The 53,682-nt window shown below is 71.4% G+C and carries 62 protein-coding genes and 1 riboswitch (3 of these 63 only partly in view); of the genes, 31 read left to right on the top strand and 31 right to left on the bottom strand.

Annotated features, from left to right (window positions below; genetic code table 11):
* A protein-coding gene (locus tag JYK18_RS02460; RefSeq protein WP_206800169.1) for a glutathione peroxidase crosses the window boundary here: on the top strand, window positions 1-49 show its 3' portion. Its footprint begins 437 nt before the window's first position; 49 of the gene's 486 nt are visible here — the last part of the coding sequence; the start codon falls outside the window, past its left edge; it ends in the stop codon at window positions 47-49.
* 132 nt (window positions 50-181) lie between these two features.
* Here JYK18_RS02460 and JYK18_RS02465 read toward each other — a convergent pair whose 3' ends face one another.
* The 5 genes from JYK18_RS02465 to JYK18_RS02485 form a co-directional block, all read right to left on the bottom strand.
* Window positions 182-1,081 (bottom strand): NAD(P)H nitroreductase, encoded by a 900-nt coding sequence (locus JYK18_RS02465; protein WP_206800171.1) that lies wholly within the window; start codon window positions 1,079-1,081, stop codon window positions 182-184.
* A 108-nt stretch (window positions 1,082-1,189) separates the two neighbouring features.
* Entirely contained in the window at window positions 1,190-2,209 is a 1,020-nt protein-coding gene (locus tag JYK18_RS02470; protein ID WP_206800173.1) for a GAF domain-containing sensor histidine kinase, read from the bottom strand.
* A 51-nt stretch (window positions 2,210-2,260) separates the two neighbouring features.
* Window positions 2,261-2,899, bottom strand: coding sequence for a response regulator transcription factor (locus JYK18_RS02475; RefSeq protein ID WP_206800177.1), 639 nt, complete (start codon window positions 2,897-2,899; stop codon window positions 2,261-2,263).
* A complete protein-coding gene (locus JYK18_RS02480; RefSeq protein ID WP_206800179.1) occupies window positions 2,896-3,303 on the bottom strand; it encodes a pyridoxamine 5'-phosphate oxidase family protein in 408 nt (135 codons plus the stop codon). Before JYK18_RS02480 ends, JYK18_RS02475 begins: the two co-directional genes overlap by 4 nt.
* A gap of 76 nt (window positions 3,304-3,379) precedes the next feature.
* The gene (locus tag JYK18_RS02485) at window positions 3,380-5,101 is read right to left on the bottom strand and encodes a glycoside hydrolase family 2 protein (protein ID WP_206800181.1); all 1,722 of its coding nucleotides are present in this window, start codon (window positions 5,099-5,101) and stop codon (window positions 3,380-3,382) included.
* A gap of 71 nt (window positions 5,102-5,172) precedes the next feature.
* On the opposite strand from JYK18_RS02485, the gene JYK18_RS02490 reads away from it, so the two are divergent.
* Complete coding sequence (locus JYK18_RS02490; RefSeq protein ID WP_206800183.1) at window positions 5,173-6,426, top strand: glycosyltransferase family 4 protein; 1,254 nt, start codon at window positions 5,173-5,175, stop codon at window positions 6,424-6,426.
* A gap of 257 nt (window positions 6,427-6,683) precedes the next feature.
* Here JYK18_RS02490 and JYK18_RS02495 read toward each other — a convergent pair whose 3' ends face one another.
* The 3 genes from JYK18_RS02495 to aceA all read right to left on the bottom strand — a co-directional run bounded on the left by JYK18_RS02495 (window position 6,684) and on the right by aceA (window position 10,816).
* Window positions 6,684-7,667 carry a M28 family metallopeptidase gene (locus JYK18_RS02495; RefSeq protein WP_206800185.1) on the bottom strand — a complete coding sequence of 328 codons (984 nt, stop codon included), beginning with the start codon at window positions 7,665-7,667 and terminating at the stop codon, window positions 6,684-6,686.
* Between the two features lie 132 nt (window positions 7,668-7,799).
* Window positions 7,800-9,401, bottom strand: a complete 1,602-nt coding sequence (aceB, locus tag JYK18_RS02500; RefSeq protein WP_206800187.1) for a malate synthase A — start codon at window positions 9,399-9,401, stop codon at window positions 7,800-7,802.
* A gap of 128 nt (window positions 9,402-9,529) precedes the next feature.
* Window positions 9,530-10,816, bottom strand: a complete 1,287-nt coding sequence (gene aceA, locus JYK18_RS02505) for an isocitrate lyase (protein WP_206800189.1) — start codon at window positions 10,814-10,816, stop codon at window positions 9,530-9,532.
* A gap of 222 nt (window positions 10,817-11,038) precedes the next feature.
* On the opposite strand from aceA, the gene JYK18_RS02510 reads away from it, so the two are divergent.
* Together JYK18_RS02510 and ilvA are read left to right on the top strand one after the other, a co-directional pair.
* The gene (locus JYK18_RS02510) at window positions 11,039-12,463 is read left to right on the top strand and encodes a short-chain fatty acyl-CoA regulator family protein (RefSeq protein WP_206800191.1); all 1,425 of its coding nucleotides are present in this window, start codon (window positions 11,039-11,041) and stop codon (window positions 12,461-12,463) included.
* Window positions 12,464-12,582: 119 nt separating this feature from the next.
* Entirely contained in the window at window positions 12,583-13,845 is a 1,263-nt protein-coding gene (gene ilvA, locus JYK18_RS02515; RefSeq protein ID WP_206800200.1) for a threonine ammonia-lyase IlvA, read from the top strand.
* On the opposite strand, the gene JYK18_RS02520 is transcribed toward ilvA, so the two are convergent.
* Window positions 13,842-15,047, bottom strand: a complete 1,206-nt coding sequence (locus JYK18_RS02520; RefSeq protein ID WP_242579603.1) for a M14 family zinc carboxypeptidase — start codon at window positions 15,045-15,047, stop codon at window positions 13,842-13,844. The two genes, ilvA and JYK18_RS02520, sit on opposite strands and share 4 nt — an antisense overlap.
* 137 nt (window positions 15,048-15,184) lie before the next feature.
* Window positions 15,185-15,949 (bottom strand): acyltransferase, encoded by a 765-nt coding sequence (locus tag JYK18_RS02525; protein WP_206800211.1) that lies wholly within the window; start codon window positions 15,947-15,949, stop codon window positions 15,185-15,187.
* Window positions 15,950-16,003: 54 nt separating this feature from the next.
* Here JYK18_RS02525 and JYK18_RS02530 point away from each other — a divergent pair, with 54 nt between their 5' ends.
* Both JYK18_RS02530 and JYK18_RS02535 read left to right on the top strand, forming a co-directional pair.
* Window positions 16,004-16,957: a nucleoside hydrolase gene (locus tag JYK18_RS02530; RefSeq protein ID WP_206800221.1), complete on the top strand. Its 954-nt coding sequence runs from the start codon at window positions 16,004-16,006 to the stop codon at window positions 16,955-16,957.
* Between the two features lie 2 nt (window positions 16,958-16,959).
* Window positions 16,960-18,093 carry a C40 family peptidase gene (locus JYK18_RS02535; protein WP_206800223.1) on the top strand — a complete coding sequence of 378 codons (1,134 nt, stop codon included), beginning with the start codon at window positions 16,960-16,962 and terminating at the stop codon, window positions 18,091-18,093.
* Here JYK18_RS02535 and JYK18_RS02540 read toward each other — a convergent pair.
* On the bottom strand, window positions 18,063-18,386 hold the full coding sequence (locus JYK18_RS02540; RefSeq protein WP_206800224.1) for a hypothetical protein: 324 nt from the start codon (window positions 18,384-18,386) through the stop codon (window positions 18,063-18,065). The two genes, JYK18_RS02535 and JYK18_RS02540, sit on opposite strands and share 31 nt — an antisense overlap.
* A 101-nt stretch (window positions 18,387-18,487) precedes the next feature.
* On the opposite strand from JYK18_RS02540, the gene JYK18_RS47425 reads away from it, so the two are divergent.
* From JYK18_RS47425 to JYK18_RS02555, 4 genes are all read left to right on the top strand, one after another.
* Window positions 18,488-18,622 (top strand): hypothetical protein, encoded by a 135-nt coding sequence (locus JYK18_RS47425; RefSeq protein ID WP_277992144.1) that lies wholly within the window; start codon window positions 18,488-18,490, stop codon window positions 18,620-18,622.
* Between the two features lie 194 nt (window positions 18,623-18,816).
* Window positions 18,817-20,214, top strand: a complete 1,398-nt coding sequence (locus JYK18_RS02545; protein WP_206800226.1) for an FAD-dependent monooxygenase — start codon at window positions 18,817-18,819, stop codon at window positions 20,212-20,214.
* A gap of 70 nt (window positions 20,215-20,284) precedes the next feature.
* A complete protein-coding gene (locus JYK18_RS02550) occupies window positions 20,285-20,653 on the top strand; it encodes a hypothetical protein (RefSeq protein ID WP_206800228.1) in 369 nt (122 codons plus the stop codon).
* Window positions 20,650-20,880, top strand: coding sequence for a hypothetical protein (locus tag JYK18_RS02555; RefSeq protein ID WP_206800230.1), 231 nt, complete (start codon window positions 20,650-20,652; stop codon window positions 20,878-20,880). The genes JYK18_RS02550 and JYK18_RS02555 overlap by 4 nt, the downstream gene beginning before the upstream one ends.
* Before the next feature lie 10 nt (window positions 20,881-20,890).
* On the opposite strand, the gene JYK18_RS02560 is transcribed toward JYK18_RS02555, so the two are convergent.
* Window positions 20,891-21,364, bottom strand: a complete 474-nt coding sequence (locus tag JYK18_RS02560; protein ID WP_374194981.1) for a nitroreductase family deazaflavin-dependent oxidoreductase — start codon at window positions 21,362-21,364, stop codon at window positions 20,891-20,893.
* A gap of 83 nt (window positions 21,365-21,447) precedes the next feature.
* A complete protein-coding gene (locus JYK18_RS02565) occupies window positions 21,448-21,894 on the bottom strand; it encodes a GNAT family N-acetyltransferase (RefSeq protein ID WP_206800232.1) in 447 nt (148 codons plus the stop codon).
* A gap of 69 nt (window positions 21,895-21,963) precedes the next feature.
* On the opposite strand from JYK18_RS02565, the gene JYK18_RS02570 reads away from it, so the two are divergent.
* Entirely contained in the window at window positions 21,964-22,860 is an 897-nt protein-coding gene (locus JYK18_RS02570; protein WP_206800234.1) for an aminoglycoside phosphotransferase family protein, read from the top strand.
* Here JYK18_RS02570 and JYK18_RS47430 read toward each other — a convergent pair.
* Entirely contained in the window at window positions 22,832-23,644 is an 813-nt protein-coding gene (locus tag JYK18_RS47430) for a hydrolase (RefSeq protein ID WP_206800242.1), read from the bottom strand. The genes JYK18_RS02570 and JYK18_RS47430 overlap by 29 nt on opposite strands.
* A gap of 46 nt (window positions 23,645-23,690) precedes the next feature.
* On the opposite strand from JYK18_RS47430, the gene JYK18_RS02580 reads away from it, so the two are divergent.
* Entirely contained in the window at window positions 23,691-24,566 is an 876-nt protein-coding gene (locus JYK18_RS02580; protein ID WP_206800244.1) for an alpha/beta fold hydrolase, read from the top strand.
* Here the strand turns inward: JYK18_RS02580 and JYK18_RS02585 are convergent.
* The gene (locus JYK18_RS02585) at window positions 24,539-25,180 is read right to left on the bottom strand and encodes a maleylpyruvate isomerase family mycothiol-dependent enzyme (protein ID WP_206800245.1); all 642 of its coding nucleotides are present in this window, start codon (window positions 25,178-25,180) and stop codon (window positions 24,539-24,541) included. The genes JYK18_RS02580 and JYK18_RS02585 overlap by 28 nt on opposite strands.
* 66 nt (window positions 25,181-25,246) lie before the next feature.
* Between JYK18_RS02585 and JYK18_RS02590 the strand changes: the two genes are divergently transcribed.
* On the top strand, window positions 25,247-25,867 hold the full coding sequence (locus JYK18_RS02590; RefSeq protein ID WP_206800247.1) for a gamma carbonic anhydrase family protein: 621 nt from the start codon (window positions 25,247-25,249) through the stop codon (window positions 25,865-25,867).
* 14 nt (window positions 25,868-25,881) lie between these two features.
* Entirely contained in the window at window positions 25,882-26,664 is a 783-nt protein-coding gene (locus JYK18_RS02595; protein WP_206800249.1) for an alpha/beta fold hydrolase, read from the top strand.
* Here the strand turns inward: JYK18_RS02595 and JYK18_RS02600 are convergent.
* Window positions 26,658-27,041: a helix-turn-helix domain-containing protein gene (locus JYK18_RS02600; protein WP_206800251.1), complete on the bottom strand. Its 384-nt coding sequence runs from the start codon at window positions 27,039-27,041 to the stop codon at window positions 26,658-26,660. The genes JYK18_RS02595 and JYK18_RS02600 overlap by 7 nt on opposite strands.
* Before the next feature lie 104 nt (window positions 27,042-27,145).
* On the opposite strand from JYK18_RS02600, the gene JYK18_RS02605 reads away from it, so the two are divergent.
* Window positions 27,146-28,054 (top strand): zinc-binding dehydrogenase, encoded by a 909-nt coding sequence (locus JYK18_RS02605; RefSeq protein ID WP_206800253.1) that lies wholly within the window; start codon window positions 27,146-27,148, stop codon window positions 28,052-28,054.
* Here JYK18_RS02605 and JYK18_RS02610 read toward each other — a convergent pair whose 3' ends face one another.
* Both JYK18_RS02610 and JYK18_RS02615 read right to left on the bottom strand, forming a co-directional pair.
* Window positions 28,055-28,411, bottom strand: coding sequence for a MerR family transcriptional regulator (locus JYK18_RS02610; RefSeq protein ID WP_206800255.1), 357 nt, complete (start codon window positions 28,409-28,411; stop codon window positions 28,055-28,057).
* A 43-nt stretch (window positions 28,412-28,454) separates the two neighbouring features.
* Window positions 28,455-29,615 carry an MFS transporter gene (locus JYK18_RS02615; protein WP_277992145.1) on the bottom strand — a complete coding sequence of 387 codons (1,161 nt, stop codon included), beginning with the start codon at window positions 29,613-29,615 and terminating at the stop codon, window positions 28,455-28,457.
* 65 nt (window positions 29,616-29,680) lie between these two features.
* On the opposite strand from JYK18_RS02615, the gene JYK18_RS02620 reads away from it, so the two are divergent.
* The gene (locus JYK18_RS02620) at window positions 29,681-30,043 is read left to right on the top strand and encodes a MerR family transcriptional regulator (protein ID WP_206800259.1); all 363 of its coding nucleotides are present in this window, start codon (window positions 29,681-29,683) and stop codon (window positions 30,041-30,043) included.
* Here the strand turns inward: JYK18_RS02620 and JYK18_RS02625 are convergent.
* Window positions 30,034-30,891: a MerR family transcriptional regulator gene (locus JYK18_RS02625; protein ID WP_206800262.1), complete on the bottom strand. Its 858-nt coding sequence runs from the start codon at window positions 30,889-30,891 to the stop codon at window positions 30,034-30,036. The two genes, JYK18_RS02620 and JYK18_RS02625, sit on opposite strands and share 10 nt — an antisense overlap.
* A 45-nt stretch (window positions 30,892-30,936) precedes the next feature.
* Here JYK18_RS02625 and JYK18_RS02630 point away from each other — a divergent pair, with 45 nt between their 5' ends.
* The 4 genes from JYK18_RS02630 (at window position 30,937) to JYK18_RS02645 (ending at window position 34,077) form a co-directional block, all read left to right on the top strand.
* Window positions 30,937-31,668 carry a maleylpyruvate isomerase family mycothiol-dependent enzyme gene (locus JYK18_RS02630; RefSeq protein ID WP_206800264.1) on the top strand — a complete coding sequence of 244 codons (732 nt, stop codon included), beginning with the start codon at window positions 30,937-30,939 and terminating at the stop codon, window positions 31,666-31,668.
* A gap of 74 nt (window positions 31,669-31,742) precedes the next feature.
* A complete protein-coding gene (locus JYK18_RS02635) occupies window positions 31,743-32,534 on the top strand; it encodes a metalloregulator ArsR/SmtB family transcription factor (protein ID WP_206800274.1) in 792 nt (263 codons plus the stop codon).
* A 62-nt stretch (window positions 32,535-32,596) separates the two neighbouring features.
* Window positions 32,597-33,523, top strand: coding sequence for a LysR family transcriptional regulator (locus JYK18_RS02640; RefSeq protein ID WP_206800276.1), 927 nt, complete (start codon window positions 32,597-32,599; stop codon window positions 33,521-33,523).
* Between the two features lie 11 nt (window positions 33,524-33,534).
* Window positions 33,535-34,077, top strand: coding sequence for a DapH/DapD/GlmU-related protein (locus tag JYK18_RS02645; RefSeq protein WP_206800278.1), 543 nt, complete (start codon window positions 33,535-33,537; stop codon window positions 34,075-34,077).
* Between the two features lie 86 nt (window positions 34,078-34,163).
* Here JYK18_RS02645 and pip read toward each other — a convergent pair whose 3' ends face one another.
* A complete protein-coding gene (gene pip, locus JYK18_RS02650; RefSeq protein ID WP_206800280.1) occupies window positions 34,164-35,129 on the bottom strand; it encodes a prolyl aminopeptidase in 966 nt (321 codons plus the stop codon).
* A complete protein-coding gene (locus JYK18_RS02655; RefSeq protein ID WP_206800282.1) occupies window positions 35,096-35,908 on the bottom strand; it encodes an AraC family transcriptional regulator in 813 nt (270 codons plus the stop codon). Before JYK18_RS02655 ends, pip begins: the two co-directional genes overlap by 34 nt.
* Window positions 35,909-35,974: 66 nt before the next feature.
* Between JYK18_RS02655 and JYK18_RS02660 the strand changes: the two genes are divergently transcribed.
* A complete protein-coding gene (locus tag JYK18_RS02660) occupies window positions 35,975-36,856 on the top strand; it encodes an alpha/beta fold hydrolase (protein WP_206800284.1) in 882 nt (293 codons plus the stop codon).
* Here the strand turns inward: JYK18_RS02660 and JYK18_RS02665 are convergent.
* The gene (locus tag JYK18_RS02665) at window positions 36,847-37,566 is read right to left on the bottom strand and encodes an SRPBCC domain-containing protein (protein ID WP_206800286.1); all 720 of its coding nucleotides are present in this window, start codon (window positions 37,564-37,566) and stop codon (window positions 36,847-36,849) included. The two genes, JYK18_RS02660 and JYK18_RS02665, sit on opposite strands and share 10 nt — an antisense overlap.
* A gap of 181 nt (window positions 37,567-37,747) precedes the next feature.
* Between JYK18_RS02665 and JYK18_RS02670 the strand changes: the two genes are divergently transcribed.
* The gene (locus JYK18_RS02670) at window positions 37,748-39,004 is read left to right on the top strand and encodes an FAD-binding oxidoreductase (protein WP_206800288.1); all 1,257 of its coding nucleotides are present in this window, start codon (window positions 37,748-37,750) and stop codon (window positions 39,002-39,004) included.
* Here JYK18_RS02670 and JYK18_RS02675 read toward each other — a convergent pair.
* From JYK18_RS02675 to JYK18_RS02690, 4 genes are all read right to left on the bottom strand, one after another.
* Window positions 38,991-39,740, bottom strand: a complete 750-nt coding sequence (locus tag JYK18_RS02675) for an SRPBCC domain-containing protein (RefSeq protein ID WP_206800290.1) — start codon at window positions 39,738-39,740, stop codon at window positions 38,991-38,993. The two genes, JYK18_RS02670 and JYK18_RS02675, sit on opposite strands and share 14 nt — an antisense overlap.
* Window positions 39,737-40,132, bottom strand: coding sequence for a VOC family protein (locus JYK18_RS02680; RefSeq protein WP_206800292.1), 396 nt, complete (start codon window positions 40,130-40,132; stop codon window positions 39,737-39,739). Before JYK18_RS02680 ends, JYK18_RS02675 begins: the two co-directional genes overlap by 4 nt.
* A gap of 62 nt (window positions 40,133-40,194) precedes the next feature.
* On the bottom strand, window positions 40,195-41,022 hold the full coding sequence (locus tag JYK18_RS02685; RefSeq protein ID WP_206800294.1) for a MerR family transcriptional regulator: 828 nt from the start codon (window positions 41,020-41,022) through the stop codon (window positions 40,195-40,197).
* A 94-nt stretch (window positions 41,023-41,116) separates the two neighbouring features.
* Entirely contained in the window at window positions 41,117-41,407 is a 291-nt protein-coding gene (locus tag JYK18_RS02690) for a hypothetical protein (protein ID WP_113693822.1), read from the bottom strand.
* A 98-nt stretch (window positions 41,408-41,505) separates the two neighbouring features.
* Here JYK18_RS02690 and JYK18_RS02695 point away from each other — a divergent pair, with 98 nt between their 5' ends.
* The 5 genes from JYK18_RS02695 to JYK18_RS02715 all read left to right on the top strand — a co-directional run bounded on the left by JYK18_RS02695 (window position 41,506) and on the right by JYK18_RS02715 (window position 46,577).
* The gene (locus JYK18_RS02695; protein WP_206800297.1) at window positions 41,506-42,135 is read left to right on the top strand and encodes a poly-gamma-glutamate hydrolase family protein; all 630 of its coding nucleotides are present in this window, start codon (window positions 41,506-41,508) and stop codon (window positions 42,133-42,135) included.
* A riboswitch (cobalamin riboswitch) is annotated at window positions 42,130-42,250 on the top strand. Its footprint overlaps the gene before it by 6 nt.
* An 87-nt stretch (window positions 42,251-42,337) precedes the next feature.
* The gene (locus JYK18_RS02700; RefSeq protein WP_206800299.1) at window positions 42,338-43,798 is read left to right on the top strand and encodes a terpene cyclase/mutase family protein; all 1,461 of its coding nucleotides are present in this window, start codon (window positions 42,338-42,340) and stop codon (window positions 43,796-43,798) included.
* 190 nt (window positions 43,799-43,988) lie between these two features.
* On the top strand, window positions 43,989-44,672 hold the full coding sequence (locus tag JYK18_RS02705) for a PadR family transcriptional regulator (protein ID WP_206800301.1): 684 nt from the start codon (window positions 43,989-43,991) through the stop codon (window positions 44,670-44,672).
* A 151-nt stretch (window positions 44,673-44,823) separates the two neighbouring features.
* Window positions 44,824-45,804 carry an ATP-binding cassette domain-containing protein gene (locus JYK18_RS02710; RefSeq protein WP_206800327.1) on the top strand — a complete coding sequence of 327 codons (981 nt, stop codon included), beginning with the start codon at window positions 44,824-44,826 and terminating at the stop codon, window positions 45,802-45,804.
* Complete coding sequence (locus JYK18_RS02715; RefSeq protein WP_206800345.1) at window positions 45,801-46,577, top strand: ABC transporter permease; 777 nt, start codon at window positions 45,801-45,803, stop codon at window positions 46,575-46,577. Before JYK18_RS02710 ends, JYK18_RS02715 begins: the two co-directional genes overlap by 4 nt.
* Here the strand turns inward: JYK18_RS02715 and JYK18_RS02720 are convergent, their stop codons facing one another.
* Window positions 46,578-47,156: a copper resistance CopC family protein gene (locus tag JYK18_RS02720; protein ID WP_206800347.1), complete on the bottom strand. Its 579-nt coding sequence runs from the start codon at window positions 47,154-47,156 to the stop codon at window positions 46,578-46,580.
* Between the two features lie 107 nt (window positions 47,157-47,263).
* Here JYK18_RS02720 and JYK18_RS47930 point away from each other — a divergent pair, with 107 nt between their 5' ends.
* On the top strand, window positions 47,264-48,370 hold the full coding sequence (locus JYK18_RS47930; protein ID WP_307795759.1) for a histidine kinase: 1,107 nt from the start codon (window positions 47,264-47,266) through the stop codon (window positions 48,368-48,370).
* Entirely contained in the window at window positions 48,367-49,023 is a 657-nt protein-coding gene (locus JYK18_RS02730; RefSeq protein WP_206800349.1) for a response regulator transcription factor, read from the top strand. The genes JYK18_RS47930 and JYK18_RS02730 overlap by 4 nt, the downstream gene beginning before the upstream one ends.
* On the opposite strand, the gene JYK18_RS02735 is transcribed toward JYK18_RS02730, so the two are convergent.
* From JYK18_RS02735 to JYK18_RS02750, 4 genes are read right to left on the bottom strand one after another with little or no spacing between them, the layout of a single operon-like run.
* Window positions 49,007-50,179, bottom strand: a complete 1,173-nt coding sequence (locus JYK18_RS02735) for a class I SAM-dependent methyltransferase (protein WP_206800351.1) — start codon at window positions 50,177-50,179, stop codon at window positions 49,007-49,009. The genes JYK18_RS02730 and JYK18_RS02735 overlap by 17 nt on opposite strands.
* Window positions 50,180-51,157, bottom strand: coding sequence for a class I SAM-dependent methyltransferase (locus tag JYK18_RS02740; protein WP_206800353.1), 978 nt, complete (start codon window positions 51,155-51,157; stop codon window positions 50,180-50,182).
* Window positions 51,158-51,164: 7 nt separating this feature from the next.
* Window positions 51,165-51,944: an enoyl-CoA hydratase/isomerase family protein gene (locus JYK18_RS02745; protein WP_206800355.1), complete on the bottom strand. Its 780-nt coding sequence runs from the start codon at window positions 51,942-51,944 to the stop codon at window positions 51,165-51,167.
* 59 nt (window positions 51,945-52,003) lie between these two features.
* Window positions 52,004-52,816, bottom strand: coding sequence for an ABC transporter ATP-binding protein (locus JYK18_RS02750; protein ID WP_206800364.1), 813 nt, complete (start codon window positions 52,814-52,816; stop codon window positions 52,004-52,006).
* Window positions 52,817-53,139: 323 nt separating this feature from the next.
* Between JYK18_RS02750 and JYK18_RS02755 the strand changes: the two genes are divergently transcribed.
* A protein-coding gene (locus JYK18_RS02755; RefSeq protein WP_206800366.1) for a cysteine dioxygenase family protein crosses the window boundary here: on the top strand, window positions 53,140-53,682 show its 5' portion. Its footprint extends 3 nt past the window's final position; the window shows 543 of its 546 coding nt (coding positions 1-543); it begins with the start codon at window positions 53,140-53,142; its stop codon lies beyond the right edge, outside the window.
* Window position 53,682, top strand: partial view of a rhodanese-like domain-containing protein gene (locus JYK18_RS02760; protein ID WP_206800368.1) — a 1-nt sliver only. The gene runs 392 nt beyond the window's last position; just 1 of its 393 coding nucleotides falls inside the window; its start codon straddles the right edge of the window (only 1 of its three bases is visible, at window position 53,682); its stop codon lies off the right edge, out of view. The genes JYK18_RS02755 and JYK18_RS02760 overlap by 4 nt, the downstream gene beginning before the upstream one ends.

Consider the following 53,682-nt stretch of genomic DNA (forward strand, 5'->3'; position numbering starts at 1 on the left):
CCCGGAGGACGAGGCCGTGGTCAAGGCCATCGAGGCCGCGCTGCCCTGAGCGTGGGGGCCGGGGGTGCCGTGCGGCGAGCACTCCGCGCGGAACCCCCGGCCACACCCACTCGGATTGGCTTGGTGGGCCGGGAGGGGCCGGCGGCTGTGCACGCCGGGCCGGCCCCTCCGCGGCCCTTGGTCACACGGCGACCGCGGCGAAGTTCTGCACCACCTCGTCGAGCGGTCGCCGTGTGGTGGCCGGAAGCGGTTCGGCGTTCAGCCGGGCCCAGCCCACGCGGCACACCACCTGCGGGTGCGCCCCGTCCAGTAGTTCCTTCGCCAGGATCGGCCGCACGTCGATGAGCCCGAGCGGGTCGGTCAGCGCGCAGCTCGCCAGGCCGAGCCCGGTGGCCGACAGCAGGACCTCGCTCAGCGCCTCCCCCGCGCGCAGGCGCGCCAGGCGGTCGTCGGCCTGGGTGCCGAGCACCAGCAGCACCGATTCGTGGTCGTAGTCCGGCACGCTCGGCGGCCAGTGCCCGCGCCAGGCGGCGAGTTCGAGCAGCACGGCCGGTCCCAGCAGCTGGTAGCGGGCGCATTCGGCGAGCGCCCGCACCAGCTGTGGCCGCGCCCTGCGGTCCGTGGCGGCGCGCACCTGCACACCGGTCGTCTCGGCGCGGTCGATCATCAGGGACAGGTGCGACTCCGGTGGTTGCCGCTTCTCGTAGCGGCGCCGGTCGGACCGCCGCCGCGGGATGGCCGCGGCCAGCGCGACCTCGTCGAAACCCGGCTCACCGCGGTACAGCTCGATCGCGGCCAGGTGCTCCGGTTCGGCCGGGTCCGGCAGCCGGTAGACCCGGGTGCGCCAGCCCTGCACGGCGAACCCGATCCGCAGGTGGTGCAGCGCGGCCCCGCAGGCGAGCAGCAGGTCCGTCCCGCGTGGATCGGTGTCGGCCACCTGGCGGTCGCGGCCGGCGTAGAGGTTCACCGTCCGCCCGCCGAGGCGCCACCGCCACGGCTGCGAGTTGTGCACCGAGGGCGCGCGCACGGCCAGCTCGATCGCGGTTCGCACGGTCCGCTCGTCGGGGTAGCCGGGGTCCATCACGCGCCTCCTCCACCGGGAAGGGTTCGCCAACGACCATCGCACGGCCGGTGCCCGGGGACGCAGGGCCGAAAGTCCCCGGAAGGCAGGGACTTCCGGGGGTACCGGTCAGGGCAGCGGCACCGACCAGAGCAGCCGGGTGCCCCCTTCGGGCGAAGCCTGCACGTGCAGCGTGCCACCGGCGTCCGCGGCCCGGGCCGCCAGCGCCGCGAGTCCACTGTGGACTGAGTCGGGTGAGATGCCGGTGCCGTCGTCGGTGACGCCGATGCTCAGTTCGTTCTCCACCGCCACCGCCACGGTCACCGACCGCGCCATGGCGTGCCGCACGGTGTTGCCCACCGCCTCGCGCACCACCGCTTCGGCGTGCACCGCCAGTTCGGGCGGGAGCACGCTGAGCGGACCGGACATCCGCACGATCGCCCGGACCCCGGAGTGCTCGGTCAGCTCGTCGATCACCTGCTGGAGCCGCCGCCGCAACCAGGTCGCCCCGGCCGGGTCGCCGTGCAGGTCGAAGATGGTGTTGCGGATCTCGCGGACCACCTCCTGCAGGTCCTCCACGCTTTCGGTCAGCCGCCGCCGGAGTTCCGGCGATTCCGCGGACCGGCCGAGTCCCTGCAACGAAAGGCCCACCGCGAACAGCCGCTGGATCACGTGGTCGTGCAGTTCGCGGGCGATCCGGTCGCGCTCGTTGAGCAGGTCCAGCTCGTGCCCGTGCACGTGCTCGCGGGCGGTCCGCACGGCCAGCGCGGCCTGCTCGGCGAAGCCGGTCGCCAACGGCACCCGGTCCGCGGTGAACACCGGCTTCCCCTTGTCCCGCAAGGCGATCAGCACACCGAGCGGCTCGTCCGCACTGGACAGCGGAACGGCCAGCGCCGCGCCGGACCGCTCGTCGAGCCCGGGCCCCGGGGTCACCGCGCGCCGGGCTTTCCCGGTGCGGAAGGCGGCTCCGCCGATCGTGCCGTCGAGCGGGAGGCGCAGGCCGTCGAACCCGGCCTCGTCCGCGCCGGCACAGGCGACCACCACCAGTTCGGCGGTACCGTCGTCGGGCAGCGCCAGCAGCACGTGGTCGGCGCCGATCAGCTCCAGCGCGCGGACCACCACCAGTCGCAGGACCTCGCCTTCGGTCACGCGAACCAGATTCGCACCCGGTGCCGCCGAAAGACAGCGCCGGTCAGGGGATCAGCGCCGCTGCCCGCGCAACCGGGTGGCCAGCACCGCGGCCTGCGTGCGCCGCTGCATGCCGAGTTTCGTGAGCAGCCGCGAAACATAGTTCTTCACGGTCTTCTCGGCCAGGTTCATCCGCGCGGCGATCTGGCGGTTGGTCAGCCCGTCGCTGATGAACCCGAGCAGTTCCCGTTCCCGATCGGACAACCCGGCCAGCGGGCCGTCGACCGCCACGTCCGCGCGCAGCTTGGCCATCAGCGCCGCGGCGGCGCGGTTGTCCAGCAGGGACAACCCGGAGCCGACGTCGTGCACCGCGGCGACCAGCCGCAGTCCGTCGATGTCCTTGATCACGTACCCACCGGCACCGGCGAGGATCGCGTCCAGCATGGCCTGCTCGTCGGTGAACGAGGTGAGCATCAGGCAGTTCAGCCCGGGCAGGCGCGAACGCAGGTCGCGGCACAGCTCCACGCCGTTGCCGTCGGGCAGGCGCACGTCGAGCACCGCGACGTCCGGGCGCAGCGCGGGGATCCTGGCCATCGCCTGCGCAGCCGTGCCCGCTTCGCCGACCACCTCCAGGTCCGGGTCCGCTTCGAGGAGGTGGGCCACCCCGCGCCGGACCACCTCGTGGTCGTCGACCAGGAAGACGCGGATCATCGCCCGTTGCCGATCCGGGTGCCGGACGCGAGCTTCACGGTGATCTTGAGGAACCGGTCGGCGGCCGAGGTCGGCCACGGCGTGCGCGCGGCCGCCGAGAGCCTGGCCACTTCCGCGTCGTCGGAGATCTCGGTGGCGTGGCCGACCACGCTCACCGTCCAGCCCGCGGTCAGGTCGTCGGAGAGCCGATCGGCCTGGAAGGCCACCACGGCGTTGCGCAGCGCCGCGGGCAGCTCGCTGTGCTCCGGGCTGCGGATGATCACCGCGCCCTCGCGCATCGTGTACGCGACCAGATCGATCGCCGGCATCGCGTGCTTGGTGTACACCACCCGCCCCACCCCGGCCCTTTCCAGCAGGCGCAGGCATTCGCCGTGGCTCAGCGACTCCGCGCGCGAACCGCCCATGTCGACCTCCGGTGTGCTTCCCCGACGCACCGGCTCAACCTGGCAAACCCGGTCCGGCCGGGGAAAGGGCCGAAAGTCACCGATCTTGGGGCTGGCTGCCCGCCTCGATCGCCTTTCGATTGTGTGCCGCGGCCACCGCTGTGTCGAGCTTCGCCGTCCGGCGGTCGTAGGTGAAAAATCCGTTCACCTCGTTCTCCACGTCGGTGGTCTGGGTGTAGATGGCACCCGAAAGGCCCACCGCGGGCACGAGTCGCGCGAGTTCGCGGCTCACTTCGGCGTAGCGCCGGGTCAGTTCCTCGGGGCTGCCGGTCATCTCGTACGCCATCGGCGGGCCGGGCCAGGTGTGCTCCGGCACCACCAGGCCCAGTCCGCCGTATTCGCCGTCGACGGTCACGCGCGCGTCGATGATTTCGGGGCGGCCGGGGCCGACGTAGGTGTGGTCGTCGTAGATGTCCCCCGCGCCGGTGTCGTGGTGCGAATGGCAGCAGTTCACGCCGCTGCTCGCGTTCACCATGCGGGTGGGGTCGGCTTCGCGCACCAGTGCGGAGATCCGCACGGTGTCGTACTCGCCCCAGCCCTCGTTGAACGGCACCCAGCCCACCAGCGAGGTGACCCCGCGCAGCTGGTCGATCAGTTCGAGCAGTTCGGCCTCGAACCGCCGCTGTGCCTCCGGTACGGGCGGCGCCTGCGGTCCCGGCGGGTTGTCCAGCACCACCGGCAGGGACGGCATGTCCTGCCAGACCAGCAGGCCGAGCTTGTCGGCCCAGTAGTACCAGCGGGCGGGCTCGACCTTCGCGTGCTTGCGGACGAAGTTGAAGCCGAGTTCCTTGGTCTGCTCCAGGTCGAAGCGCAGCGCGTCGTCGGTGGGCGCGGTGTAGACGCCGTCGGGCCAGTAACCCTGGTCGAGCGGGCCGTGCAGGAAGGTGACGCGGCCGTTCAACGCGATCCGCGGCCGTCCTCGCTCGTCGCGGGCGACGCCGATGGTGCGCAGCCCGGCGTACCCGCGGACCACGTCGTCGCCCAGCCGGACGGTCAGGTCGTACAGGTACGGGTCGTCGGGCGACCAGAGGCGCGGGGACGGCACCTCGACGCGGATGGCGCGACCGGCGGGCCCGTCGGCGCGGGCGACCTCGTCCCCGTCCGGCGTGCTGACCACGACCTCCACCCGGTCACCGCCGGACACGCGCGGGGTGACGGTGAGCCCGGTCAGGTCGCTGTCGACGTCGAGCCGCCGGACGTGGTCGGCCGGGACGGGCTCCAGCCAGACGGTCTGCCAGATGCCGGAGGCACCGGTGTAGAGGATGCCGCCGGGGGCCCGGCGCTGCTTGCCCAGCGGGAAGGTGCCGATGTCGACGCGGTCCTCGGCGCGGACGAGCACCTCCTGCGGTCCGTCCGCCCGCAGCGCGTCGGTGATGTCCGCGCTGAACTCGGTGTAGCCGCCTTCGTGCTCGGCGACCAGCTGGTGGTTCACCCAGACGGTGGCGCACTGGTCGACCGCGCCGAAGTGCAGCAGTACCCGCTCCCCCGCCCAGTCACCGGGGATTTCGAAGGTCCGGCGGTACCACATCAGGTCGTCGTGCCTGCCGATGCCGGACAGCGCGGATTCCGGCGGGTACGGCACCAGGATCCGCTCGCCGCGGCGGTGCTCGGTGGTGTACTCCCAGAGGCCGTTGAGGTTCAGCCAGCGCTCGCGGACCAGGCGCGGGCGCGGGTACTCGGGCAGGGCGTTGTCCGGGCCGACCTCGTGCGTCCATGGGGTGGGCAGAACGGTCTCCGCGGGCTTCCAGTCCGTGCTCATCACCCCCGATGCTGGCAAAGATCGGCCACGGCCGCACGGGACCGGCTTGACTCACGAGTAACCTGCCCCTCATGCGCGTGTTGATGCTCTCCTGGGAGTACCCGCCGGTTGTCGTCGGCGGTCTGGCCCGGCACGTCCACGCGCTGGCCAGGCACCTGGTCCGCGACGGGCACGAGGTGGTGGTGCTGTGCCGGCACGTGGCGGGCACCGACGCCTCGACGCACCCGCAGACCGATCGGGTGGTCGAGGGCGTGCGGATCATCCGGGTCGCCGAGGACCCGATGCACGTCACCTTCGAACGCGATCTGGTGGCCTGGACGCTGGCCATGGGCCACGCGATGATCCGCGCCGGGACCGAGCTGCTCCGCGGCTGGTCGCCCGAGGTGGTCCACGCGCACGACTGGCTGGTCACGCACCCGGCGATCGCGCTGGCCGAGGCCGCGCGGGTGCCGCTGGTCGGCACCATCCACGCCACCGAGGCCGGGCGGCACTCGGGGTGGCTGTCGCACCCGCTCAACCAGCAGGTGCACTCGGTCGAGTGGTGGCTGGCGAACCGGTCCGACGCGCTGATCACCTGCTCGCAGGCGATGCGCGCGGAGGTCGGGCACCTGTTCGAGGTGTCGCCGGAGGAGATCACCGTGATCCACAACGGGATCGAGGAGCGCGGCTGGCAGGTGCCCGCCGCCGAGATCGAGCACGCGCGGCGGACCTACAGCCCGGAAGGCGCTCCCCTGCTGCTCTACTTCGGCAGGCTGGAGTGGGAGAAGGGGGTCCAGGACCTGCTCGCCGCGCTGCCGCGCATCCGGCGCGACCACCCCGGCACGCGGCTGGTGGTGGCCGGCAAGGGGCGGCACCTGGAGGAGCTGGTCGAGCAGGCGAAGAAGCTGCGCATCCGGCGGGCGGTGGAGTTCGTCGGCCACCTGTCCGACCGGGACCTGCGCGCGGTGCTGTCCGCGGCGGACGCGGTGGTGCTGCCGAGCCGGTACGAGCCGTTCGGGATCGTCGCGCTGGAGGCCGCGGCGGCGAAGGCGCCGCTGGTGGCGTCGACCGCGGGCGGGCTCGGTGAGGTGGTCGTCGACCAGGTGACCGGGCTGGCGTTCACCCCGGGTGACGTGGCCGCGCTCGGCGCCGCGGTGGACGCCGTGCTGGCGGACGACCGGGCCGCGCGGCGCCGCGCCGCCGCCGCGCAGGCCCGGCTGGCCGCGGACTTCGACTGGTGCCGGATCGCCGAAGACACCGCGGCCGTCTACCGCCGGGCGCGGATCTCCGAACCCGAGGTACTGGGCCGCCCCAAAATCGCCACCGGCAACGCCTTCCCCAGCTGACGCCCCGGGGGCGCCCCCGAGGCGCCGGTCTGGTGCTGTGAATGTGGCTTTCACTGCGGATTCGGCAGTGAAAGCCACATTCACAGCGTCGGCGGGGGCGAGGCGGACACGGGGCGGGGGCGAGGCGGACGCGGGGCGGGGGCGGAGGCGCGGCGGGAGCGGGGAGGGGCGGGCGCCACTGGTGAGCGGGAGTGAAGAGCCCCCGTGGTCGCGGCTCCAGTCACGCGGCCACGAGGGCTGGTCTGCTGGACGGGCCGCTAGATCGGGCAGCGCACGCAGTCTGCCGCCGCGCGGGCTGGGGCGCCGCTCAGGGTCCACAGCGTGTGCGCGATGACGTCGGTGTGCCGGTCCAGCGAAGTGGCGTTGATGTTGCTCGTGGTGTCGCACGAGCGGTGGTAGCAGCGGTCGTAGGCCTGCCCGGCCGTGCCACCCCACTTCTGGGCCTGCGCCGAGGTCTTGATCCCCTCGGCCCCGCTGAACGTGCCGCCGGTCGGGATGTTGGCCCTGGCGAACGCGGCGTGGTCGGACCGCCCGCCGACGCTGGTCGGCTCGGTGGGCACGCCCTTCGCCTGGAACCCGGCCTTCAGCGTGTTCTCGATGGTGGTCGACCCGGCGGGCTGCCCCGAGCTCGAGTAGACGAAGTACGCCGGGTTCGGCGACCCCGTCATGTCGAAGTTCACGTAGCCCTTGATCACCGCGCGCTGCGCCGAGGTCAGGCTGTTCACGTACCGCGTCGAGCCGATCAGCCCCAGCTCCTCGGCACCCCACCAGCCGAAGCGCAGGTGCTTCTGCGGCTGCAGGTTCTGCTTGGCCACGGTCAGCGCGACCTCCAGCAACCCGGCCGAACCGCTGCCGTTGTCGTTGATGCCAGGCCCGACGGTGACGCTGTCGAGGTGCCCACCGGCCATGATCACGTTGTTCGGGTCACCGCCCGGCCAGTCCGCGATCAGGTTGTACCCGGTGGCGCCGTTGTAGCTGAACGTGTGGAGCTGCGTCTGGTACCCGGCGGCGTCGAGCTTGCCCTTCACGTAGTCGATCGAGGCCTTGTACCCGGCCCGGCCGTGGGCCCGGTTGCCGCCGTTCGCGGTGGCGATCTGCTGCAGTGCGGTGAGGTGGGCCTGCACGTTCGCCACCGGGATGTCCGGCGCGGCGAGCACGGGCGCGGCGGAGGCGGGCGCGGTCAGCACGGCGATCGGCAGTGCGGAAGCGGCCACCAGGACCAGCGCGTGACGCAGTTTCATCACGAGAGCTCCTCGGCGAGGGGGAGATGTCCGACTCGCCGGAGCCTGCCTGGTGGCCGAACGTGAAAACAATCCGGAACCCGCTAAGTAGGCGTACCTAAAGTTGCGGGTTCCGGATGTTTTCGACAGGTACTACGCGGTCAGGTACCGCGCGTAGGCCGAGGTGGTGAAGAACGCGGGCAGCTTCTCGCCGAGCGCGGTCTCGACGAAGATGTCCCGCGCGTCGTCGAGGCGGTTGCCCGCCCCCAGGTCGGCGTGAATGCGGCCGAGTTCCTCACGCAGCAGTTCGAAGGCCAGCTCGGTGGTGATCGCGGTGCCGTCGGCCAGCTTCGTGCCGTTGCGGATCCACTGCCACACCTGGCAGCGCGCGATCTCCGCGGTGGCCGCGTCCTCCATCAGGTTGGAGATACCGGCCGCGCCGGTGCCGCGCAGCCACGAGTCGAGGTAGCGCAGGCCGACGTTGATGTTCGCGCGCAGGCCGTCCTCGGTGACCTCACCACCCGCGCTGGCCACGTCGAGCAGGTCCTCGGCGGTGACCACCACGTCCTCGCGCAGCTTGCCGAGCTGGTTCGGCCAGCCGCCGAGCACGCCGTCGAACACCTCGCGGCAGACCGGGACCAGGCCGGGGTGCGCCACCCACGAACCGTCGAAGCCGTCCCCGGCCTCGCGCTCCTTGTCCTGGCGGACCTTCTCCAGCGCGTTCGCGTTGATCTCCGGGTCGCGGCTGGGGATGAACGCGGCCATGCCGCCGATGGCGTGCGCCCCGCGCTTGTGGCAGGTCCGCACCAGCAGCTCGGTGTAGGACCGCATGAACGGCACGGTCATGGTGACCTGCGCGCGGTCCGGCAGCACGAAGTCGGCACCGTGGTCACCGAAGTTCTTGATCACGCTGAAGATGTAGTCCCAGCGCCCGGCGTTCAGCCCGGCCGCGTGCTCGCGCAGCTCGTAGAGGATCTCGTCCATCTCGAACGCGGCGGTGATCGTCTCGATCAGCACGGTGGCCCGGATCGCGCCCTGCGGCAGGCCGAGTTCCCGCTGGGCGAAGCGGAAGACGTCGTTCCACAGCCGCGCCTCGCGGTGGTTCTCCAGCTTGGGCAGGTAGAAGTACGGGCCGCGGCCGCGGGCGAGCAGCTGGCGCGCGTTGTGGAAGAAGAACAGGCCGAAATCGACCAGGCTGGCCGAGACCGGGCGGCCGTCGATGCGGATGTGCTTCTCCACCAGGTGCCAGCCGCGCGGGCGGGCGACGATGGTGGCCGGCTCGTCACCGATGACGTAGCGCTTGCCGTTCTCGCCGGTGAAGTCGATGTCGCGGCGGATCGCGTCGTAGAGGTTGATCTGGCCGTCGATCATGTTGTGCCAGGTCGGCGCGTTGGCGTCCTCGAAGTCGGCCAGCCAGACCTTGGCACCGGAGTTGAGCGCGTTGACCGTCATCTTGCGGTCGGTCGGCCCGGTGATCTCCACCCGGCGGTCCTCCAGGCCGGGCGCGGCGGGCGCGATCTGCCACGACTCGTCGGCGCGGATGTGCGCGGTCTCCGGCAGGAAGCCGAGCTTCTCCTCGCCGGTGGCCAGCTTCTCCCGGCGCAGGCGGCGCTCGTCGAGCAGCTCACGGCGACGGCCGGCGAACTCGTTGTCCAGCTTGGCCACGAACTCCACCGCGGCCGGCGTGAGGATCTCGTCGAACCGGTCGGCGCTCGGGCCGGTCAGGTCGATGCGGTAGGCGAGCTTGTCGGACATCTGGTTCCTCCGGAACTGGCTTTCTCGCGGGAGAGGAGAAGAAGGGGAAGGGAAGCCGCCGGGCCACCCCAGTCGTGCGGGCGACTACGGGGGGCCGGGCCCGGCGGCTTCCGGGGACTGGCCGGGGCTCAGTGGAACTGGGCCTCTTCGGTGGAGCCGGACAGCGCGGTGGTCGAGCTGTCGGGGTTCAGCGCGGTGGCCACCTGGTCGAACCAGCCGGTGCCGACCTCGCGCTGGTGCTTGGTGGCGGTGTAACCCCGCTCCTCCGAAGCGAACTCGCGCTCCTGCAGGTCCACGTAGGCGGTCATGCCCTCGTTCGCGTAGCCCTTGGCCAGGTCGAACATCGAGTAGTTCAGCGCGTGGAAGCCGGCCAGCGTGATGAACTGGAACTTGTAGCCCATGTGGCCCAGCTCGCGCTGGAACTTCGCGATGGTCGCGTCGTCCAGGTGCTTCTTCCAGTTGAACGACGGCGAGCAGTTGTAGGCCAGCAGCTGGTTCGGGTACTTGGCCTTGATCGCCTCGGCGAACTTCCGGGCCACCTCCAGGTCGGGCTCGGAGGTCTCCATCCACAGCAGGTCGGCGTACTGGGCGTAGGCAAGGCCGCGCTCGATGCACGGCTCGATGCCGTTGCGCACCTTGTAGAAGCCCTCGGCGGTGCGCTCACCGGTGATGAACTTCTGGTCGCGCTCGTCCACGTCGCTGGTGATCAGCGTGGCGGCCTGGGCGTCGGTGCGGGCGATGATCAGCGACGGCACGCCGGCCACGTCCGCGGCCAGGCGGGCGGCGTTCAGCGTGCGCTCGTGCTGCTTGGTCGGGATCAGCACCTTGCCACCGAGGTGGCCGCACTTCTTCTCCGAGGCCAGCTGGTCCTCCCAGTGCACGCCCGCGGCACCGGCCGCGATCATGCCCTTCATCAGCTCGAACGCGTTGAGCGGGCCACCGAAGCCCGCCTCGGCGTCGGCGACGATCGGGGCGTACCAGTCGATGTCGGTGTTGCCCTCGGCCCAGGTGATCTGGTCGGCGCGGCCCAGCGCGTTGTTGATCCGGCGGACCACCGCGGGCACCGAGTTGGCCGGGTACAGGCTCTGGTCCGGGTAGGTCTGCCCGGACAGGTTCGCGTCGGCGGCCACCTGCCAGCCCGACAGGTAGATCGCCTTGAGCCCGGCGCGCACCTGCTGGACCGCCTGGTTGCCGGTGAGGGCGCCCAGCGAGTGGACGTAGTCCTCGGTGTGCAGCAGGTTCCACAGCTTCTCGGCGCCACGACGGGCGAGCGTGTTCTCCTCGACCACGCTGCCGCGCAGCTTGATCACGTCGGCCGCGCTGTAGGTACGGTCCACACCCTGCCAGCGGGGGTCGGTCTCCCACTGCTTCGCAAGCTCTGCCGCCGCCTGCTCCCTGTTGACCGTGTCAGCCATCTTTCCCACCTTTGCGAACTTTGCGATTACTCGCTTCCTGTTCCGACCATGACATGTGCTGCGGAAACGCGCCTAGAGCTCCAATTTGCCAAATTTTGCAAACTTTTCGTAGCATGCGAGCGAAGGTTGCGAACACGTAGTTCGCAGACCTGCGGAATCCCCCGAGCTTGATCGTTTACTTGATCGTTCAGGCCGGGAAACCTTCCGGAAAGGACCGGTTCAGTGGACAAAACCTTCGCCGGCGCGAAACTGCGCCACCTGCGTGAGACGCGCTCGATGAGCCAGGCCGACCTCGCCCGGCTGCTGGAGATCTCGCCGAGCTACCTCAACCAGATCGAGCACAACGCCCGTCCGCTGACCGTGCCGGTGCTGTTCCGCATCACCCAGGCCTTCGGCGTGGACGCCGAGTTCTTCGCGAACAACGACACCGCGCGCCTGGTCGCCGACGTGCGCGAAGCCCTGCTCGACGAGTCGCTCGGCGTGCAGGCCACCACCGGCGAGATCAACGAACTGGCGACGAACCTGCCGTCGATCGCCCAGGCGCTGGTCCGGCTGCACCGGCGGTACCGGGACGCGGTGGAGAACACCGCGGCGCTGGTGGCCGAGGACGGCAGCGGGGTGCACGGCAGCGCGGCCGGTCCGCTGCCGCACGAGGAGGTGCGCGACTTCTTCTACGAACGCGAGAACTACGTCGCCGAGCTGGACGAACGCGCCGAGCGGATGGCCGCCGAGCTGCCGCTGCGCCGGGGTGAGGTGCTGTCCGCGCTGCGGGACCGGCTGACCGAGCGCTACGGCGTGCACGTCACCAGCGAGGGCATCGACGAGGCGGTCGGCGAGCAGCACCGGTACGAGCCGCACGCGCGGGTGCTGCGGATGGCGCCGAGCCTGCGGGTCGGGCAGCAGGCGTTCCGCATGGCCTCGCAGATCGCGCTGCTGGAGTACGACGACCTGATCGCCGAACTGGCCGATTCGTGGGCGTTCTCCGGTCCGGCCGCGCGCTCGCTGGCGCGGGTGGGGCTGGCGAACTACTTCGCCGGCGCGCTGATCCTGCCGTACGAGCAGTTCTACCGGCGGGCCGAGGAGTACCGGTACGACATCGAGCGGTTGTGCGACCACTTCGGGGTCGGCTTCGAAACGGCGTGCCACCGGCTGTCCACCCTGCAGCGGCCGAAGATGCGCGGGGTGCCGTTCTCGTTCGTGCGGGTGGACCGCGCGGGGAACATGTCGAAGCGGCAGTCGGCGGCGGGGTTCCACTTCTCCCGCGTCGGCGGGGCGTGCCCGCTGTGGAACATCTACGAGGCGTTCACCTCACCGGGCAAGATCCTGACGCAGATCGCGTCGCTGCCGGACGGCAAGAGCTACTTCTGGATCGCGCGGACGATCTCGCGGAACATCGGCGGCTTCGGGTCGCCGGGGAAGATGTTCACCGTCGGCCTGGGTTGTGAACTCCGCCACGCGCGGCGGCTCGTCTACTCGACCGGCCTGGACCTGGACGACCGGGCCGCCGCCACGCCGATCGGCATGGGGTGCAAGGTCTGCGAACGCCCGGCCTGCCCGCAACGCGCCTTCCCGACGATCGGCAAGCAGCTGACGGTCGACGAGAACACGAGCACCTTCGTGCCGTACCCCGCCGTGCCGAAGCCGTGAACGTGGCTGGCGGCGTGCAGTGAATGTGGCTTTCACTGCGCCTGACGCTGTGAAAGCCACATTCACTGCACGCCCCTCCCCCGATCGGGGCAGCGCGTGCCCGGAGTAGGTTCCCCGGCATGCAGGGTGTGCGCACGGCGGAAGTAAGCGCGGAACTGGTCGATCAGGCCGCGGAACGGCTGGCCGGGGTGGTCACCAGGACCCCGCTCGAACCCAGTTCCCGGCTCTCCGCGCAGATGAACGCCCGGGTCTGGCTCAAGCGCGAGGACCTCCAGACCGTCCGCTCCTACAAGGTCCGCGGTGCCTACAACTTCATCGTGCAGCTCGACGAGGCGGTCCGCGCCCGTGGGGTGGTCTGCGCCAGCGCGGGCAACCACGCGCAGGGCGTCGCCTACGCGTGCCGCCGGCTCGGGGCCAACGGCCGCGTTTTCGTGCCGCGCACCACACCGCGGCAGAAGCGGGAGCGGATCGCCACGCTCGGCGGGGCGCACGTCGAGGTCATCGTCACCGGCGACTCGTACGAGGACGCCTCCGCCGAGGCCAAGCGCGAGGCCGAGCGCACCGGCGCCACCCTGGTGCCCGCCTTCGACGACCCGCGCACGGTCGCCGGGCAGGGCACCGTCGCCCGCGAGATCGTCGCGCAGCTGGGCTTCGCGCCGGACGTCCTGGTGGTGCCGGTCGGCGGTGGCGGGCTGCTCGCCGGGATCGTCACCTGGATGCGCGAACGCCACCCGACGACCCGGATCGTCGGCGTCGAGCCCGCCGGGGCCGCCTGCCTGGCCGCCGCGCTCGAAGCCGGTGGGCCGGTGCGGATCGACACCGTGGACTCCTTCGTCGACGGCGCCGCGGTGGCCCTCGCCGGTTCGGTCACCTACCCGCTGATCCGCGACAGCGGTGCCGAGCTCACCACCGTCGAAGAGGGCGGGGTGTGCACCGAGATGCTGGAGCTGTACCAGTCCGACGGCATCATCGCCGAACCCGCCGGCGCGCTGGCCAGCGCCGCGCTCGGCGCGACCGTGGAGATCGGCGCCGGGGAGACCGTGGTCTGCGTGGTCTCCGGCGGCAACAACGACGTCAGCCGGTACAGCGAGATCCTCGAGCGGTCACTGGTCCACAAGGGACTCAAGCACTACTTCCTGGTCGGCTTCCCGCAGGAACCCGGTGCGCTGCGCCGCTTCCTCGACGAGGTGCTCGGCCCGGAGGACGACATCACCCTGTTCGAGTACGTCAAGCGCAACAGCCGGGAGACCGGCCCGGCGCTGATCGGGATCGAGATCGAGCGCCCGGCCGACCTGCCCGGCCTGCTGGACCGCCTCGAAGCCAGCCCGCTCCAGGTGGAACGGGTGGAACCGGGCAGTCCCCTGTTTCACTTCCTGCTCTAGTCGTCCAACCGGGCTTCGGCGGCCGCGGTGCCGATGTTGGGGCCACGCGGCGGGATCCGGTCGTACTCGGCCGGGTCCAGGTTCCGCACGTGCCCGCTGGCGATCGAGGACAGCATGCCGTCCAGTCCGATGTAGACGGACTTGGTGAGCACCGCGCGGTGCTTCTGGCCCAGCGTCTGGGTCTGCCCGCGCACCTCGAACAACACCGTGCCGCTGCCGTTCAGCGCGAACGAGCCGAGCCCGGTGCCGGGCAGGTTGGTGTCCTGCGGGTACAGGGTGATGTTCCCGAACACCGGCCGGTTGTTCGCCGCGCCCTGCAGCGCGTTGTTCACCGCCACGTTCAGCTGCTTCGAGTACTTCAGGTCGTACTTCGGGGCGTACTTCTCGTAGCCGGGCGTGGTGGCCGGGTCGTCGACGAACTTGCCGGAGATGGACAGCGTGACGAACTCGTCGGGGTCGTCCGGCATCACGTAGCAGGCGCCCTGGTGGTGCAGGTCGACGTAGGTGTCCACCTTGCCGAACTCGGCGGTCAGGCCGCGGTAGACGTCCCGCACGATGGAGGTCTCCGGCGAGAGGTACCAGCCGGTCTGCGCCGAGGTGCCGGGGAAGTCCTCCTTGCGCGGCACGTAGTTCAGGTCGGGGTTGTAGTCGCGGTTGATGTCGAACCCGGGCCGCTGCGAGTAGTCGTCACCCTGCAGCGAGCCGGTGTAGTAGTTCCACGCGGGCTGGACGCCCCGCAGCTGCGGGTGGCGCGCGGTGACCTCCTGCCACGACATGTCGTTCCCGCGGCGGTCGAGTTCAGCTCCGTCCGGGTTCATCTTCGGGATGGCGACGATGGTCAGCTCGCTGCGCCAGCGCTTCGCCTTGGCCGAATCGCTGGTGCCGACGAAGTCCAGCAGGTCGAGGATGGCGTCCGTGCCGGTCTTCTCGTTGCCGTGGATCTCGCTGGTCAGCAGCACGGCCTTGGGGCCGGTGCCGACGCGCGCCGAGTAGATCTCGCGGCCGCGGTTGCTCCGGCCGAGCTGGTCGACCTCGACCTTGCCGCCGCTGGCGCGCTCGATCCGGTCGAGCTCGATGCCGAGTTCGCGGTGGTCGGTGAACTCGTTGACCGGCAGCTCGCGCGGGGTTTCGCTGCACTGGGCGGCGGCGGTGTAGAGGCCGTCGTCCGGCGCGGCGACGGCCGGCGCGGCGGTGCCGAGCAGGGCGATGCTGGACAGGGTGACCAGGACGAAGGCTGAACGTCTGCGTACGCGCACGAGCTGCTCCTCCACTTCGGGGTGGGGCTCGATGCTAGTTAGTTACAGCAACGAACGGAATCCTCCGTTCGTCCGGTTTGCCGCTAGTTCGAGGTGAGGTCGCGCAGCGTCTTTTCGAGGGCCTTGTCCGCCTTGCGGGCCATGTCGCGGACGGCCTCCCGGCGTTCGGCATCGGCCTCGTAGTCGGCGCGGCGGTCGCGCACCACGCGCGCTGGTGAGCCGACGGCGATGGCGTAGTCCGGGATGTCGCCGCGCACCACCGCGTGCGCGCCCAGCACGCAGCCCCGGCCCACCCGGGTGCCCTTGAGCACCGAGACCTTGGTGCCGATCCAGGTGTCCGGCCCGATCCGCACCGGGGACTTCACGATGCCCTGGTCCTTGATCGGCAGCGTGATGTCGGTGGTCACGTGGTCGAAGTCGCAGATGTAGACCCAGTCGGCGACCAGCGTGGCCGCGCCCAGCTCGATGTCGAGGTAACCGTTGACCACGTTCTGCCTGCCGAACACGGCCTTGTCCCCGATGCGCAGCGAACCCTCGTGGCAGCGGATCGCGTTGCCGTCGCCGATGTGCACCCAGCGGCCGATCTCCAGCCGCCCGTACCCGGGGCGGCAGTGGATCTCCACGTCCTTGCCGAGGAACACCATGCCGCGCAGGATGATGTGCGGGTTGAGCAGGCGGAACTTCAGCAGCCGCCAGTACCGGACCAGGTACCAGGGCGTGAACGCCCGGTTGCGCAGCACCCAGCGCAGCGAGTCGGCGGTGAGGAACCGGGCCTGCCGAGGGTCGCGCCGCGCGCGCCGCCACGCCTTCGCCCTGGCCACCACCGGGGAACCCCACATGGATGTCATGGGGCTGACCGTAACCTGTAGCCGTCGGCGGGTGACAGACCAGGGAGCGGGCGAGTGGGGACGAAACTGATCATCGACACCGATCCCGGGGTCGACGACGCCTTCGCGCTGGCGCTGGCCGCGCGCAGCCGCGAGGTCGACCTGATCGGCGTGACCACGGTGTTCGGCAACGTGCCGCTGGCCTCGACCACGGAGAACGCCCGCCGCCTGCTGAACCTGTTCGGCCGCGCCGACGTGCCGGTCGCCGCCGGGGCCGAGCGCCCGCTGGTGCACGCGCAGAGCCGGGCCTCCTCGGTGCACGGCGCGGACGGGCTGTCCGGCCGGTCGTCCTCGCTGGCCGCCGCCGAGCGCGAGCTGGAGACCGCCGACGCGGTCAGCATGCTGGTCTCGCTGCTGGAGCGCGCCGACGAGCCGGTGACCATCGCGCCGATCGGCCCGCTCACCAACATCGCCCTGCTGCTGGCCGCGCACCCGCGGATCCGGGACCGGATCGGGCGGCTGGTGATCATGGGCGGCGCGATCGGGCGCGGCAACATCACCGGCGCCGCCGAGTTCAACGTGTGGGCCGATCCCGAGGCCGCCCGCCGGGTGCTGGTCGAGGAGCGCGTGCCGGTGACGCTGGTGCCGATGGACCTGACCCGCCGCTGCGCGGTGTCCACCGACTGGCTGGCCGAGCTGGCCGACGGGGATCCCGTCGGCGAGGTGCTCGTCTCGCTCACCGGCGACTACCTCGACCACTACCGCAAGGAACTCGGTTACGACGGCATCGTGCTGCACGACGCGGTCGCGGTGGCCGAGGCGATCCGGCCGGGGCTGCTGGAGACCGAGCGGTTCCCGGTGGACGTGGACTGCTCGTTCGGCCCGTACCGCGGCGCGACCCTGCTGGACCAGCGTCGTTGGACACACCGGGAAGCCAACGGCGAGCCGGAAGGCGCGTCGATCGAAGTCGCCGTCGACACCGATCTCGACGGCCTGCGCCAGTTCGTGCTCGACGGGATCAGGGGGTAGTGGTGGCGGAGGAAACCAGGCAGCGGCCGATCCGGCGGGCGCTGGTCATCGCGCTGGTCGCGGTGGCCGTGGCGACCGGGATCTTCGTGCTGGCCAACCGCCAGGACAGCGCACCACTGGCGAACACCGCCGCTCCCCCGGCGTCCCCGGAGCCACCGCTGCCCGCGCCGTCGCAACCGCAACCCCAGCCGGGCGCGGCACTGCCCGCGTCGCCGGGCAAGCAGCTCGACGACTGGGCCGCGCAGTACTCGACCTGGCTGGAGATCCCGCAGCGCTCGATGCTCGCCTACGCCAAGGCGACCATCACCATGGGCCAGGAGCAGCCCGGCTGCCACGTGTCCTGGGTGACGCTGGCCGGGATCGGCAAGAACGCCAGCGACCACGGGCGCGTCGGCGGCGTGATCGGCGAGGACGGCCGCCCGGCGCAGCCGATCGGCACGGTCGACCTGCTGGACTTCAACGGCAAGGTGGTCTCCGAGCCGGACGCCAACGGCCCGATGCAGCTCACCCCGGCCGTCTGGGACAAGTGGGCGCGCAGCGCGAGCGGCGCGGGCGCCCCGGATCCGCAGAACCTCGACGACGCCGCGCTGACCGCCGCCCGCGCCCTGTGCGCCGACGGCGGCCGCGACCTGTCCGACGGTCCCACCTGGTGGAACGCGGTCGGTTCGCTGCAGGACGCGCCGTTGTTCCTGCACCGCGTGCTGGCCACCGCGAACGTCTACGGCACGGTCGCGAAGACCGACGCGCCGCCGAAGACCTCGGTGCTCAAGGCGGTCTACTTCGCCATCGAGAAGATCGGCCTGCCGTACGTGTGGGGCGGCAACGGCATCGAAGGCGGGCACGAGGGCTTCGACTGCTCGGGCCTGACCACCGCGGCCTACGGCAACGCGGGGATCACGCTCAAGCGCACCGCGCACTGGCAGTACGGCAGCGTGCCGCTGGTGCCGGTCGAGGAGGAGCCGCAGCTCGGCGACCTGGTGTTCTTCGGCAACCCGTCGACGAAGATCCACCACGTCGGCATCTACGTTGGCAACAAGCAGATGGTGGATGCGCCGACCTTCGGGCAGGCCGTCCAGGTCCACGCCTACCGCCGCCCCGGCGACGACTACGCGGGTGCGGGGCGCCCGGCGGTCTGAGGCTCCATCTGGTTCCGCGCGCAGACGAGCGTGAGCTTGCCGCCGGGCCGGCGTGACTGGCTGAGCTCGGCGGCCTCGTGGATCTGGTCGAGGGGGTAGGAGCGGGCGACCGAGACGGTCAGCACGCCTTCGCCGGCCAGCCGGGCAACGCCATCACCAGCCAGCGCGGCAACGCGTTCGGCCATGCCATTGCCGTAACCGGTCACCTGGGCCCCGATCTCTTCCAGTGCGGCGGCCCGTCTCGGTCCGGCGGTAGCGATCACCCGGGCACCCCGGTGCAGCGCGAAGCGCACCGCCGCCTCGCCCACGGTGGAGCCCGCGCCGTGGACGAGCAGCAGCTCACCCGGCTGGACGCCGCGGCGTCGACTCCGGCGAGGCGCGCTTCATCATCGACGTGGCGATCGCCATCTCCCGGCGCGCCACCTCCCGCTGGCTGGCCGCCCCGGGCGCGACCCTGTCCGAACTCGTCGCCCGAGCCGCCGCCGAACTGCGCGAAGCGGTCACACCGCGAACCCCGACCGTCGACTGAGCAGACCGGCCCCGGCAAAAGGAGTGGACGGACCGCCGCGTGCACTTGTAACTTGCGCTCGATCCGTGACGCCGCCCGAGGAGGTGAGACCCATGAACGCTGTATCGACGTGGGTGCTCCCCCTTCCCGTCACGGCCGGGCGATCGACGTAGGTGTCGCCGGGAGCACAGGTACTCCCGAAGGGTTACACCTCCATGATTGACGTGATCATCGCCGGCTGCGGGCCTGCCGGCGCGATGCTGGCCGCCGAGCTGCGACTCCACGACGTCCGGGTTCTCGTGCTGGAGAAGGAAACCGAGCCGGCGTCGTTCGTCCGCATCGTCGGGTTGCACATGCGCAGCCTCGAAATCATGGCGATGCGCGGCCTGCTGGACCGCCTCCTCGAAATCGGACGACAGCGTCCGGCCGCCGGGTTCTTCGCCGCCATCGCCAAACCCGTGCCCGACGGGCTGGATTCCGCGCACGCCTACCTGCTCGGCATTCCGCAGCCGGTCATCGTCCGGCTCCTCGAAGAACACGCCACCGGACTGGGCGCGCAGGTCCGGCACGGTTGCGAGGTGAGCGGTTTCGAGCAGGACGACGAAGGCGTGACCGTCGAACTGACCTCCGGCGAACGGCTGCGGTCGCGCTACCTCGTCGGCTGCGACGGCGGGCGCAGCACGGTGCGCAAGCTGCTCGGCGTCGGCTTCCCCGGCGAGCCCTCGCGAACCGAAACGCTGATGGGCGAACTGGAACTGAGCGCGCCGCCGGACGAGATCGCGGCCAAGGTGCGCGAAGTCGACAGGATCCAGCTCCGGCCTTTCGGCAACGGTGTCTACAGCGTCGTGGTTCCCGCCGCCGGAGTCGTCGACCGCGCGGAACCACCGACCCTGGAGGACTTCCGGCGGCAACTGCGTGCCGTCGCCGGTACCGATTTCGGCGTGCACTCCCCGCGCTGGTTGTCCCGTTTCGGCGATGCCACGCGACTGGCCGAGCAGTACCGCGTCGGGCGGGTGCTGCTGGCGGGCGACGCGGCCCACATCCATCCGCCGACCGGCGGGCAGGGCCTCAACCTCGGTGTGCAGGACGCGGTCAACCTCGGCTGGAAGCTGGCCGGGCGGATCCGCGGCTGGGCACCGGACGCGCTGCTGGACACCTACCCGGCCGAACGCCGTCCGGTCGCGGCGGCGGTGCTGGACAACACCCGCGCCCAGATGGCGTTGTCGTCCCCCGAACCGGGCGCGCGGGCCATGCGGCGGCTGCTCACCGAACTGATGGACTTCAACGAGGTGAACCGCCACCTGATCGAGAAGATCGCCGCGGTGGACATTCGCTACGACTTCGGGGACGGCCCCGAGCTGCTCGGCCGTCGCCTGCCCGACCTCGACGTGGGACAAAGCCGCCTCTACGACCAGTTGCACGCGGGCCGCGGCCTCCTGCTCGACCGCACCGAACGGCTGACCACCGGCACGTGGTCCGACCGGGTCGACCACCTCACGGACGCCGACCTGGACTTCCCCGCCGTTCTGCTCCGCCCCGACGGTTACGTCGCCTGGATCGGTGACGACCAGCGAGACCTGGACGACTATCTGGCCCGCTGGTTCGGCAGGTAGCGGCCAGTTCGGGAACGGTCCCCACCGTCGACGGCAAGCTTGCCCGCAAGTCATCGCGGAGGAGGGTCCGGTGGGCAGGCAGGTCAAGATCGCGCGGGCGATCATGTACGCGCAGGCGGTGGCCTCGCTCGGGATCTGGGTGGTGCAGGTGCTGACCGTCAGCGCGCGCCTCGACCACAACCAGGAGGTCGCGGGCTCGGTGTGGTTCGTGCTCGTGGTCAACCCGGTGATCGCGGTGCTCGTCGCGGTGGCCGCCACCTTCCTGACCCGGCGCCCGTGGGCACGCGGGCTCGCCGTGGTCATGGAGGTGGTGGGCGCGGCGGGGGCGCTGGTCAGCGTGGTCACCGGGTACTACCAGGCGGTGTTCGCGATCCTGCTGGCCATCGGCGTGCTGGTGCTGGTGCGGTCGGGTTCCGCGCGATCGGTGCAGCCCGCATGAGGGCGCGCCTGGCCGCCGTCGCCGGCGCGGTCGTCCTGGTCGCCGGCGGCTGCGCCGGCCCACCGCCGACGAAGTGCAGCGGGGGTTTCTGCTCGGGGCCCGCCTACTGGCCGAGCACCGCCACCCAGATCGAGAACGGTTTTGTGGCCGTGTTGAGCGCCGTAGGCGTGGTCCCGATCGTGCCCCGCAGCGCCAACGGCCCCGCCCGCCGGACCAGCCGGGGCTGAGGCGCTTCCCTCAGTCTTGCGCGCCAGGGGTGAGCAGGACGATCGGGATCTCACGCGTGGTCTTCTGCGCGTACTCCTCGTACAGCGGGAAGATGCCCACCATCCGCGGCCACAGCACCTCGCGCTCGGCCGGGGTGGCGACCCTGGCGCGCGCGGTGAACCGGCGGTCGCCCGCCTGCACGCCGACGCTCGGCTCCGCCACGAGGTTCTTGAACCACGCAGGATCGTCGTCGTCACCGCCCTTGGAGGCGACGACCACGAAGTCCTCGCCCGCCTTGCCGTAGATCAGGCAGGTGCGGCGCGGAATGCCGGTCCGGCGCCCGGTGGTGGCGAGCACGAGCGTGTGGACGCCGTTCGATTCGTGGCCCTCGGCGCCGTCGGAGGCGAGGTACGCGCGGGTCTGCTCGGCGACCCAGTCCCACTGCGAGTCGGTGGCGCGGTCAAGATCAGCGGCGACGGCCATGGCGGAGGTCCTCCCGGTCACGCGGCCTCGTCGTGGCCGCTAGTACCCCTGGAACGGAGCCGTTGCGGCGTTCTCGACAGGGGCTAGACGTGACCCGGGTCACATTATCGACCACAGCGGTCCAAACGCTTCCAGGGCCAGTCCGACGCGAGCCAATCCGCGACGGCATCGGCCAGTGGCCCGTCGAGGGCGGACCTGTCGGCCCGCACCCAGGACTGCACCGAGACGTCCCACTCCGCGGAGTCCGGCGGATACAGGTAGACGCACCCGATGACGTCGTCGCCCTCCAGCACGGTGAACGTGAACCCGACGCGGCGCGTGAAGTCGTCCGCGTGGCGGCGGAGGTCGGCGAGGTTCCGTTCGAGCGTCATGCCGTCGCGCGGTGGCCAGTCGCCGTCGGGATAGCCGGGCGTGGCGCGGATGTGCTCGATGCTCGACATCCACGCGGCGTGATCGGCCTCGTTGTGCCGCGGCCCCAACGGTTCGAGCCGGAACCGCTCGGTCACCAACCCGGTCGGCGGCACAAAATCGGCTGGCACGAACGCGGTCATGGGCGGGAGCGTAATGCGCTGGACAGCTCCCCCGCACCCGAGTTTCTCTTCCCAGGAAAGGAGCCCTCGTTGAGCAGCACACCGGATCTCGGACCACTCCCCCGGCGCGTCACCGTCGACGCGACACAGGTGCGGCGGTTGGTCGCCGAGCAGTTCCCGGAATGGGCCGGCCTCCCGGTCCGGCCGGTCGCCGCCAACGGCTGGGACAACTTCACCTTCCACCTCGGCGACACCATGCTCGCGCGGCTGCCGAGCGCCGCCGAATACGCGCTGGCGGTCGACAAGGAACACCAGTGGCTTCCGGCACTCGCGCCCCGGTTGCCGCTGCCCGTTCCCGTCCCGCTGGCGAAGGGACGTCCCGGCGCCGGCTACCCCTTCCCGTGGTCGATCTACCCCTGGCTCCACGGCGAACCCGCGCACGCGGACCGCATCGCCGACCCGGTCCGCTTCGCCCTCGAGCTGGCCGACTTCCTGCTCGCCTTGCGGAACGTCGATGCCGCCGACGGTCCCCAGCCGGGTAAACACAACTGGTTCCGAGGCGACACCCTGCGCACCTACGACGCCCGGACCCAGCGCGCGCTCACGGCACTGGGCGATCACGCCGACCCGGCCCGCGAAATCTGGGCGACCGCACTGGAATCCCACTGGGACGGGCCCGACCGCTGGTTCCACGGCGATGTCGCCCCGGGCAACCTCCTGGTCGAGGACGGCCACCTCGCGGCCGTCATCGACTTCGGGACCTGCGGGGTCGGCGATCCCTCCTGCGACCTCGCCATCGCCTGGACGCTGCTGACCGCCGACGGCCGTCAAAGGTTCCGCGAACGCTTGGCCGTCGACGAGGAGACCTGGGCACGTGGGCGCGGCTGGGCCCTGTGGAAGGCGCTCGCCCAGAACGACGACGCCACCCTCGGTCAGCTCTTCGCCGACCACGCGCGCGTCACCCCAGGTGGTCGTTCTCCCCGCTGACCCAGGCGATGTACCGCTCCGCCGACCGCCGCACCGCGCCCTTGGCGTCGCTGAGGACCTTGCGGCCGAAGAGCCCGTAGATACGGTCGAACTCGTACGGCTCCAACCGCTCCACGATGCGCCGCACCAGGCCCGCGGACAGGGGGATCGTGTTCGGGTAGCTGCGCATGAACGTCACCCAGCCCTCGGCGGCCACCGGCACGATGGTGTCCCCGGTGAGCAGGGCACCGCCCGCCACGTGCGCCACCGCCGCCCCGGGGAAGTGCCCGCCCGCCTCGATCAGCGTCACGCCGGGCAGGACCTCCTCGGTCCCCGACCACTCCCGGAGCACCGGGTCCTCCCGCCGCACCCACCGCCGGTCGGCCGCGTGCACCAGCACCGGGACCCCGCCGAGCCGGTGGCTCCAGCTCACCTGCGACGCGTACATGTGCGGATGGCTGGCCACGATCACCGCGGCGCCGCCGAGTTCCTCGACCTTGGCGGCCAACGGCTCGTCGAGGTGGTTCGGCGGGTCCCACATCAGGTTGCCCCGCGGCGTCCGCACCAGGTGCGTCCACTGCCCGATGCCGAACGCCGGTTCCCGGTTGAGGCGGTGGATGCCGGGCTCCAGTTCTTCGTGCACCAGCCGGTGTTCCTCGGCGGCCAGCTCGGCCAGCGTGGTCCACGCCTGGCCGGCGGCGGGCACCCACTGCCGCTCGTCGGCGCAGATCGCGCACACCCCGGCCGGGGCTTCAGCGGTGTCGGGGTGCTCCACGCCGCAGGTCCGGCAGATCCAGATCGTCATCGCCCCAGCCTTGAACCTCCACCACGGTGCAGGTCAAGCTTCGACCGTGCGAGAAGTGAACTGGGAGCACTGGCCCGGGGTGCGCGGCGAGACGGTCGACGTGGGCGGCACGAGCGCGCACCTGCTCCGAGCCGACGGTCCGGCGTCCGCGCCGACCCAGTTCCTGGTCCACCCCATGGCCAGCGGCGGCGTTTTCTGGCTGGACGTGTTGCCCTCGCTGACCGCGCACGGGCCGGTCGTCGCCGTCGACCTCCCCGGTGCCGTGCTCGGGCGAACCGAGTCACCGCACCGGTTCGCCGTGCGCGCCGAGCCGAGCGCGCGGTTCCTGCGCGCGTTGACCACCGCGCTCGGCCTCGACCGCGTCGTGGTGCACGGCTGGTCCTTCGGGGGTTTGGTCGCGTTGTTGTTCGCCGACCTCGTACCCGCGCGCGTCGAGCGGCTCGTGCTGACCGCGCCGACCCTGCCCGGTCCGCTGAGCCGGGCGGAACGGCTGGGCTGGCAGACGCTGGGCCGCCTGGCCCTGCTCGTCGGCCCCGGGCTCCTCACGGTGACCGGCTCCGCCCTGATGGGCGTGAAGCAGCGCAACCCGCGGCAGCTCCCGTGCTCGCCCGAGCTGGCCGCGCTGATCGGCGAGCAGCTCGCGGAAATCGGCCCGCGGCAACTGCGGAACGGCGTGACCGCCTTCGCCTCCGCGGTCTCGGCGATGTTCGTCGACCGGCACCCGGCCGAAGACGCCATCGACCGGCTCGCCGTGCCCACGCTGGTCCTGTGGGGCGATCAGGACCCGCTGATCGAGCGCGCCACGATCGACCACCTGCTCGCCCGCCGCCCGGACTGGGCGCTCCACGTCTTCGAGGGCGTCGGCCACCTTCCGCCGTGGGAGGTGCCGGACGCCTACGCCTCGGCGGTCTCCCCCGGCTGAAGCCGCCGGGTGAGTTCGGGGACGCCGTCGCCGTCGAGGTCGGCCAGGAACGGGCGACGGCCCGCCATCACCATGACCAGCGACAGCAGCGGCCCGCGGAGTTCGGGCCCCGCACCCTCCCGGAAATCGGCGTCGGTCGCCTCCAGCGCCAAGCCCTTGACCAGCGTCTTGCTGTTCACCGCGAAATCCTTGGTGGCGAAGAACCTGGCCACCGCGAGCAGGCCATCGGCATCGGGGGAATGCCGCAGCCCCAACGGTTTCCGGATGTCCTCCGCGTGCACCAGCAGTTCCCCGAGACCGGCGGGCGAGGACTTGACCGGCAGCACGATCGGCCCAACCCGGCGGAACCGCTCGAACGTCTCCCGCGGATCGGCGCCGCGGAACTCCTCCAGCCGCCGCCGGTTGTGCACGTCCGTGTCGAACCGGGCGCCGACCATGCTGCGGATCCACCCCAGCCGGGTGGTGGTCGCGGCCGCGCCGAGGTGGGCGACCACCTCCTCGACGTCCCACTCACCGCACAGCGTCGGCGACCGCCACGCCTGCGGTTCGAGCGCACTCAGGTCGTCGACGAGCGCGGCGAGCTCCCGTCGCTGGATCTGGGGGAAGTCGGTCATGCCACGACACTAACGACGTCCGAAAACCGCCAGTCCCCGCGCCTGGCCCGGCCTAGCGTCGGGGGCATGCGCCTCCGTCACCGCGACCGTGAACCCCGCGTCCACCCGGACGCCTACGTGGCCCCGACGGCCACCCTGATCGGGGACGTCGAGGTGGCCGCCCACGCCCGCGTGCTGTCCGGCGCCGTGCTGGACGCCGAGGGCGCGCAGGTCACCGTCGGCGAATACAGCATCATCGGTGAGCACGCCGTGCTCCGCGCGTCCGCGGTGGCCGGGCCGCAGCCGGTCGAGGTCGGCGATCACGTGCTCGTCGGCCCCCACGCGACCCTGCTGGGCTGCGTGGTCGGCCGGGCCTCCTACCTCGCCACCGGCTGCACCGTGCTGCAGACCGCCCGCCTCGGCGAGGGCACCACCGTCGCGGTCGGCGCCCTGGTGCACGCGCGCACCGAGACCCCCGCCGAGTACTTCGTGCCGCCGTTCGTGGTCGCGCTGGGCGATCCCGTCCGGCTCCTGGCTCCCGGCGACCCGGAGCTGCCGGGCGCCATTCGCGAGGTCGGCTTCGCCCAGGCCGCGTTCGGCACGACCGGCCCGTGGTCCGACCGGATCCGCCGCACCGTGCACGCCACCGAAACCCGCTCGACCGAACTCGCCGCGCACCGGGATGATGTGGTGCTGCCGGAACACTGAGCCGAGGGGTGCGGATGGGCGTTCTCGAAACCGGTGACGGCCACTTGGTCTACGACGTGCGGGGCGACGGCCCGCCGCTGGTCCTGCTCCACCCCGGTGGCGCGAGCCGGGCGATCTGGGACGAGTTCGCCCCGGGACACCGCGTGGTCCGGTTCGACGCGCGCGGCCACGGCGAATCGTCCGAACCCGATGGCCCGTTCTCCCACCACAACGACCTGCGCCTGCTGCTCGACGCGCTCGGCATCGACCGCGTGCCGCTGGTGGGCAGTTCGCTCGGCAGCCGGACCGCGATCGACTTCGCGCTGGCCCACCCCGACCGCGTGGACCGGTTGTTCCTCGCCTCACCGGGGATCAGCGGCATGGTCGAACGCGACCCGTTCACCGTCGAGCAGTACCGGAAAGTGGGCGAAGCCCTTGCCGCCCAGGACTTCCCGCTCGCCTACGAGCACGTCGTCCGACTGCTGGTCGACGGTCCACATCGGACTCCCGAGCAGGTGGACCCGGCGGTCCGCGCCCGTTTCCACGCCCTGCTGGTGGAGAACGCCCAGCAGGGCCACGGCCGCTTCCCGCCCGGCGACGAACTCGACGGAGTCAACCGGGTCGGCGAACTGCACGCGCGCACCCTGGTGCTGACCGGCTCGCTCGACACGAGCGACATCCACGAGATGGCGGACCTGCTGGAACGCTCAGGCCGCGACGTGCGCCGCGTGTCGTTCGACGGCGCCGGGCACCAGGTCGCCCTGGAACGACCACGGGAGTTCGGCGACCTCCTCACCGAATTCCTGCGAGATCACTGAACGCGTTCGTCGTACTCCGCCCTGGCGGCGTCCACCTCGGGCATGTGCGCCTCGGCCCACTCCTTGAGGTGCCGGATCGGGTCCAAAAGGGACAGACCGAGCGGGGTCAGCTGGTAGTCGACCCGGACCGGCACCGACGGGGTGACGGTCCGCGTCAGCAGCCCGTCCCGCTCCAGCCCGCGCAGGGTCTGGGTGAGCATCTTCTGGCTCACGCCGTCGATCCGCGCGGCGAGCTCCGAGTACCGCTTCGGCCCCTCCAGCCCCAGCGCCACGATCACCAGGCTCGCCCACTTGTCGCCGATCGTGTCGAGCAGCCTGCGGCTGGGGCAGAACGCGGAGAACGCGTCGAAGCGCGGCTCGCCGGTTTTCACGTCCATGACTTACTCCCGGGTGCCTACACCACTATAAAGTGCCTTCTTCCCATTGGAGAGTAAGTCACCGATGGTGGTGTGGTCCACCTCTTCACCGAAGGAGCACCACCATGACGTTCGCCCTCGTGTCCAAGCCCGACCAGACCACCCCCGCGCTGGAGGAGGTGGTGCTGCCCGCGCTCGGACCCGGTGACCTGCGGGTCCGGGTCACCGCCGCCTCGGTCGACCCGGTCGACGCGCTCTACGCGGGCGGACCGGCCCGCGCGATCTTCGGCCTCACCGGCACGGTCGGCATCGGCTTCTCCCTCACCGGCGTGGTCGTCGAGACCGGCTCCGAGGTCACCGGCTTCTCCGCCGGTGACGCGGTCGCCGCGGTGCACGGCGACTTCGGCGCCCCGGCCCGCGCCCACGCGGAGGAAACCGTCGTCCCGGCGAAGGCCGCCGCGCTGCTGCCCGGCGAACTCGACCCCGTCGACGCGGCCACCCTCCCGCTCAACGCCCTGCTCGCGGCCCAGCTGGTGCACCACCTCGGCCCGGCCGGGGGGCGGACGCTGCTGGTCACCGGCGCGGCCGGGGCCGTCGGCGGGTACGCCGTCGCGCTGGCCGCGCACGCCGGCTGGGCAGTCACCGGGCTCGCCCGCGAATCCGACCGCGCGTTCGTGCTGAGTGCCGGAGCCCGCGACTTCAGCACGGAACTGCCCGGGCCGTCGTTCGACGCCGTGGTCGACGCCGCCGTGCTGCAGTCGGCGGCGGTTGCCGCGATCCGCGACGGTGGCGCGTTCGCCGGGGTGCCCTCGGCCGCCCCGGCGACCCCCGAGCGCGGCATCGACGTCGGCATCCTGAACGTCGAACCCGACGGCGAGCAGCTCGCCGGGCTGCTCGACCTCGCCGTCCGCGGCGTGCTGGCCGTGCGCGTGGCGGGACGGGTGCCGCTGGCCGAGGCCGCGACGGCGTACGACAAGGTCGCGGGCGGTGGTCAGCGCGGTCGGTGGCTGCTGGTTCCGGGGCAGCGCAGGTGATCACTCGCTGGCGGCGTCGATGACCCCGTCGAGCACCTCGCGCGAGCGCGCCAGGTCGGCCATCAGCCGGTCGATGCGCTCGCGTTCGGCGGTGAGATCGGCGACCAGCTTCGCGTCGGCCTGTTCGGACGGGCCGCCGTCGGCGTCCCGCATGCAGGGCAGCAGGCGCGCGATCTTCTTGCTGGACAACCCGGCGGCGAACAGCTCCTGGATGCGGACGACCCGGTCGACGGCGGCCGCCGGGTAGTCCCGGTGGCCGCCGCGGGTGCGGTCGGCGACGAGCAGGCCCTGCTGCTCGTAGTACCGCAGCGAGCGCTCGCTCACACCGGTGCGCTGGGCCAGTTCACCGATCCGCACGACGCCTCCGGGGTTGAACCTGACATTGGTGTCAAGTTCTACCTTAACGCGCGTGAGCAACAGCCTGATCGGCGAAACCGCGGGAACCGAGCACCACCGCCAGCACCGGCACGAGCAGAACCAAAGCGGCCCAAGGGAAAGCACCGGCACCGAACCAGCCGAGCAGCAACCCGCCGACCACCCCGCCCCCGGCCATCGCCGCGTTCCACAGGGTGACCAGCATGGCCTGCGCGGTGTCGGCGGCCTCACCACCCGCCTGCCCGGCTGCGGTCTGGAGCAGTGTCGGCACCCCGCCCCAGCCGAGCCCCCACAGCGCCACGGCGAGGTACACCAGTGCGGGGCTCCCGGTGAACACCCCGAGCATCGCGGCCGCCAGCCCGACGAGCACCGTGCCGGCGATCGTCAGCGTGCGCAGCCTGCGGTCGATCAGCGCGCCCACCACCCAGATGCTCACCATCGAGGCCACACCGAAGATCAACAGCACCAGGTCGACGGACCCGCCGAGCCCGGCGCGCTCCAGGAAGGTGGCGATGTAGGTGTAGAGGATCGTGTGCGCCAGCACAAAAACCAGGGTCACCACCAGGATCGGCGCCACCCCGGGCACGGCGAGCGTGCGCCGCAGCGGGATCCGGCCGCCACCGGCCTGACCGGGGAAGTCCGGCACCGCGACGGCGATCCAGCCGAGGAGCACCACGGCCAGCACGGACATCACGGTGAAGGTGACCCGCCAGCCGAGCGCCCCGCCGAGAAAGGTGCCGGCGGGCACGCCCAGCGAGAGCGCGAGCGGGATGCCCGCCATCACGATCGCGATCGCCTTGCCCTGCAGGCGTTCCGAGGCCAGGCGGCGGGCGTACCCGGCCAGCAGGGCCCAGACCACGCCCGCGGCCACCCCGGCGACGAACCTCGCGACCATGGTCAGCGCGTAGTCCGCGGACACCGCGGTGACCGTGTTGGCCACCGCGAAACCGGCGATCCCGGCCAGGAGCAAGCGTTTGCGCCGCCAGCCCGCGGTGGCCGCGGACAGCGGGATCGCGGCGAGCGCGGTCCCGATCGCGTAGACGGTCACGGTCTGCCCGGCGGCGGCCTCGCCCACGCCGAGATCGGTGCTCAGCGCGGGCAGCACGCCGGCGGGCAGCGCCTCGGTCAGCACGGTGATGAACGCGGCGGTGGTCAGCGCCAGCAGGGCGGGCAACGGAAGTCTCATGCGGCCCATGCTCGAACCTTCACACCGGTGTGAAGGTCAACCACGAACCCAGTGAGGTGGCACACATGCGCATCGGCGCACTCTCCGAGCGGACCGGCACGCCCCGCCGGCTGCTGCGGTACTACGAGGAACAGGGGCTCATCGCCGCGCGGCGACTGGCGAACGGCTACCGCGACTACCACGAGTCCAATGTGGACCGCGTGCACCAGATCCGCGGGCTGCTCGACGCCGGCCTGCCGACGCGGATGATCAAGCAGATCCTGCCCTGCCTGAACCGGCCACGGGCCATCCACTTCCCCGACGCCACGCCGGAGATGCTCGCCGCGCTGGAGGCCGAACGCGATCGGCTCGGCCGCCGGATCGACTGCCTGCGGCACAACCACGAGGCCATTTCCGGGTACCTGGACGAGGTGCGCGCCTACCGGTGAGCGAGCGCGTCGAGCAGCCACGAATGGGCGTGGCCGACGGTGACCGGTTCGCCGGTCACCTCCCCGACCAGCGCCCAGTACCGCCGCAGGCGCGGACTCCGCTCGGGAGTGAGTTCGACGTGCAGCCGCCGCCGGAACTCCGGGGTGTCGCGGGTCCGGCCGACCGCCGCGTAGGCATCGACGAACCGGTCCAGCGCGGCACCGGGTTCCGGCGAGCGACCGGCGAGCACGAGCGGCGTGGCGAGGGCGCAGGCGGCACCGACGTCCTCGTAGTCGACGTTGCGCGGACGTTGGCGCAGAAGGGTTTTCAGCGATCGGTCGTCGACGAGCGCGACCATTTCCGCGTAGGCGGCCACCTGCGCCGCGGTGGGGTCCGGTGGTGGCGCGGGCACGCTGCTGGCGAGGAACATCTCCACCGTGTCGGCGGTCGCCGGGCCGAGGAAGTCGTTGCGCCAGAAGGTGGTCAGCACCTCGCGAGCACCGCGGCCGTCACCCGCGGCCGCCAGTAGCTCCAGGGGCCGACCCGCTTCGACCGCACTGAGCGCCGCGCGACGCCACGCCATCGCGGCCAGTTCGGCGTCGAGCGCGGCGCGTTCGGCGGTGACCACTTCCGCCACCGACCGTTCGCCGTCCAGCACCTGCCGGATCGACGGCAGGCCGAGGCCGAGCCCGCGCAACCGCCGGAGGAGCGTGAGCCGCTCGACCGCCGCCGGGTCGAACCGGCGGTGCCCGCCCGCGCTGCGCACCGGTTCGAGAATGCCTTCGTCGCAGTAGAACCGGATCGTGCGCACGGGCACGCCGGTGCGCCGGGCCAGCTCGCCGATGCCGAGCGCTGTGATCCGGGTCACCACACCTTGAACCTCCACCCCGGTGGAATTCCTACCGTACGGGACATGGACCCCACCTGGCTGACGAACGCGCTGCACCACCACACCGCCGCCTTCACCGCGGCCGCCGAGGGCGGTGACCCGGCGCTGGTCGTGCCGACCTGCCCGGAGTGGCGGCTGCGGGACCTGATCGGGCACATCGGCCAGGCCCACCGCTGGGCCGCGGGCATGGTGCGAACCGGTCAGCCCGACGCCGTCCCGGATCCCCGCGAAGCCGATCCCCCGGCCGACTGGGCGGGCTGGCTGGCCGAAGGCGCCACCGAACTCGCCGACGCCGTGTGCACTTCGGACACCGTGGTGCCCACTCTGCTCGGCCCCGGCCCGGCGGTGTTCTGGCTGCGGCGCATGCTGCACGACCTGGTGGTGCACCACGCCGACGCGTGCCTCACCACCCGCCGGACCACGTTCGAGGTCGCCCCCGACGTGGCCACGGACGCGATCGACGAAGCTCTGGGCCTGCTGTCCGCCCCGGGCGCGGAGGCGTTGAAGCCTGCCCTCACCGAACTCCGCGGCACGGGCCAGAAACTGTTGCTGCGCAATGAAAACACCGGCTGGCTGATCACCCGGACCCCCGATGGCATCCGCTACCGCCACGGCGTGGAGGCCGCCGATGTCACGGTCACCGGGCCGGTCCGCGATCTCCTGCTCCTCCTCACCCGCCGCCTCCCACCAGCCCGGCTGGCGATCGAGGGCGACCACGCCCTGCTCGACCACTGGCTCACCCGGTCCGCGCTCTGACCCGCCTTGACAGGCAGCCGAACGGCTGCCTAACCTAAAGGCAGCCGCTTGGCTGCATGTTTGAGGTGAGGGCGATGGACGAGGTGTTCAAGGCGCTGGCCGATCCCAGCCGGCGGCGGTTGCTCGACCGGTTGAACGAGCGCAACGGGCAGACCCTGCGCGAACTGTGCTCGGGGCTGGCGATGGCCCGGCAGTCGGTCAGCAAGCACCTCGCCGTGCTGGAGGCGGCCAACCTGGTCGCCACCACCCGCCGCGGCCGGGAGAAGTTGCACTACGTCAACGCCGAGCCGATCAACGCCATCGCCGAGCGCTGGATCAGCCAGTACCACCGCGAGCGCGTGCGCGCGCTCGCCGATCTGAAGACCGCATTGGAGAGCGAGCCGATGAGCAAGCCCGAATTCCTCTACACCACCTACATCAACACCACCCCGGAACGGCTCTGGCAAGCGCTGACCGATCCGGCCTTCACCATCCGCTACTGGGGCGCGGTGCTCGAGTCGGAGTGGACCGAGGGCGCCACCGTGAGCTGGGAGCAGAACGGCTGGAAGTCCGCCGATCCCGAGCAGGTGGTGCTGGCGGCCGACCCGTACCGGCGGTTGTCCTACACCTGGCACACCTTCACCCCGGACTTCGCCGAGATCATGGGCATCGAGCCCGAGTTCGTCGACCGGGCCGCCGCCGAACCGCGGTCGACGGTGACCTTCGAGCTGGAGCCCGCCGGTGAGCTGGTGAAGCTGACCGTGCGCCACGACGGGTTCGAGCCGGACAGCGCGGTGCTCGAAGCCGTCAGCGAGGGCTGGCCGCACATCCTGTCGAGCCTGAAGACCCTGGTGGAAACCGGCGAGCCCCTGCCGGACGGCGAGTAGCCGCAAACAACCCCGCGTCCGGCGAGCCACAACCACCGGTTGGGCACTCATAGGCTGCACCGGTGGACACCGAAGCACTGCGGTCGTTCGTCCTGGCGGCCGACCTCGGGCAGCTGCAGCACGCCGCCGACGAACTCGACCTCACGCAGCAGGCGGTCTCCAAGCGGATCGCCGCGTTGGAGCGCGAGCTGGACGTGCGGTTGTTCACCCGCACCGCGCGCGGGGTGGAACTGACGCTCGACGGGCAGGCGTTCCTCCCGCACGCCCGTGCCGTCGTCACCGGTGTCGAACGCGCGATCTCCGCGGTCCGGCCGGGGTCGCGGGCGCTCCGGATCGATGTCCTCGGCCTGCGCAGCGCGCAAGCCGTGGTCCTGCACGACTACTGGCGCTCGCACCCCGGGACCGAGCTCGACGTGGTGACCCTCCGGGTCAACGACCCGCGCGCGGCGGTCGCCGCGGTCGAGTCCGGCGAGCTCGACGCGTCGTTCCGCGCGGTCACCGACCGCGGCTCGCTGCCGCGCGCGGTGCGGATGATCCACGCCTTCGACTCACCGGCGGAGCTCCTCGTCGGGCCGAGGCACCCGCTCGCGTCCGTGCGGAAGCTGACCCCGGAACACCTGCGCGGGCACCGAATCTGGGTGCCGGGCATCGCGCCGCGCAGTGAGTGGTCGGAGTTCTACGACCAGCTCACCACCGCCTTCGACCTCCGGATCGACGCGGCTGGGCCCAACTTCGGCAACGAGGTCCTCCAGGACATCCTCGCCGAATCCGCCGACGTGGCGACGCTGGTCGGCGCACGCGACCGGTACCTCTGGCCGGCGAGCCACGACCTGCGGCGCATCCCGATCGTCGAGCCGCAGCTCGTCTACCCGATCTCGCTCCTGCTCCCCAGCGAGAATCCGCACCCCAGCCTCGCCGCGATCGTCGACCACCTCGGCACGCTGCCGCGCGCGGCCGAACCGGCCTGGCGCCCGTCCTGGTCGGGCTGAACGGAGGACCCATGCCCCACGAGCACGTGATGCGCATCCACAGCCCCGAGTTCCGGGCCATGTCCGACCGGGTTCTGCGGGTCACCGAGCTGACCTCCCGCCTCAACGTCCTGCCGTTCGACGACGAGGTGGGGCGGGCGGAGCTGTTCGAGCGGATCCTCGGCAAGCCGCTGCCGTCGCGGGTGACCGTCTACCCGCCGTTCTACACCGACCACGGCCTGAACCTGGAGCTTGCGGAACGCGTGTTCATCAACCAGAACTGCACGTTCCTGGACTACGCCGGGATCCGGATCGCCGAGCGCGTGATGATCGGGCCGAAGGCCACGTTCATCACGATGAGCCACCCGGTCGACCCGGTGCGACGGCGGGAGTGGCTCAGCGGCGGACCCATCGACATCGCGGAAAACGTCTGGATCGGCGCCGGGGCCACCATCCTGCCCGGCGTGACGATCGGGCGGGACGCCGTGGTCGCTGCAGGCGCGGTGGTAGCCGACGACGTGCCACCCTCGACCCTGGTCACCGGCCCCAAAGCGGCCGTCCACCGCCAGTGGTAACCGGCCAAGGCGACCATCCACCGCCACTGCTGACCACGCCCAAGGCGGCCACCCACCGCCACCGGCGACCAAGCCCAAGGCCGCCGTCAGTGGTGAGTTGCGAAGCGGTCGAGGGCGGCCACCCGCGCCGCGTCCAGGCCGAGGCTGTTGTTGTGGCCGGTATCGTCCACCAGCACCAGTTCCGCGCCCGGCCAGGCGGCGGCCAGTTCCCACGGCGTACCGACCAAATTGGACAGATCGAGCACACCCTGCACGATCACCCCCGGAATCCCGGCCAGCTTCCCGGCGTCCCGCAGCAGCTCACCCTCGTCGAGCCAGCTGCCGTTGGTGAAAAAGTGCGTGACGATCCGCGCGAAGGCCATCCGGAACTTCGGGTTCTCATACCGCGGGCTCGGCCCCGGCGCGGTCGGGATGATCGCGGTTTCCCAGTCACACCAAGCACGAGCGGCGCGTTCGCGCACCGCGGGATCCGCGTCGAAGAGCAGCCGGTGGTACCCCGCGGCGATCTCCCCCTCTGGCACGAGCTCGCGGAACCGCTCGTACGCCTCCGGGAACATCAGCCCCAGATTCCGGGTGAGCAAATCGGTTTCGCGACGCCGCCCGGTGGCCACACCGGAGTGCAGCATCTCGGTGACCCGCTCCGGATGGCGTTCCGCGTAGGCCAGCCCCAGCACCGAACCCCACGACGCGCCCGAAACCAACCACCGCTCGATGCCGAGCGAGGTGCGCAGCCGTTCGAGGTCCGCGACCAGGTGGTGGGTGGAGTTCGCGGACAGGTCCACCTCGGGCTCGCTCGCGTGCGGGGTGCTGCGGCCGCAGTTGCGCTGGTCGAACAGCACCACCCGGTACCGCTCCGGATCGAACAACCGGCGGGAAGCTGGCGTGCAGCCCGACCCGGGACCGCCGTGCAGCACCACCGCCGGCTTGCCTTCCGGATTCCCGCATTCCTCCCAGTACAGGGAATGGCCGTCGCCGACGTCGAGCATTCCGTGTCGGTACGGCTCGATCGCGGGATAGATCACTGTTTCCTCCGATATTCCGTGGGTGTGCATCCGGTCAACGCGCGGAAATCCCGGTTCAGGTGGGCCTGGTCGGCATAACCGGTGATCGCGGCGATCTCGGCGAGCGCGTGGGGACCGTTCATCAGCACGGCCGCCCGGTTCAGCCGCGCGACGCGGGCCGTGGCTTTCAGGCTGAGCCCGATCTGCTCGCGGAACCGGCGGTTCAGGTGCTGCCGTGTCCAGCCGATCTCCTCGGCCAGCCGGTCCACGCGCAGCCGTCCGCCGGTGTGCTGCAACCGTTGCCACGCCCCGAGAACCGGCGCTTCCAGCTCGGCGCCCAGCCAGGCGGTGAACCGTTCGTCGAGCAACCGGAACCGCGCCGCCCAGCCCCGGGTTTCGGCGAGTTCTTCGACCAGCAGGTCGCCTCGGGTGCCGAGCAGGTCCGCGAGGCCCACGACGGAGTTCGCGATCTCCCGCAGCGGCAGGCCGAACAACGCGTACGCGCCGAGCGGGGTGAGCCCGATGGAGATCCCACACGAGCGGCCGGGCAGTTCCTCGGCCACCAGCGGCCGGTCGCGCAGCCCGATCACCGCGGAGGCGGGCAGGTCCACACCGGATTCCAGGCGGCGGACCGGTGCCTCGAAGTCGATCGAGAGGGTGAGCACGCCGAGCGGGGTCATCCGCCACGTCCGGCGCTCGTGCTGGCGGTAGTCCTGCGCGGTGTAGCTGAGCACGTGGGCGGCGAGCCGGGGGTGCGGCGAGGCGAAGACGTGACCACCGTCGAGCCGGTCGACCTCCTCGGTCGGCACCACCAGCGCCCAGTCCCCCATGCCCCCAGGCTACGGCCTTCCATTCGTCCAAGACGACGGAATAACCACTCGCCTACCTTGCCGGGCATGGGGAAAACAGGGGCATTCATCAGCGACGACAAAAGAACCGACTACTTCGCGGCCTACCGGGCGGCGATGGCCGATGGCCCGCCACCGGCCGCCGTGCTCGACGTCGAAACCTCGTTCGGCACCACCCGCGTCTACCGGCACGGCAGCGGCGGCGCGCCACTCGTCCTGCTGCACGGACTGCTGGCCGGCGCACCCATGTGGGCGTCGTTCTGGGCGAAGCTTTCCGCCGAGCACACCGTCTACACGCTCGACATCCTCGGCGAGGGCGGGTACAGCGTGCAGACCGAGCCGATGGCCGACCACGCCGATCGCGCCCGCTGCCTCGACGAGGTGCTCGCCGGGCTGAAACTCACCGGGGTGCACCTGGTCGGTGCGTCCTCCGGCGGCTGGCAGGCGGCCAACTACGCGACGCGGTACCGCGATCGCCTGGCCACGGTGACCCTGATCGATCCGACCACGGTCACCGCGAACTTCTCCTTCGGCGCCCTGCGGTACGGCCTGCTGCTCAAGCTGCTGCCGTTCGACTGGATGTGGCGGCGGTTCTTCCGCTGGGCGGCGGGTGCGGACGTGTCCGGCGAACCCGCCATCCGCCTCGCCCGCGCCACCATCGGCGCCTACCGGCCCGCGGTGTCGTTCCAGACCTGCCTGCCCGAAGCCGATCTGCGGGCGATGGACGTGCCGACGCTGGCGATCTTCTCCGGCCGCAGCGCCGTCCACGACTCCGCACTGGCCGCCGACCGGCTGCGGTCGTGGCTGCCGGAGTCCGAAGTGGAGGTCTGGCCCGAACTCGGCCACTACCTCACCGCGGCCGACCGCCACCGGGTGGCCGACCGCCTGCTCCGCTTCGTCGCCACCCGGCTCCCGGACCATCAGGCGTAGACGCCGGCGAGCCACGCCTCCCAGCTCTTCGTCTCCCCCGCGGTGTCGACGCCACCGAAGTGGTGCGCGGACACGGCCACCGGGTCACCCCAGGTGTTGCGGCCGAAGAACCGGTAGATCGCGTTCTCCGTGCGGATGCCGAGGAAGTACGGCGAGCGGTAGTCGACCTCGCCCTCGATGTGCCCAACCCCGGGCACGTCGACGGCGACCCGGTCCCCGACCGCGGCTTCGGACAGCCCCAGCTCGCGCACGAGCCGGTCGAAGGCGGCGGGATCGGTGGCACTCGACGCGGGCGCGTCCGCGGTCAGGTACTCGGCGGCCCGCCCGGCGAAGTGCTCGACGTAGGTCGCCATCGTGGCCTGGTACATCTCCGTGTGGTGCAGGCAGCCGTCGTAGAGGTTCTGCCAGTCCTCCTCGGGGAACGAACCGCGGTGCGTGTACCGCACGAACGACTTCCCGCCCGGCCGCGGCTCGATCACGTTGTCCAGCTCGTTGAACCAGTCGCCGCTCTCGACGCGGTTGGCGAAGTGCCTGCCGGGCTCCCACGCGGTGATCTTGGCGCCGGGCGCGATGTCGACCGCCCCGCCGAGCCGCGGTTCGCACGCGATCGGCCACAGCCAGCCCGCCGTCCCGGTGGTGATCGCGGCGAAGACCTGCTCCGGGGTGCCGTTGATCTCGCGCTCGTTGCGGACCTCGAACTCGCGGTTCATGGAAGCTCTCCTTTGTCGTTTTCGCTGGTAGAGCAAGAGTCTCACCGACAATTTTTATTGTCAAGACAATCACAGTTGTCGGTATCATGACTGTTGCTTCTGGTTGCGAGCAGAACCAGCTGTTGGACTTCTGATCGACGCGCGCCCAGGGTGGAAGGAGAGCGAAGGAAGAAGGAGCGAGATGACCTACCTGCACCCCGGTGAGCCCGGCTTCGAGGACGAGGCAGCCGGATTCCAGACCGCCTTCCGGCACGAGGCGAAGGTGATCGCCGCCGTGGAGAACGCGGAAGACGTCCGTGCCGCGGTGCGCCACGCCCGCGAGCGCGGCCTGCCCGTAGCGGTGCAGGCGACCGGGCACGGCCTCACCACCCCGGCCACCGGACTGCTGATCAGCACCCGCCGGATGCGCGGGGTCCGGGTCGATCCGGTCACCAGGACGGCCTGGGTGGAAGCGGGCGCGCGGTGGAAGGACGTGCTCGCCGAGACCCGCGAGCACGGGCTCGCGCCGCTTTCCGGCAGTGGCCCCGGCGTCGGCGCGGTGTCCTACTCACTCGGCGGCGGCGTCGGCCTGCTCGCACGGCGCTTCGGGTTCGCGGCCGACCACGTGCGGCGGGTCGAACTGGTCACCGAGGACGGCGACCTCGTCGAGGTGACCGCCGAGAGCGACCCCGACCTGTTCTGGGCGATCCGGGGCGGTCGCAGCGGGTTCGGGGTGGTCACCGGGCTGGAGTTGGCGTTGTTCCCGGTCGCCACCCTCTTCGGCGGCGGCCTGTACTTCGGCCCGGAGTCGCTGGCCGACGTGCTGCGCGGGTTCCGCGAGTGGACGGCCACCGTGCCGGAGGAACTGACGTCCTCGATCGGCATGGTGCCGATGCCGGACGTGCCGGGTGTCCCGGAACCGTTGCGCGGCAAGCACGTCGCGCATGTGCGGGTGGCCCACAGCGGCGACCCGGCCGAAGGTGAGCGGCTCGTCGCGCCGCTGCGCGAACTCGGGCCGCCGTTGATGGAGCGGTTCGGGGAGATCCCGTTCGCCGATGCGGCGCGCACGATCTTCAGCGAGCCGGACACCCCGCACGGCTACTACGGCGACACCGCGCTGTTGACCGACTTCCCCGCCGACACCACGGAACGCTTCCTCGAACTCGCCGGTCCGGACGCGCCGATCGGCCTGGTGACCGAGATCCGGCACCTCGGCGGTGCGTTGTCGCGACCGCCCGAGGTGCCGAACGCGGTCAGCCACCGCGAGGCGCGGTACCAGCTGATGGTGCTGTCCGGCCCGGGAGCCGCCGAGCACGCGGCCCAGGAGGAGGTGTTCGCCGAAGTCGAACCGTGGACGCTGGGCCGCGCGCTGAACTTCGCCTACGGGGACCGGCCCGCGGTGCGCGCCTTCCACTCCCCCGAGGTCGAGCGGCGCCTGGCCGAGCTCAGGACCCGGTGACCGGGAAGAGGTCGAGCAGCCACCGCTGCCAGGCGGCGGTGGTGGCGTCCCGGTTCGGCGCGGCGCCGTAGTAGTAGTGGATGGTGTTGACCATGCCACCGCTTTCCGCGCCGAGGCCCTGGAACCGGTGCAGCCCTTCGGGTGCGCGTACGCCGAACACGCCGCGCACCAGGTAGTCGACCTCGCCTTCGATCGGGGGCAGGCCGTCCGGGGTCAGCCGGACCCGGTCGCCGAGCGCGACGGCCGGGTCCACCCCGAGCGCGGTGCGGAACTTCGCCCACACCTCGTCCGGTTCCAGCGCCGTGGTCGACCCGGTGACCAGCGTGGTGGCCGGTAGCCCGCCGTAGTACCGGAAGTACTGCGCGAGGTTGTGGAAGAAGAGGTTCCAGCCGCGGTCGAAGCTGTCGTACTCGGCGGACCAGTCGTCGCCGTCGAAAAAACCGCTCTGCGTGAACCGGAGCACGGTCCCGCCGTTTTCCCGCCCTTCGACGAGGAATTCGAGCGCGCCGGGCGAATCCGCCGTGCCGTAGACGATCCGCTTGCCCTCTTCACGGGCAAGCACCTGGCCCGCCTGGGTGTTTCCGCCGCCGAAGTCGGCCTCGCCCTCCCCCTCGGGGCCGAGCTCGTGCGGGACGAACCAGATCGACATCCCGGGTCCACTGGAGATCGCCGCCCACACCTGGTCCGGGGTGGCGTCGAAGGAGATTTCCTTCTCCAGCCGCCGTTCCCGGCTCATCCGGGCTCGACGACCTGCATCAGCATGAGCAGGTTCCCGCAGGTGTCGTCGAAGATCGCGCTGATGCCACCCATGGTCGCCGCCGGCTCACCGCGGAACTCCACCCCGGCCTCGACCAGCCGCGCGTACTCCTTGTGGATGTCCTCGGAGAACAGCATGGTGAACGGCATGTTCGCCTGGTACAGCTCAGCCTGGTAGGTCCGCGCGAACTCGTACCCGGCCGGCTCCAGCAGGATCTCGAACCCGTCGGGCTCGTCGGGGTGGACCACGGTCAGCCAGCGCGCACCGCCCACGTCGATGTTGTGCTTGACCTGGAAGCCCAGCTTCTCCGTGTAGAACCGTTCCGCCCGCTCCTGGTCGTTGACCATGATGCTCATCAGCTGGGCCTTCATCACCACTCCGTTCCGCGTTCGTTCCCGAACGCGGCCCACGGTTCCACCGACAACTTAGATTGTCAAGACATGGCATCCTGTCGGTTGACGAGCACCTGGAGCTCGGTCACCCCGCGTTCCGGCGCTTCGTAGTCGAGGTAGACCTCGCGCGCGTGCCCGATCGAGGTGTACCCGTGCTCCTCGATCCAGAAGGCCAGCGTCTGGAAGGTGCGGTCGACCTCGTCCATCGTGCCGTGGTGCAGCACGGTCGCGGCGGTGCCGAGCGCGGGCAGGTCCACCACGTCGAAGTCGTACTCGCGGCCGCTTTCCAGTGCCACCGGCGCCGCGGTGTGCACCATCACCTGCTCCTCGCCGACCGGTTCGTAGTAGGCGATCGTGGGTGCGGCGATGCGGAGGCCCGCCTCGTCGAGGCGACGGCACAACTCGACGAACAGCGGTTGCACGACCGGGCCGATGTCGTGGGAGGCGTAGCTGGCGGCCACCCCGGAAAGCTCGGCGACGCGCAGCGGCGCGACGGATTTGAGGAGCACGTCCTCGGTGTTCATGTGGCCTTCGCGCTCGATGGTGCGCAGGCGCGCCTCGACGCGGTCGAGCCGGTCGGTGTCGGCGGAGATCTGCGCTTCGAGCTGAGCGCGTCGCAGGCGGAGCATGCCGCGCAGTTCTTCGGGGTTGAGCTTCTCCTCGATGATCTCGCGGACTTGCTCGAGCGTGAAACCCAGCTCCTTCAACGCGACCACGCGGTTGAGGTCGCGCAGCTGGGCCGCGTCGTAGTAGCGGTACCCGCTGGCCTCGTCCACGCGGACGGGCCGCAGCAGGCCGATGCTGTCGTAGTGCCGGAGCATGCGGACCGAAACCCGGCCGAGCCTGGCGAACTCCCCGATGGCGAACACGCCACAGCTTCACACGCCGGCCCCCCAGGCGCCACCTCCCGCTGCCCGTCCCCGACAAACGGACACCGGGAGGTGGCCGGACCCCGTGTGCTCCCTAGCGGACGATGCGGGCGATCAGCCCGGTCAGCACCAGCCAGAAGACGGCGGCGAGCCCGTAGTTGATCAGGACGCCGACCTGGTAGTTCTCCAGCTGGAACAAACCGGGGAAGAACAACGCCAGTGGCTCGGCGATGGCCCGCATGAATTCGACGAACGCGTTGGCCGCGTTGGCACCCAGCAGGATCATCAGGATGTAGATGACCTCGATGAGCGCGATCACTGCCCCGACGCCGGTGATAACTCGCGCGGCCGTCGAGCGGCCGCCGGATACTCGCAATCTGGACATGCTTAGGGGTTCCCCTCGGCGGACGGGTGAAACGCGGATCACCGTCGATTGCGCCATTCGAACACCGCTTTCCCGCCGAATGGCCGTATCTTGCGGAGATGGCCCGCCCCAGCGCGACTACGCAACGATATCTCTCGAACACCGCGCTGTACGCGGACCCCGCGCTGACCGAGAACCTCGACTACGCCAGGTGGTTCCGGCACGCCGGCGGCACCCCGGTGGTGCTGGCCCCGCACGGCGGCCAGATCGAGCCGGGCACCTCCCAGCTCTGCCGGGCCATCGCCCGGGCGTCCACATGCGACTACTGGCTGTTCGAAGGACTTCGCGGCGAACGACGGCTGCACGTGACCTCCAGCCGGTGCGACGATCCGGTGGCGCTGGCCCTGTGCGCGGGCACCGACCGGGCGCTGAGCCTGCACGGGTGCATCACGCTGCCCCGCGAGGGCGTGTTGATCGGCGGCCTGGACGCCGAATTCGGCGGCATCGTGCACGAGGAACTCACCGCCCGCGGCATCGAGACCCTCGACGCCGCCGAGTACCCGACGCTCGCCGGGCGGTCGCCGCGCAACATCGTCAACCGGACCCGCACCGGCATGGGGGTGCAGTTGGAGCTCCCGCTCGCCCTGCGCGACGCGATGCGCGGCGACTCGCCGCTAGCACAGTCCTTTGTGGACGGCGTGGTGGCGGCGCTGCGCCGGGTCTGGCGGGACGGGCGGTGCACCGGGTAACTTGCCAGAGCACGTTCCTCGATGGGGAAAGCCGGTGGGAATCCGGCGCTGACCCGCAACCGTGAGCCCGCGTTCCGCGCGGGCGAGTCGGACCGCCTGCCGGGGAACGGGCTCCGTCGAAACCGTCGTGGACTGCGGCTCGGGGCCTGCGCTGGCCCTTCCGGCACGCGTGGGTGACCGCGCCTGTCCGAAGGAGGATCCCTTGCGCACGAAGCTCTTCCGCGCCAGACCGGTGGCCGTGCTGGCCACCGCCGCCGCGCTGGCCGCCGGGTTGTGCACCCCGGCCGCGGCCACCGAGCAGCAGCAGACCGTCGCCCGCCACGGCGCGGGGTACCTGGCCCGCGCGATCACCGCGGGCGGTGGCAACCTCAGCGCCGACGTCACCAGCACCGCGTACGCCGTGCTCGGCCTGCACGCCGCCGGCGTCGGCCGCCAGGCCGCCCAGGACGGCGTCGCCTACCTCAGCACCCAGCTCGGCGAGCCGCTCAAGGGCGCCGACGGCCAGGACGACCCGGGCCGGGTCGCGTACGTGGTCCTCGCGGCGGTGGCGGGCAAGCAGAACCCGCGCCGATTCGGCGGGGAGAACCTGGTCGACCGGCTGCTCGCGACCCAGCGCGCCGACGGCCTGTTCGGCTCGGCCGCCCCGACCTACGACGGCGCGTTCCGGCAGGGCCTCGCGCTGACCGCGCTCAAGGCCGCGAAGGTGCCGTCCACCGATGCCAGGATCGCCGCGGCTACCACGTGGCTTACCGGCCAGCAGTGCGCGAACGGGCTCTGGCAGGCCTACCGCGCGGACACCGCGGTGCCGTGCGCGCCCGCCGATCCGGCGACCTTCTCCGGTCCCGACACCAACAGCACCGGCATGGCGGTGCAGGGCCTCGCCGCCTACGGCAAGCTGCCCGGCGCCAAGAAGGTGCTGGCCGCGTTGAACGCCGCCCGGTCCGCGGACGGTGGTTTCGCCTTCGTCGCCGCGCCGGGCCAGGCTTCCGACCCGAACTCGACCGCACTGGCGATCCAGGCGATCGTGGCCGCGGGTGGTCAGCCGGGCAACGCCTACGCCGCGCTCGCGAGCTTCCAGCTGGGCTGCACCGATCCGGCCGCCGACCGCGGCGCGTTCTTCTATCCCGGCAGCCGCGCGGTGAACCTGCTCGCGACCGTCCAGGCCGTCCCGGCCGCCGCGGGCAAGGCCTTCCCGCTGGCGCCGTCGACGCCGTCGGCCGCGGTGCCGGAGGTCCCGTGCGCGGTCTCGGCACAGCTCGCCGGCACGCCGGGCCCGTGCGCCGGAACGAGCGGCGTCACGGTGACCGTCGACTTCGCCGCTTTCGGTGGTGCGCAGGAAACCCGCTGTGCGCCCGGGGCGCAGGCCAGCGGGGTGGCCGCCCTGCAGAACGCCGGCTTCACCCCGACCGGCACCACCCGCTGGGGGCTGGCGTTCGTCTGCCGCATCAACGCCCTCCCGACGCCCGCGCAGGACCCCTGCGTGAACACCCCACCGGCGACCGCCTACTGGGCGTACTACCACGCGAACGCGGGCGCGACCGCGTGGACGTACAGCACCCAGGGCGCGTCCACGTACGTGCCGCCGCTGGGCAGCATCGAAGCGTGGGCCTTCGGCAACGGCGCCACCCCCACGCTGACCCCCACCCAAGTCCGCACCTCCTGACCCAACGCTAGGAATGGGGCATTACTTGCGTTGATTGCAAGTAATGCCCCACTCATAGCAATGGCTCCCGGGGCACCAGGTGGCCACCGATCACCAGGACGTCACCGCCGGTCAGCTTGACATCGAGCACCCGAGCACGGGTACTCTGAGTCGAGTATTTGACCCCGAGCACCCAGGACGAGGCAGGGCGATGGCCGCGCGTGGCAGGGCGAATCCGCTGGCTCTGGCGGTGCTGACGCTGCTCAGCGAGCGCCCGATGCACCCCTACGAAATGTCCGGCACGCTGCGCGAACGCCGCAAGGAAGACAGCATCAAGCTCAACTACGGCTCGCTGTACTCCGTGGTCGAGTCGCTGCGGAAGCGCGGGTTGATCGCGTCGCGCGAGACGGTGCGCGAGGGCAGGCGCCCGGAACGCACCGTCTACGAGATCACCGAGCCGGGCATCGCCGAGATGCACGACTGGCTGAGCGATCTGCTGGCCAACCCGGCCAAGGAGTTCGCCCAGTTCGAGGCCGCGCTGTCGCTGATGCCGGTGCTCGGCCCGGCCGAGGTCGTCCAGCTGCTCGAAGCCCGGCTGCGCACGCAGCTGCTGGCCAAGCAGCAGTACGACGCCATCGCGGCCAGCACCCCCGAAGGTTTTCCCCGGCTGTTCACCATCGAAGCCGAGTTCCGGCAGAACCTGCTGGAGACCGAAATCCGCTTCATCACCGAACTGCTGCGGGAGTTGAAGTCCGGTGAGTTCGACGGCCTGCGCGTCTGGGCGCGGATGCACCAGCTGCGCGAGTCGGGAGCGTCACCGGAGGAGATCGAGGCGACCGTCGCCACGGAGTTCGCGGAGGAGATGAGCTGGCTCAGCCAACCCGAACAGCACTGAGGTGATGGCCCCGGCCCGGGTGCGGCAACACCAGGGCCGGGAGCCATCCGACACACCCGAGTCCCCGTCCGCGGACCGAAACTCGAAGCGCGCCTGCGAACGCCAGGGTAGTGCACCGCGGCCGGTGACTCCTCATCGAAGGAGCACCACCATGTCCACCCATGCCATCGAGGCGTCCGGTCTGGTCAAGACCTACGGCAAGGGCGCCAAGGCCGTGCCCGCGCTGGCCGGGCTCGGTTTCACCGTGCCGTCCGGGATCGTGTTCGGCCTGCTCGGCCCGAACGGGGCCGGCAAGTCCACCACCGTCAAAATCCTCACCACGCTGTCCGCGCCTGACGCCGGACAGGCCACCGTCGCGGGCATCGACGTCCGCCGCCACCCCGGCCGGGTGCGGCGGGTGATCGGCAGTGTCTCGCAGAAACCGGCCTTCGACCCGGTCAGCACCGGCCGCGAGAACCTGGTGCTGCAAGGCCATCTCCACGGCCTGTCCGCCAGGTCCGCCCGTGCCCGGGCGAAGGAGCTGCTCGACCGGTTCAGCCTCACCGACGCCGCCGACCGCCCGGTGGGCAAGTGGTCCGGCGGCATGCAGCGCAAGCTCGACGTGGCGCTCGGCCTGGTCGACCGGCCCAGCGTGTTGTTCCTGGACGAGCCGACCACCGGCCTCGATCCCGAAGCCAGGGCGGAGATGTGGGCCGAGATCGCCCGGCTGTCCGGTGAGGACGGCCTGACCGTGCTGCTCACCACGCACTACCTGGAGGAGGCCGACAAGCTGGCCGCGCGGCTGGTGATCGTGGACCGCGGTCAGGTCGTCGCCACCGGCAGCCCGGAGGAGCTGAAGACCGAGCTGAACGGCGACAGCGTGCACGCCGAGCTGTCCACTGTGGAGGATCTGGGCGCGGCACGCCGGGCGCTGGAACCGGTGGCGGGCGAGATCAGCGTGGACGGGCTGACCCTGCGGGCCAGGGTCACCGCGGGCGCCACCGCACTGCCGGGCGTGCTCGCCGCGCTCGGCCGCGCCGGGGTCGAACCGGTGTCGATCGGCACCGCGCGCCCGTCACTGGACGACGTGTACCTGCGTCACGCCGGGCGCGAATTCCGCACCGCCGACACCGTGGCGGGAGGCGTCCGATGACCACCTTCGCCTCGCACACCGGCAGGCTCACCGCGCACGCGCTGCGGCGCCTCTCCCGGCAACCGGCGTACCTGCTGTTCAACCTGATCCAGCCGATGGTGTGGCTGCTGCTGTTCGGTGAGCTGTTCCGCCGGGTGGCCGAGCTGCCCGGGTTCGGCACCGGCGACTACCTGTCCTACCTGACCCCCGGTGTGGTCGTGATGACCGCGATGATGTCGGCGGGCTGGGCGGGCACCTCGTTCATCGACGACATGGACCGCGGGGTGATGGACCGCAACCTGACCTCCCCGGTCAGCCGGGGCGCGTTGATCGCCGGTTCGCTGGCGCACCAGTCGGTGGTCACCGCCATCCAGTCGCTGATCGTGTTCGGCGTCGGCCTGCTCGCCGGGGCCCGCTACGACGGCGGGGTGCTCGGTGTGCTGGTGGTGCTGGCCGTCGCGGTGCTGCTGTCGATCGTCTTCAGCGCGTTGTCCGACGCGATCGCGCTGCTGGTGCGGCAGCAGGAGGCGCTGATCGGCGTCTCGCAGTTCCTGGCGCTGCCGCTGGCCTTCCTGTCCTCGGTGATGATGGCGCCGTCGCTGCTGCCGGGCTGGGTCGGCACGGTCGCCGAGTACAACCCGGTGGACTGGGCCGCCGTGGCCGGGCGCGAAGCGCTCACCGCGGACCCGGACTGGGCGCGGGTCCTCGGCCACGGCGGCCTGCTGCTGGCGCTGGCGGCGGTGATGAGCTGGCTGGCCACCCGGGCGTTCCGGGCGTACCAGCGGGCGAACTGATCAGCTGCGCTTGCGCACGATCGCGAACGCCACCCCGACCCCGATGACCACCAGCACCGCGGCGCCGAGGAAGAACAGCCACCACGGGGCACCGGTCACCTGCACGGCCTCAGCGGGCTGGCCGTCGACGGTCGGGGCGGGTGCCGGAGCCTGGGCCTGGGTCGGGGTGTTCGGCACGGCGGGCGCGGACGAGGGGGCCGCGCCCGCCGGCGTGGCCTCCTTGGTCAGGGTGAAGCGCGTGGTGCCGTTGACGCTGTGGCCGTCGGCGCTGGTGACCTCGTAGTTCACCGCGTACTCCCCCGCCGGGCCCGCCGGCGTGACCGGCACGGTCAGCACCGGTCCCTTGGCCGCGAGCTGGCCGACCTGCCACTCGGACGCGTTCGGCCCGGTCACCGTGACCTTGCTGGTCTCGACCTTCACCAGTTCGCTGAACCGCAGCGTGAGCTGGGTGGGCGCGGCCTCCAGCGAGGCGCCCTCGGCCGGGTCGCTGGACTCCAGCTTGGTGTGCGCGCTCGCCGTGCCGGCGGTGGCCAGCAGGACGAAGGCGGTCAGGAACAGCGACACGGCAGTGCGCTTCATCGCGGGATCTCCTCGAAGGTCGTCGACTTCGGAAGTATGCCTCAGCCCGGGGTATGACATCCCCGGCTCCGAGGTAGACGGGACGGCACGCGGATTAGGTTCAACCCGTGCCGAGAATTCACCTCATCCTCGCCGACGCCGTCGTGGCCGTCGCGGCCACCGCGGCCTACTTCGGTTTCCAGGACGGCGGGGAGCCGCTCTGGGTGGTGGCGCTGGTGGTCGCGGCCATCGGCCCGCCACTCGCGGTCCGGCGGCGGTGGCCGCTGCCGGTGCTGGGCGTGGTGGTGCTGGGCTCGTTCGCCGCGATCCTGCTCGACCTGACCAGGGAACCGCTGCTGCCGGTCGCGTACGTGCTCTACGCGGTCGGCTTGCTGGTGCCGGCGGCCCGCGCGGTCCCCGCACTGGTGACCACGCTGATCGCCACCGCGTCGCTCCTGCTCGCCGCTCCGCCGAACTCGCTGGCCGACACCCCCGGTACCGGCCTGGCCGCCTCGCTGGTGCTCTGGCTGTTCATGTCCATGGCCTGGGGAGCCGGGCGGATGATGCGCGTGCTGCGTGCCCGCGAAGCCCGGCGGGAGGTCCAGCGCGCGGAGGAAGCGCTCAGCGGCGAACGCCTGCGCATCGCCCGCGAGCTGCACGACGTGGTGGCGCACAGCATGAGCCTGATCGCGGTGAAGGCCGCGGTCGCCAACCACGTGGCCGAGCAGGACCCCGGCGAGGCCCGTGACGCGCTGCGGATCATCGAGGAAACCAGTCGCGGCACGCTCACCGAACTGCGCCGCCTGCTCGGCGTGCTCCGCAGCCCGGACGGCGCGGAACTGGCGCCCACGCCCGGCATCGACGATCTCGGCAAGCTCGCCGACCACGCCCGCGAAGCCGGGATCGAGGTCACGATGCGCGTGGACCGGTCCGAGCTGCCGGAGAGCCTGCGCCTGTCCGTGCACCGGATCGTCCAGGAGGCCCTGACCAACGTGGTCAAGCACGCCGCCGCGAAGCACTGCGAGGTGGTGGTTTCGGTGGACGAGCGCGACCTCCGGATCGAGGTGACCGACGACGGCCGCGGTCCCGGTGCCGGTTCGGGTGGGCACGGGCTCATCGGCATGCGCGAACGCGTGATGATGTACGGCGGTGCCTTCGAAGCGGGCGCGGCACCGGGCGGCGGTTTTCGCGTCAGCGCCCGCCTTCCCCGCGATCCGGACGAGGTGCGACGGTGATCCGAGTGCTGGTGGCCGACGACCAGGCCCTGCTGCGCGGCAGTTTCCGCGTGCTGGTGAACAGCGCGCCGGACTGCGAGGTGGTCGCCGAGGCGGGCAACGGCGCGGAGGCGGTCGAGCTGGCCGTGCGCGAGCGGCCGGACGTGGTGCTGATGGACGTGCGCATGCCGGAGGTCGACGGGATCGAGGCCACCCGCCGGATCAGCCAGGAGACCGAGGGCGTGCGCGTGCTCATGCTGACCACCTTCGACCTGGACGAGTACGTGTTCGCCGCGTTGCGCGCGGGCGCCAGCGGGTTCCTGCTCAAGGACACCCCGCCGGCCGACCTGCTCGCCGCCATCGGCGTGGTCGCGGCGGGCGACAGCCTGCTCGCCCCGGCCATCACCCGCAGGCTGATCGAGGAGTTCGCCCGGCAGGCCAGCCCGGCGCGGCGCCCGTCCCGTGAACTCGACCTGCTCACCGCGCGCGAACGCGAGGTGCTGACGCTGATCGCCCGCGGCCTGTCCAACACCGAACTCGGCGAGCACCTGCGTGTCAGCCAGGCCACCGTGAAAACCCACATCGGGCACCTGCTGAGCAAGCTGCACGCCCGGGACCGGGCCCAGCTGGTGATCACCGCCTACGAAAGCGGCCTGGTCACCCCGGCGCGATGACCTCGGCGCGGCAGAGGAAGGCGAACGGCGACCGCCCGATCCTCGTCAGCACCACGCTCGCCTCCTCGGTGCCGTTCAGCTTCATCCGGCGCCGCAACGGGTCCGGGTCGACATCGAGGCCGCGCACCAGGATTTCCAGCCTGCCGATCTCGTGCCGTCGCAGCATCGCACGCAGGCTCTTTTCCTGGTACGGCCCGTGTTCGACGACGCGGAACGCGCGCACGCCGGCCGGTGGCCGATCACCGGTGAGGTAGGCGATCCGCTCGTCGAGCTGCCAGAGGCCGTGCCGGGCGCCGTAGTGCCGCACCAGACCGGCCCGCACCACCGCCCCGTCCGGGTCGACGATCCACTCCCCCACCGCCGCCACCGGGACCTCGTCCGGTTCCTCGTCGGTGATCGTCCACTGTGTACCGTCCGAGCGCAGCACGCTGGCCCGGCGCTTCACGGTCGCCGGTGTTCCCGCCCAGAGGCAGGCTTCGCGGACCTGGCCGTCGAGCGAGACCAGCTCGATCTCGTCCGCCCACGGCACCACCTCGGGCGGCAGGCCCGGCGCGCACTTCACCACCAGGTCGCGCCCGGCATACGCGGCGGCCAGTCCGTCCAGCGGCGGGGCGAAGTCTTCGGGCTTCCAGGTACGGCGTCCCGACGAATCCCGCCGAGCCGGATCCGCGACCACCACGGCGTTCCCCGGCCGCGGCCGCAACGCGTCCGCCCGGAGGAGTTCCACGCCGGAGTCGGCGCAGTTGTGCCGCGCCATCTCCAGCCGCACCTCGTCGAGGTCCGATCCGGTGCAGGCGCTCGCCGTCTTCGCCAGTTCGACCAGATCCGCGCCGATCGAGCAGGTGACGTCGTGGACCTCGCGGCCCTCGAGCCGCCGCGCCCGGTGCCTCGCCACCAGCGACGCGCTCGCCTGCTGGAGCGAGTCCGAGGTGAACAGCCAGTTGCCCGAACCGTCCACTTTGGTCACCGCTTTGCGCCGGAGCAGCACGGTTTCCAGCACGGCCGCGTAGTGCTCGCCGACCACGCGCTTGGCGGTGGCCACGTCGGCGATCCGGGTGCGCTCGGTCAGCGGCAGTTCCGCACAGCGCGACAACGCCGCCTCCCCGGCGCCGGAGCGCAGGAAGGCGACGTCGTCGAGGCTGAACGAATAGGCCAACTACAGCCCGGTCGCGGCCGGCGGCTTGGTGCCGGTGATCATCACGTTGTAGAACAGCTGCCGCGGCAGCACCTTCGCCAGCACCTTCTTGTCCACAGCGGACAGCCGCAGCCACAGGTGGTAGGCGAACAGCCGCCAGCGCACGGTCAGCTTCTCCTGCGGCACCGCCGCTTCGAAGGTCCGGATCGGCCAGCCGGCCAGCGCCGCGGCGAACTCCTCGGTCACCGCGCGCACGTCCACCGCGCCCGCGCCCAGCGCCATGCCCTCCAGCTCGGCCGGGTCGAAGGTGTGCAGGTCGACCACGGCCTCCAGGGCCGCCGCCCGCGAGGACTCGTCCAGTTCCTCCTGCGGACGCCGCCAGCCGGACAACGCGGGCAGCTTGGTCACGTTGGTGGTCAGCCACCAGGTGAGCTGGCCGAGCCGCCGCGCGTAGAAGTTGCCGATCTTGGTCGGCTCCCCGGCGAAGACGAACTTCCCGCCCGGCTTGAGCACCCGCAGCACCTCGCGGAAGGCGGCGGGCACGTCCGGGATGTGGTGCAGCACCGCGTGCCCGACCACCAGGTCGAAGGTGTTGTCCGGGTACGGGATGCGCTCGGCGTCGGCCACCCGGCCGTCCACGTCCAGGCCCAGGTTCTCCGCGTTGCGCAGCGCCACCTGCACCATGCCGGGCGAGAGGTCGGTGACCGACCCCTTCTTGATCACCCCGCCCTGCATCAGGTTCAGCAGGAAGAAGCCGGTGCCGCTGCCCAGCTCCATCGCGGTCGGGTACGGCGAGTCCTCCTCACCGGCCACCGCGCGGAACACGTCGGTGGCGTAGGTGATGCAGCGCTCGTCGTAGGAGATGGACCACTTCTCGTCGTAGGTCCCGGCTTCCCAGTCGTGGTAGAGCACGTTGGCCAGCTTCGGGTCCGCGAACGCGGCCTTGACCTCTTCCTCGGTCGCGTGCGGGTGCGGCGCCGGGTCGTTCACCTCGGTCATCTGGCTGCTACTTCCCCTCGAAGGTGGCCTTGCCGGGGCCGTTCTCGATGAACGACTTCATCCCGGCGGCCTGGTCCTCGGTGGCCCACAGCCCGGCGAACAGCTGGGTCTCCAGCTTCAGGCCGTTGGCCAGGTCCTGGTCGAGCCCGCCGTCGATGGCCGCCTTCGCCGCCCGCAACGCCACCGCCGGGGCGTTCACGAACTGCGCGGCCCACTTGTGCGCCGCCGCGTACACGTCGTCCGGCGCCACGACCTCGTCCAGGATGCCCAGCGCGAGCGCCTCTTCGGCCTTGACGAACCGTCCGGTGTAGACGAGGTCCTTCGCCTTGCTCGGGCCGATCAGCCGCGCGAGGCGCTGCGTGCCACCGGCACCGGGGATCACGCCGAGCTGGATCTCCGGCTGGCCCACCTTGACGTTGTCACCGGCCACCCGCCGGTCGGCGGTCAGCGCCAGTTCGAGCCCGCCGCCGAGGGCGTACCCGGTGATCGCCGCGACGGTCGGCTTCGGGATGCCGGCCAGCAAGCTGAGCGAGGTGGACAGCGCTGTGCCGAAGGTCACCATTTCCGGGTAGGAGCGGGCGGCCATCTCCTTGATGTCCGCGCCACCGGCGAAGGTCTTCTCCCCGCCGTAGAGGATCACCGAGCGGATGTCGGCGCGCTCGGACACCTCCCTGGCGGCTTCCGCCAGCTCGGCCTGCACCTGGTTGTTCAGCGCGTTGACCGGCGGGCGGTCCAGCCGGATCGTGCCCACCCCGGCGTCGACCTCGACAGATACGAACTCTCCCACGCCCATCCTCCTCGGCAAGCTTGACTGGATTCCAGCAGGCTACCGGGCAGTACGCGGTCTCAACGGCGACGGGCGAAGTAGCGGTCGCCCCAGCCCTCCAGCACCAGGTCCTGTGCGAAGGTGGCGGACAGGTTCTCACTGGTCAGCACGTCGTCGATCAGCCCGGAGGCGACCGCCCGGCCGTCGCGCAGCAGCAGCGCGTGGGTGAAGCCCGGCGGGACCTCCTCGACGTGGTGTGTGACCAGCACCATCGCCGGGGCGTCCGGGTCCATGGCCAGCTCGGACAGCCGGGCCACCAGGTCCTCGCGGCCGCCGAGGTCCAGCCCGGCCGCGGGCTCGTCGAGCAGCAGCATCTCGGGATCGGTCATCAGCGACCGCGAGATGAGCACGCGCTTGCGCTCCCCCTCCGACAGCGTGCCGAAGGTCCGGTCGGCCAGGTGCTTGATCCCCATCGCGCCGAGCAGTTCCTCGGCGCGCTCGGTGTCGAGCGTGTCGTACACCTCGCGCCAGCGGCCGAGCACCGCGTAGCCGGCGCTGACCACCACGTCCCGCACGGTCTCCTCCGCGGGCACGCGCGACGCGAGCGCCGCCGAGGTGAACCCGATGCGCGGGCGCAGTTCGAACACCGAGACCTTGCCGATCCGCTCGCCCAGCAGGTCCACCGCGCCGGTGGTCGGGTGCAGTTCGGCGGCGGCCAGGCGGAGCAGGGTGGTCTTGCCGGCCCCGTTCGCGCCCAGCACCACCCAGCGTTCGTCGAGTTCCACCGACCAGTCGAGGTCGGCGAGCAGATCGTTCTGGCCGCGCCGCACCCCCACGCCGCTCATCCGCACCACGAGATCGTCAAGTTCGTTCGGCTGCGTCAGCTCGGTCACGGCGCCATTGTCACCGACGCGGCCTCGCCCGCGCGCAACGGCCTCCCCCACCGCGTCCACCGCGTGGAACACCACGCCGGAGCCGGCCGATCTGTGGCAGTATCCCTGGTGTGATCAGGCCGACAACCGCATGGCGCCGCACCGGGTGGCGCAACATGTGGTCCGACCTGACCGTGGATCTCCTGCTCGTCGCCTCGTGCGGATGTACCACCGCGCGGCACGGCGGCTGACGCCTCTTTCCTTCTTCTTCTCGTCCGGGTCCAGCCCGTGCCGCGCGCAGTGCCGTCGTTCATCCCTTTTCCGCACGCGCCGGAGGTACCGCCATGACCCAGTCACTCGTTCGTCCCGACATCGAGATCCACCCCCGCCTCACCGACCCCTTGCTCGCCGACCTGCTGCACCCGGAACGGCAGCTCTGGACCCCGCGCGAGCTGGCCGACCTGACCAGGACGGTGACCAGTGAGCTGACCGGGAGCCTGCGCTCGCTACTCCGGTTCGACGAGGAACAGCGGTGGTGGGCACGCCTCGCCCTGACCGACGGGGTCGAGCTGTGGCTGCTGTCCTGGTTGCCGGGCCAGCACACCGCCCCGCACGACCACGGCGGCGCCGCCGGTTCGTTCACCGTGTTACAGGGCGAACTGGCCGAGGAGTACCGCTACCCGGGCGGCCCGATCCGCCGGCGCGCCCACTTCGCGGGCGACGGCATCGGCTTCGGCGCCGGCCGGGCGCACCAGGTGACCGGCGCGGGCGCCACCCCGGCGGCCAGCGTGCACGCGTACTCGCCGCCGCTGGTCCCGACACGCACCTACGCCAGCCTGGACGAAGTGCCCGCCCAGATCCCGGCACTTCCTGTCACGCTGAACCGA

Origin of the sequence: Amycolatopsis sp. 195334CR (genome assembly GCF_017309385.1) — a bacterium.
Lineage (GTDB): Bacteria > Actinomycetota > Actinomycetes > Mycobacteriales > Pseudonocardiaceae > Amycolatopsis.

What these genes read in the sequence shown, in the direction of transcription:
- JYK18_RS02465 (WP_206800171.1), bottom strand. Translation starts at nt 1,081, where the DNA reads ATGGACCCCGGCTACCCCGACGAGCGGACCGTGCGAACCGCGATCGAG.
- JYK18_RS02475 (WP_206800177.1), bottom strand. Translation starts at nt 2,899, where the DNA reads ATGATCCGCGTCTTCCTGGTCGACGACCACGAGGTGGTCCGGCGCGGG.
- JYK18_RS02480 (WP_206800179.1), bottom strand. Translation starts at nt 3,303, where the DNA reads ATGGGCGGTTCGCGCGCGGAGTCGCTGAGCCACGGCGAATGCCTGCGC.
- JYK18_RS02485 (WP_206800181.1), bottom strand. Translation starts at nt 5,101, where the DNA reads ATGAGCACGGACTGGAAGCCCGCGGAGACCGTTCTGCCCACCCCATGG.
- JYK18_RS02490 (WP_206800183.1), top strand. Translation starts at nt 5,173, where the DNA reads ATGCGCGTGTTGATGCTCTCCTGGGAGTACCCGCCGGTTGTCGTCGGC.
- JYK18_RS02495 (WP_206800185.1), bottom strand. Translation starts at nt 7,667, where the DNA reads ATGAAACTGCGTCACGCGCTGGTCCTGGTGGCCGCTTCCGCACTGCCG.
- aceB (WP_206800187.1), bottom strand. Translation starts at nt 9,401, where the DNA reads ATGTCCGACAAGCTCGCCTACCGCATCGACCTGACCGGCCCGAGCGCC.
- aceA (WP_206800189.1), bottom strand. Translation starts at nt 10,816, where the DNA reads ATGGCTGACACGGTCAACAGGGAGCAGGCGGCGGCAGAGCTTGCGAAG.
- ilvA (WP_206800200.1), top strand. Translation starts at nt 12,583, where the DNA reads ATGCAGGGTGTGCGCACGGCGGAAGTAAGCGCGGAACTGGTCGATCAG.
- JYK18_RS02525 (WP_206800211.1), bottom strand. Translation starts at nt 15,949, where the DNA reads ATGACATCCATGTGGGGTTCCCCGGTGGTGGCCAGGGCGAAGGCGTGG.
- JYK18_RS02545 (WP_206800226.1), top strand. Translation starts at nt 18,817, where the DNA reads ATGATTGACGTGATCATCGCCGGCTGCGGGCCTGCCGGCGCGATGCTG.
- JYK18_RS02555 (WP_206800230.1), top strand. Translation starts at nt 20,650, where the DNA reads ATGAGGGCGCGCCTGGCCGCCGTCGCCGGCGCGGTCGTCCTGGTCGCC.
- JYK18_RS02565 (WP_206800232.1), bottom strand. Translation starts at nt 21,894, where the DNA reads ATGACCGCGTTCGTGCCAGCCGATTTTGTGCCGCCGACCGGGTTGGTG.
- JYK18_RS47430 (WP_206800242.1), bottom strand. Translation starts at nt 23,644, where the DNA reads ATGACGATCTGGATCTGCCGGACCTGCGGCGTGGAGCACCCCGACACC.
- JYK18_RS02585 (WP_206800245.1), bottom strand. Translation starts at nt 25,180, where the DNA reads ATGACCGACTTCCCCCAGATCCAGCGACGGGAGCTCGCCGCGCTCGTC.
- JYK18_RS02590 (WP_206800247.1), top strand. Translation starts at nt 25,247, where the DNA reads ATGCGCCTCCGTCACCGCGACCGTGAACCCCGCGTCCACCCGGACGCC.
- JYK18_RS02595 (WP_206800249.1), top strand. Translation starts at nt 25,882, where the DNA reads ATGGGCGTTCTCGAAACCGGTGACGGCCACTTGGTCTACGACGTGCGG.
- JYK18_RS02600 (WP_206800251.1), bottom strand. Translation starts at nt 27,041, where the DNA reads ATGGACGTGAAAACCGGCGAGCCGCGCTTCGACGCGTTCTCCGCGTTC.
- JYK18_RS02605 (WP_206800253.1), top strand. Translation starts at nt 27,146, where the DNA reads ATGACGTTCGCCCTCGTGTCCAAGCCCGACCAGACCACCCCCGCGCTG.
- JYK18_RS02615 (WP_277992145.1), bottom strand. Translation starts at nt 29,615, where the DNA reads ATGAGACTTCCGTTGCCCGCCCTGCTGGCGCTGACCACCGCCGCGTTC.
- JYK18_RS02620 (WP_206800259.1), top strand. Translation starts at nt 29,681, where the DNA reads ATGCGCATCGGCGCACTCTCCGAGCGGACCGGCACGCCCCGCCGGCTG.
- JYK18_RS02630 (WP_206800264.1), top strand. Translation starts at nt 30,937, where the DNA reads ATGGACCCCACCTGGCTGACGAACGCGCTGCACCACCACACCGCCGCC.
- JYK18_RS02635 (WP_206800274.1), top strand. Translation starts at nt 31,743, where the DNA reads ATGGACGAGGTGTTCAAGGCGCTGGCCGATCCCAGCCGGCGGCGGTTG.
- JYK18_RS02645 (WP_206800278.1), top strand. Translation starts at nt 33,535, where the DNA reads ATGCCCCACGAGCACGTGATGCGCATCCACAGCCCCGAGTTCCGGGCC.
- pip (WP_206800280.1), bottom strand. Translation starts at nt 35,129, where the DNA reads ATGCACACCCACGGAATATCGGAGGAAACAGTGATCTATCCCGCGATC.
- JYK18_RS02655 (WP_206800282.1), bottom strand. Translation starts at nt 35,908, where the DNA reads ATGGGGGACTGGGCGCTGGTGGTGCCGACCGAGGAGGTCGACCGGCTC.
- JYK18_RS02660 (WP_206800284.1), top strand. Translation starts at nt 35,975, where the DNA reads ATGGGGAAAACAGGGGCATTCATCAGCGACGACAAAAGAACCGACTAC.
- JYK18_RS02665 (WP_206800286.1), bottom strand. Translation starts at nt 37,566, where the DNA reads ATGAACCGCGAGTTCGAGGTCCGCAACGAGCGCGAGATCAACGGCACC.
- JYK18_RS02670 (WP_206800288.1), top strand. Translation starts at nt 37,748, where the DNA reads ATGACCTACCTGCACCCCGGTGAGCCCGGCTTCGAGGACGAGGCAGCC.
- JYK18_RS02675 (WP_206800290.1), bottom strand. Translation starts at nt 39,740, where the DNA reads ATGAGCCGGGAACGGCGGCTGGAGAAGGAAATCTCCTTCGACGCCACC.
- JYK18_RS02680 (WP_206800292.1), bottom strand. Translation starts at nt 40,132, where the DNA reads ATGAAGGCCCAGCTGATGAGCATCATGGTCAACGACCAGGAGCGGGCG.
- JYK18_RS02690 (WP_113693822.1), bottom strand. Translation starts at nt 41,407, where the DNA reads ATGTCCAGATTGCGAGTATCCGGCGGCCGCTCGACGGCCGCGCGAGTT.
- JYK18_RS02695 (WP_206800297.1), top strand. Translation starts at nt 41,506, where the DNA reads ATGGCCCGCCCCAGCGCGACTACGCAACGATATCTCTCGAACACCGCG.
- JYK18_RS02705 (WP_206800301.1), top strand. Translation starts at nt 43,989, where the DNA reads ATGGCCGCGCGTGGCAGGGCGAATCCGCTGGCTCTGGCGGTGCTGACG.
- JYK18_RS02710 (WP_206800327.1), top strand. Translation starts at nt 44,824, where the DNA reads ATGTCCACCCATGCCATCGAGGCGTCCGGTCTGGTCAAGACCTACGGC.
- JYK18_RS02715 (WP_206800345.1), top strand. Translation starts at nt 45,801, where the DNA reads ATGACCACCTTCGCCTCGCACACCGGCAGGCTCACCGCGCACGCGCTG.
- JYK18_RS02720 (WP_206800347.1), bottom strand. Translation starts at nt 47,156, where the DNA reads ATGAAGCGCACTGCCGTGTCGCTGTTCCTGACCGCCTTCGTCCTGCTG.
- JYK18_RS02740 (WP_206800353.1), bottom strand. Translation starts at nt 51,157, where the DNA reads ATGACCGAGGTGAACGACCCGGCGCCGCACCCGCACGCGACCGAGGAA.